Below are 57,161 nucleotides of genomic sequence, written 5' to 3'. Positions count from 1 at the left end.
CGTGCCGGACCAGGATGTGGCGCACCTTGGCCGAGTCCATCAGCGGGTCGTACGCGGGAAGGATGGCCCCGCCCGGGATGCCGAAGACGGTGTCCACTCCGACCGCTTCGAGCGAACGGATCAGTGCCTGGGCGCCGGTCATCCCGGGCTCCACGGGCCCGGTCCGTGCGTCGGGGGTGACCGGAGCGGGGGTCGGTTCGGTGGTCTCGGTGCTGTGGATGGTCACGGGGGATTCGGTCAGCTGGGTCATCTGGCGATCTCTCGGTTTCGTCGACGTGGTGGTCCCGCGGGGAGTGCGGGGTGGTGTCCGTGGCCGGGGCCGCTGCGGTGCGCGGCGCCGCTGGGCGGCCAGGGGCGTGTCGGGGAAACCGGGGCAGCAGGGTCTGTCTCCGCGCCGGTCGTCGGTCGTCGCGTGCTGAGGGGTGTTTCAGCGCTCGGTGCGACGCCGTACCGTCAGGAAGCGTCGGCCGGAGGGGAGTTGTCCGGCCCGCAGGAGGTGTCTCGCGCCTCAGCCCTTGTTCGTGGGCGAGTGGCGGGTGAAGAGCAGGAAGATCAGGGCGATGGCGGCGATGGTCGCGCCCAGGCCGTACACGGTCGCGGCGCCGGCGCCGAGGGTGGAGCCGCCGATGATGGTGCCGAGGCCGATGCCGAGGTAGATGGAGGAGGAGTTGAGGGAGACCACCAGCGGGGCCTCCTGGGGGGCGACCTCGATCAGGCGGTGCTGCTGCGGGGGTGTCTGGCACCAGCTGCTGGCGCCCCAGAGGAGGACCAGCAGGCCGACGACGGGCTTGAGGTCGGAGTCGGAGGCGGCGAGCCAGGCGAGGGACCCGAGGGCGACGACCATGGCGGTGTAGCCGACGATCAGGACCTTGGTGGAGCCCCAGCGGTCGGTGGTGTAGCCCGCGGCGAGGTTGCCGATGACGGCGCCGAGGCCGTACAGGAAGAGCATCCACAGGATGGAGCTCTCGGGCACCTTGACGGCTTCCAGCATGGGCACGCTGTACGCGTACGCGGTGTAGCTGGCGCCCATGCCGAGGATGGTGAGCGGCAGGACGGCGAGGACGGCGGGCCGGCGCAGGACGGCGAGGCGGGTGCGCAGCGGCACCCGGACGTTGCCGGGGAGCCGCGGCATGATCAGGCGCAGTATGACGGCGACGAGCAGGCAGAGTCCGGCGACGAGGCCGAGGGCGGTGCGCCAGCCCAGCCAGTGGCTGGCGGCGTTGCCGAGCGGCACGCCGAGTGCGGTGGCGATGGTGAGGCCGCCGATGACCACGGCGAGGGCTCGGGCCCGCAGTTCGGGGCGGACGAGGGAGGCGCTGACGGCTCCGGCGTTGGGGGTGTAGGCGGCGGCGCCGGCGGCGGCGATGATGCGGCTGATGATCAGCACGGCCATGTTGGGGGCCAGTGCCGAGCCGAGGTTGGCGATGCCGAGCGTGAACAGTGCGGTGATCAGCAGGGTTCGGCGGGGAAGCCGGGCGAGGAGGGTGGCCAGGACGGGGGAGAGGACGGCGTAGGCGGCGGCGAAGACGGTGATCGACTGGCCGGCCGTGGCCGGGGAGACGTGCAGGTCCTGGGCCATGGAGGGGAGGAAGCCGGCCACGACGAAGGCGTCCGTGCCGACGGCGAACGTCCCTAAGGCGAGGACGAGGGTGGAGGACAGGCCGCCCTGGGGTGGTGAGCCGGGTTCGGCCGGAGCTTTCCGGTCGGCCGGAATCGAGACACTGGACATCCGGATTCTCCTTGCGGGTCGGTGCGTGTGCTGTGATGGCGCCGCGCGGTGAGGCGGCCGGACCGTCGGGCGTGCGGTCAGCCGGTCATGCGGGCGTAGTGGCGTCGGGTGCGGTCGGCGGCCCCGCCCGGCGCGGCGGCCATGAGGTCGGCCACCGTCTGCCCGGCGAGTTCGCGGCGCCAGGCCAGTTCGGCCTTGCGCATCGCGGTGGCGATCCCGCACGGCTGTCGGAACTCCCGTGCGATGGCGCCACCGCCGTCCGCACGCTGGCGGATCTCGGTGCAGCGGAACACGTCGTCGGGGCCCTCGATGGCGGCGACCACGTCCATCAGGGTGATCTTCTCCGGCCGTCGGCCCAGCCGGAAGCCGCCCTTGGAGCCCGGTGTCGAGCTCAGGATGCCGGCCCGGACCAGCGCCTGTAGGCGCTTGGTCAGGTAGGCCGGCGGCAGGTCGAACCAGGCCGCCAGCCGTGCCGTCGGAACCGGTTGGTCACTGTCGAGCCATGCCAGGGTGAGGCAGCAGTGCAGGCCCCACTCGACTCCTTCACCCATTCGCATAACCAGGACAATACACGTCCAGGTTCTGCGACGCAGGCCGGACGCGCCGGAGGCCCGGAATATGTCAAGTCGCGGCCCTGCGAGGCCGTTGCGGCCCCGCCGGACCTCCGGTACAACGGTTGGCAGCCGTCCGGTCAGGCCCGCGCGTCGGGCCTGAGGACCACCCGTCTGCCGTGCAGCTCGCCGCGTTCCATTCGGCCGTGGACCTCGGCGGCGGCGCTCAGCGGAAGGGTCTCGACCGCCAGGGGGCGCAGCCGTCCGGCCGCGAGCAGGCGGTTGATGCCGACGGCGGCCTCGGCCAGTTCGGTGCTGGTCGCGTGCGAGATCACGAAGCCGGCGATCGAGCAGTCCTTCATGTAGAGCGGCCCGACCGGGAGGACCGGCCGCGAGCGGGCGCCGGCCAGCAGGACGATCCGTCCGCGCGGGGCGAGCAGGTCGACGGCGGTGGCCAGGTCGTTCTCCCCGGACGTGTCGAGGTGGAGGTCGACGCCGCCGGGGCAGGCTCGTGCGAGCCGTTCGGCGAGGTCCGGATCGCGGTAGTCCAGGGCCTCGGCCGCACCCAGGGCGAGGCACTGCTCCAGATCGTGGGCGGAGGCCGTGGCGACGACCCGGGCCCCGGCGTCGACGGCGAGGGTGACCAGCGCGGAGCCGACGTTCCCGGCCGCGCCGGCCACCAGGACGGTCTCGCCGGCCCGCAGGCGGCCGTGCGTGAACAGGCCGAGGTAGGCGGTCGCGGCCGGGTGGACGACGGCGACGGCCTCCTCGGGGAGGACGCCCTCAGGGAGGTGGTAGAGGCGGTCGGCGGGGACGACGACCTGCTCGGAGGCGGCGCCCTGGCGCCCGCCGTGGCCGAGGCTGTTGGTCCACACCCGGTCGCCGACGGCGAAGCCGGGGGTGACCGGCCCGGCCGCGGCGACGGTGCCGACCAGGTCGCGGCCGATCACGAACGGGAACGCGACCGGGGTGCGGAAGAGGCCGGAGCGGACGAAGGTGTCCACCGGGTTGACGGTGGTGGCCGTGACGTCGACCAGGACGTCGGTCGGCCCGGGACGGAGGGAGGGAAGTTCGCCGTAGCGGATGTTCTCGGGCGGCCCGAGGGCCTCGATGAAGGCTGCTCGCATGCTCGGAGAGTCTTCCACCGGTCAACGCCGGGGTGCCGCACGGAAGCCGTTTGTTCGTCAACTCGCGCGCGGCCGGCCCGCCCCTGATGGCCCCGGCACACCCCGCCGGGCGGCTCCGGGGGCGGTCGCGCCTGCCCGCGCGCGCTGTCCGGTGGTCCGGCCATAGGCCGCGCGTGCAGCCGTGTGTCCGGTGCACCTGGGCCGGGCCCGTGCCCTCTGCATACCGTCGACCCATCTGAAGATGCGTCTGCCATGTAGAGGTTGGGGATCTCGATGAGCGACTTCGCCCTGCACATCAGGGATACGCGAACGCCCGGGCGCACGCCGGGCGTTGGCAGTTCCCACGACATCGTCCTCTCGGAGCTGTGCCCGGCGCTGTTCGCGTCGCTGCCCCGGGCGGACCAGCGCCGCAAGGGTGTGGAGTACCTGCGCGGACTGCTGGGCGCGGAGGGCCGCAAGTCGGTGCGCAACATCGCGCGGCTGATCGGCGGGCAGGCCACGGAGCAGAACCTGCACCACTTCATCAGCAGCTCCACCTGGGAGTGGGACCCGGTGCGCGCCGCGCTGGCGCACTACGTGACGTCCGTCGCGCCGCCGCAGGCCTGGGTGGTGCAGCAGACGGTCATCCCGAAGGCCGGGGAGCACTCGGTGGGCGTGGACCGCCGGTTCATCTCCTCGCTCGGCCAGGTGCTCAACGCGCAGCAGGCGGTGGGCGTCTGGGCGGCGTCCGAGGAGGTGAGCATGCCGGTGAACTGGCGGCTGCACCTGTCCCGGGCGTGGCTGGACGACGTGCCGCGGCGCAGCCAGGCGTCCATCCCGGCGAGTGTGGACACCCGGACGCTGGGCGACTGCTCGGTCGAGGCGGTGCTGGAGCTGACCTCGGACTGGCGGCTGCCCACGCTGCCGGTGGTGATGGACGTCCGGGAGCTGGACGGGATGAAGGCGCTGCGGCGGCTGCGCGAGGCGGGGGTGCCGTTCCTCGTGCGGATCAACAGCACGCTGCCGCTCCGCCCGGCCGAGGGGGCCGGGCACGGAGTGGAGGCGATGCCGGCCCACCGGATCATCGGGGCGTGCCGGGACCGCCGGCGGATGGTGACCTGGACCGACCACGACCAGGACGCCGGGCCGCGCACCGCGCTGGTCGGTGCCGTCCGGGTGCGGACGGTGACCGGGGCGGCTTACTCCCCGGGAGTGAACCGCAGGCCGGAGGGCCCGGACCGCGACCTGCTGTTGCTCGGCGCGGGCAGCACCGGCCGGCGCTGGCCGCAGGAGCTGTGGCTGGCCGACGTCCCGGACGCCACGCCGGCCCAGCTGTTCCGGCTGAGCCTGCGGATCGGCCGGGTCGAGCGGGACTTCGACGAGATAGCGGACCGCACCGGCATCCGCGACTACACCGGCCGTTCCTTCAACGGCTGGCACCGCCACGTCACCCTCGCCTCGGCCGCACACGCGGTCGTGGCCCTCTCCCACACCGGCGGCCGCTCGCTCCGCCGGGCGAGCCAGGCCCTGTCCGCCTAGGTCCCCTGGTCGCCCCCGGTCGACGGGCCGTCCTTGACGAGGAGGTCGCGGACGCGCGAGAGCCGGAGGGCGAGCTGGACTTCGAGTGCCTGGCCGGGGTCCTGCCAGTCGGGGCCGAGCAGTTCCGCGATGCGTTCAAGGCGGCGGGCGACGGTGTTCGGGTGGACGTGCAGCTTCTGGGCGGCCCGGGTGGGGCTGGCTCCGGTCTCGAAGTAGGCGTCCAGGGTGCGGCCGAGGTCGGTGAACCGCTGCCGGTCGTACTCGAGCACCGGACCGATGACCGAGTCGACGAAGGAGCGGACGTCCCGGTTGTCGGCGAGCAGGACACCGAGGAAGCCCAGCTCCCGGGGGGAGGCCGAGCGGCCGGTGGCGTCGAGGGCGATCATCGCCTCCAGGCAGCGCAGCGCCTCCTGGTGGCAGTGGTAGACGGAGGCGGCGTCCGCGACCGGCCCGGCCGCCGCCACCGTGATCGGTTCGCTGAGCAGCGGGGCGAGTTCGTTCAGGACGGCCCGGGCCGTCGCGCCGGCGTCGGTGCCGGGCAGCAGCAGCACGGCGTTGCCGCCGTGCCCGACCCGCAGCCCGTTCAGTCGCTGGGCGAGGCCCGTGGCCAGGGCACAGGCCCGGCCGACCGCTCGGGCCTCGGGGCGGACGACCACCACCACGTGCGGCGTGGCCAGGTTGATGCCGAGGCGGCGGGCGCGCTCCTCCAGCTGCTGCGGCGGGCGCTGGGCGCTGGTGAGCAGGTCCTCCATCAGCTCGCCGTGGGCGCGGCCCTGCACGACGGTGGTGTCGCCGGTGCGCAGCAGTTGCACCGCCACCGCCTGGGCGGCCAGTTGCAGCAGTTCGTCGATGCCGGCCGCGGGGAGGTCCTCGGGGTGGAACACCAGGGTGCCGAGTATCTCGCCTCCGGCGGTGACCGGGGCCGCCCAGAGGCCGTCCGCGGTGTGGACCGGGCGTTTGGCGGCGTGCACCTCCGCGGCGGCCGGTCCGGTCTCGGGCATCCGGCCGGTGGTGGTCAGGACGGTGCCGTCCGCCGCGTGGATCCGCAGCGCGCCACCCAGGTTCCGGCTCACGGCTTCGGCGAGGCCGTGCAGGTCGCCGTCGGTCAGAGCCCGTTCGATCAGCTCGTGATGGATGCGCCGGTGCTCGCTGAGCTCCCGCAGCGACTCGGTGGTGCGTCCGTGCTCCTCGCGCAGGGTCTGCACGGTGGCCTTGGCGTCGTCGAGGACGAGGGTGCGCTGGACGGCCAGGCCGGCGAGCTCGCCGAGCAGGTTCGCGGTGGAGATCTCCTCCGGCGTGTAGTGCCGCACGTTGCGGTCGGCGACGTAGAGCGCGCCGAAGGGGTGCGGGCCGTAGCTCAGCGGGACGGCCATGATCGCGCGCAGCGCCTCGGCCCGGACCACCTCGTCGATGTCGGTGCTGTGCCGGATCCGGTCGTCGTCGAGGTAGTCCGGGGTCCAGACCGGCGCGAGGTTGGCGACGGCGGCGTGGCCGAGGCCGGAGCCGCCGGTCAGCCGGAGGCCGACGTTGAGCATGGAGGTGTGGCCGTCCGACGCCCGGATGTAGGACAGGCCGTCCTCCGGTCCGGGGAAGCTGACGTACGCCATGTCCGCGCCGAGGAGCAGGCGCGAGCGCCGGGTGGCGACCTTGAGCACCCCGTCGAGGGTGTCGGGGACGAGGAGGTCCCGGGCGGTGTCGAGCAGCGCGGACAGGCCCGCTTCGCGGTGCTGGCGCCCGCGGCGCTGGGCGCAGATGTCCAGTCCGAGCCGGACGGCCCGTTCCAGTGCGGCCGTCTCGGCCTCGCGGGCGCCGTCGCGGGCGGCCTCGGCGAGCAGTGACTCGATGCGGGCCGGTGGTGCTTCCGCCACCAGCAAGGTCAGTACCGTCAGCGCGTCAGGCCTTTTCCTGACCTCCTGTTGGGCCACGCTTTACCCCCACCTGTGCACATCGGCCGTTTTGCCTGGCACATGCCAGGTGATGCAAAGTGTTTATCATGTCACTTTGGGTGGGGCTCGGGTGATTCCAGGGTGTGGACGGTGGAGGGGGCACCGCCGAGTGGCCCCCGATGTGTTGCCGGGTCACCTTCCCGCCGCCCGCGCCGGTTGAGGAGGATGACGTGGAGGCCGCCGGGGAGGTGGTCCGGGCGGCAAAGCCCAGCTGGCGCGGTGGGGGGCACGGGCGGACGGCATGAAGGCGCTACAGGACTACCACCGTTCGCTGGAGCGGAGCAGGGCCGCGCTGGAGCACCCGCACCGGCCCGCCACCTTCCGGCTCTGCGGCCGCGAATGGGACCTGCTGCCAGGGATTTTCGCCCCGGTCTACTCGCCCACCAGCGAGATCTCCATGCGCCTGCTCGGCCTGGACGACCCGCGGGCCGCCGGGCGCTCCGGCTCGCTGCTGGAGATCGGCTGCGGCACCGGTGTCATCGCGGTGGCCGCGGCACTGGCCGGGCACACCCGGGTGGTGGCCGGCGACATCAACGAGGCCGCCGTCCGCAACACCGGGATGAACGCCCGCCGGCACGGCGTCGCCGACCGCGTCCACGGCGTGCACAGCGACCTGTTCGCCGCGCTCGCGCCCGAGGAGCGCTTCGACACCGTCTTCTGGCACTCCAACTACGTGCTCGCGCCGGAGGACTACCGCTACCGGACGATGCACGAGCGCGGCTACGTCGACCCGGGCTACGCCGCCCACCGCCGCTTCCTCGTCGAGGCTCCGGGCCGGCTGGCTCCGGGCGGCTCGGTGCTGCTGCACTTCAGCGAGCGCGGCGACCTCACGGAGCTCCTCCGGATCGCCGAGGAGTGCGGGCGCACCCTGCGGGTGGTGCGCGGCGGCGTCTTCCCGGAGGGCGAGGAGGAGGTCGAGCACATGTTGGTCGAGGTGACGGTGGCGCGCGGCCGGTCCGGCGGCGAGGCGGCAGCTGGTACCGGCCTCTGACGTCCGGGTCCGGAGGCCCGATCGGCCGCGCCGACTTCGGCATATGCCACGAGGTGGCGGCGCACGGTGGTCCGCCCACCTCCGGGGTAGCCGTGGGCCACCAGGGCCCGGCCGTGCCCGACGGCGTCCGGGAGGCGCGCGCGTCCGAGCCGTTCCATGGCCGGATCTCGCCGGTCCGCCACCTCGGGACGGACGTGTCCGAGGGCTGCCGTCACCGTTTCCCGTCGTGCCCGGGCGACATCTGACGGAGTGTGCCGCCACCTGATGGAGTATCCGCCACCTGACGAAGTGCGGGGGCGGGCGTTGGCGGCGCCTGGTGGCGCGCCACAGGATCTGGAAGAGCCTCGACCGTTCGGCGGCCGGCGGACCGCTGCCGGACCGTGACCCGGCCCGCGGGCCCGCCGGTCCTGCCCCACCCGTGCCATCCACGGCCTCGCCACGACGCCCTTCCGTGCGCGCCCGGAACGGCGCCACACACCACCGCACCGCGAGAGCAACCGAGAGCGCAACCGAGAGAGCAACCGAGAGAGCGACGGGCCGGCCACGCGTCGGCCCCGAGGGAGGTCCGGCAGTGACGAACACGATCGCCCTGGTCACCGGGGCAGCAGGCGGCATCGGCGCGGCCGTGGTCCGGGCCCTGGCCGAACAGGGCACCGCGGTGGCCGCGGTGGACCGCGACGAGGAGGGCCTGCGCAAGACCGTGGCCGCCCTCGCCGCGGAGGGCCTGCGGGCCGAGGCCCACCCGGTGGACGTCAGCGACCACCGCGCCGTCGACCTGCTCGTCGACCGGGTGGAGCGCGAACTCGGGCCCGTGGACCAACTGGTCAACGCCGCCGGGGTGTTGCGCCTGGGCGAGGTCCGGAACTTCTCCGTCGAGGACTGGGCGGCCACCTTCGCGGTCAACGTCAACGGCGTCTTCCACGTGTCCCGCGCGGTGGTCGACCGGATGATCCCGCGCGGGCGCGGCGCCATCGTCACCGTCGCCTCCAACGCCGCCCGCACCCCGCGCACCGAGATGGCCGCCTACGCCGCTTCCAAGGCCGCCGCGACGATGTTCACCAAGAGCCTCGGCCTGGAGGTCGCCAGGTACGGCATCCGCTGCAACCTCGTCGCCCCCGGATCCACCGACACCCCGATGCTGACCTCGATGTGGCACGACGAATCCGGCCCGCAGGGCACCCTGCACGGCCGCGCGGACGCCTTCCGGGTCGGCATCCCGCTCAACAAGCTGGCCAGCCCCGCCGACATCGCCGCCGCCGTGCTCTTCCTGCTCTCCGACGCGGCCGGCCACATCACCCTGCACGACCTCACCGTCGACGGCGGCGCCGGCCTCGGCGCCTGACCGGCTCGACCAACTCACCATTCCCCCAGGAGAGTCCACCGCATGGCAGGCATTCCGACCATCGAGCCCTATCCGATGCCGACCGCGGGCGAGCTGCCCGACAACACCGTGTCGTGGACCGTCCGCCCGGACCGCGCGGTGCTGCTCGTGCACGACATGCAGCGCTACTTCCTGCGCCCCTTTCCGGCGGACGGGGCACCCGGCCGGGAGCTGCTGAACAACGCCGGCCTGTTGCGCCGCCGGGCCGCCGAGCTCGGCGTGCCGGTCGCCTACACCGCCCAGCCGGGCGGCATGACCACCGAACAGCGCGGGCTGTTGCTGGACTTCTGGGGCCCCGGGATGCGGGTGGACCCGGTCGACCGCGAGGTCGTCGAGTCGCTCGCCCCGGCCCCCGGCGACTGGCTGCTCACCAAGTGGCGCTACAGCGCCTTCTTCCGCTCCGACCTGCTCCAGCGGATGCGCGAGGAGGGCCGCGACCAGCTGATCCTGTGCGGCGTGTACGCCCACGTGGGCGTCCTGATGACGGCCGTCGACGCCTTCACCAACGACATCCGGCCGTTCCTGGTCGCCGACGCCGTCGCGGACTTCTCCGCCGCCCACCACCGGCTCGCCCTGGAGTACGCCGCCGCGCGCTGCGCGATGCTGACCACGGCCAAGGAGACCTTCGGATGACCGACCGGACGACGGACCGGACGAGCGGGCGGACGGCGGACCGGACGACCGGGGAACTGCTGCGCCGGGTGCTCGCGGAGCGGCCGCCCGCCTTCGCCCTCCTGCACCGGCCCGAGACCACCGGCCCGGGCACGCTGGACGTCCTGTTCGGCGAGGTCGCCACCGCGCACACGCTGGACGCCGTCCCGCTGGGCCCCGAGCCCGGCCGCCCGGGCCCGGAGGTCCTGGTCCTGGTCCCGTACCGGCAGATCGCCGAGCGCGGCTTCGAGGCCCGGGACGACGGCGCCCCGCTGCTCGCCATGACGGTGACCGAGCACGCCACCGTCGACCTCGGCGAAGCGCTGGCGCTGATCCCGGACCGGCCCACCGAGCTGACCGGCGCCCGCTTCGACCTCGGCGACGAGGAGTACGCCGACATCGTCCGCCGGGTGGTCGCCGAGGAGATCGGGCAGGGCGTCGGCGCCAACTTCGTCGTCCGCCGCACCTTCCTGGCCGAGATCGGCGACTACACCCTGCACGCCGCGCTGGCCTTCTTCCGCCGGCTGACCGAGCGCGAGGCGGGCGCCTACTGGACCTTCGTCGTGCACACCGGGGAGCGGACCTTCGTCGGCGCCAGCCCCGAGCGGCACATCAGCCTGGCCGACGGCGTCGCCGTGATGAACCCGATCAGCGGCACCTACCGCTACCCGGCCTCCGGCCCCACCCTGGCCGGCGTGATGGACTTCCTCGCCGACCGCAAGGAGGCCGACGAGCTCTACATGGTGGTCGACGAGGAGCTCAAGATGATGGCCCGGATCTGCGAGGGCGGCGGCCGGGTGGTCGGCCCGTACCTCAAGGAGATGGCCCGGCTCGCGCACACCGAGTACCTCATCGAGGGCCGAACCGACCGCGACCCGCGCGAGATCCTCCGCGAGACGATGTTCGCCCCGACCGTCACCGGCAGCCCGCTGGAGAGCGCCGCCCGGGTCATCCGCCGTTACGAGCCCGCCGGGCGCGGCTACTACAGCGGCGTGGCCGCGCTGATCGGCCGGGACGAGCACGGCGGGCGCACGATGGACTCCGCGATCCTGATCCGCACCGCCGACATCGACGCCGTCGGCCGGATCCGGATCGGGGTCGGCGCCACCCTGGTGCGCCACTCCGACCCGGCCTCCGAGGTCGCCGAGACCAGGGCCAAGGCGGCCGGGCTGCTGGCCGCGCTGGAGGCCGCAGGCCCGCGCACCTTCGCCGGCCACCCCCGGGTCCGGGCCGCGCTGGAGCGGCGCAACACCGTCATCTCGGACTTCTGGCTGGCCGAGGACGCGGACCGCGCCCGGCGGCTCGCCGAGTTCGCCGGGCGTCGGGTGCTCGTGATCGACGCCGAGGACACCTTCACCGCCATGATCGGCCACCAACTCCAGTCACTGGGACTTGAGGTGACGATCCGTCGGTTCGACGAGCGCTACGCCTTCGACGGCTTCGACCTGGTCGTGATGGGCCCGGGGCCGGGCGACCCTCGGCAGGCCGACCACCCCAAGATCGCCAGTCTGCGCGCCGCGGTGGCCGAGTTGCTCGCCCGGCGGCGCCCGTTCGTCGCGGTCTGCCTCAGCCACCAGGTGCTGTCCACCCTGCTCGGCCTGCCGCTGCGCCGCCGGGACGTCCCCAACCAGGGCGTCCAGCGCGAGATCGACCTGTTCGGCGCTCGCGAGCGGGTGGGCTTCTACAACACCTTCGCCGCCGTCAGCCCGCACGACACGGTCGACGTGGACGGCGTCGGCACCGTCGAGGCCGGCCGCGACCGGGAGACCGGCGAGGTGCACGCCCTGCGCGGCCCGCACTTCGCGTCCATGCAGTTCCACGCCGAGTCGGTGCTCACCCAGGACGGCCCCCGGATCGTCGGCGGCCTGATCGCCGAGGTCCTCCGGGCCGGGGCGATCCTTGCCGGGTAGTCTCCGGGGGACCGCACGGGAGAGAGGCCGACAGGATGGGTGATGACCGCGCCACCGGCGAATGGGGAGCGGAACTGCTCGACGTCGGGGCCTACCTGGCCCGCACCGGCGTTTCCGGTCCGCGGCCTCCCGAACCCGGGACGCTGCGCCGGCTGCACCGCGCCCACCTGCTGGCCCTTCCGTTCGAGAACCTCGACATCCCGCTCGGCCGCGGCATCCCGCTCGACCTGGACCGCGTCCAGGCCAAGCTGGTCGCCGGCGGCCGCGGCGGCTACTGCTTCGAACAGAACCTGCTCTTCGCCGCGGTGCTGGAACGCCTGGGCTTCCAGGTCACCAGGCTCGCCGCCCGAGCCCTGCTGAACGCCGGCCGACCGCTGCCGCGCACCCACCTGGTGCTGCTGGTGACGGCCGGCCGGGCGCGTTTCCTCGCCGACGTCGGCTTCGGTGACAAGGGGCCGCTGGAACCGCTGCCGCTGACCGACGGCGCCCTGGCCGAGCCCGACGGCTGGACTCACCGGCTCCGCCGGGTCGGCTCGGCGCCGGACAGCTGGGTGCTCGAACTCCTCCGCCCCGACGGGTGGTTGCCGCTCTACCGGTTCGAGACGGGCCTGCCGCTGCACCAGGTCGACTGCGTGGTGATGAACCACTACACCTCCACCCACGAGCGCTCCCCGTTCACCGGCCGGGCCTACCTGTCCAGGATCACGCCGCAGCGGCGGCTCTCCCTCGACGGCCGGCGGCTGGTCGTCGCCCGCGCCGACGGCACGACGGAGGCCGCGGAGCTCACCGACGAGCGGTACGCCGCCGTCCTCGCGGAGGACTTCGGCGTCCGGCTCGGGCCCGGGGACCTGCGGTCCGTCCTGCGGAGCCTGCCGGCCGTCGGCCCCGCCTGACACGCGTCGGCCCCGGCGGGTCTCACGACACCGCCGGGGCCGACGCCTTCCCCGGCTCAGGCCTCCTCGGCCGTGGCCAGCTCCCTGGCCAGCTCCAGCCGCTTCACCTTGGTCGTGGCGGTGTGCGGCAGCTCGTCCAACCGGCGCTGCACGGGCGGGGCCAGGGTGGGCAGGCCGGCCACCGCGCGCTTCCAGCGGGCGAGGTCGAGCGGCCGGTCGTCCCGGGTGCAGACCACGGGCACCGGGGCGCTGTCCCCGCCGGGCACGATGATCACCTCCAGCAGCTCGGGCAGCCGGGTGAACAGCTTGTCCTCCAGGTCCAGGGTGCTGTTGATCCCCGGGATCTCGTCGACCTCGCGGTCCAGCAGATGCAGGCAGCCCCACCGGCCGCGGTAGCCGAGGTCGCCCATCCGCCACCAGCCGTCCGGCGAGAACTGGCCCTTGAAGCGCTCCCGCTCGCCGAAGTAGGTGACGATCTGCCCGCCGCTGCGCACCTCGATGTGGCCGGGGGAGTCCTTGGTCACCGGCCGGCCGTCCCGGCTGACCACCCGGACCTCGGTCATCCCGGGGAAGGTCCGCCCGACGCAGCGGCCGTCGGCGCCGCTGCGGCGGTGCCGGGTGTAGGTGCGGGCGGCGATGGCGCCGGTCTCGCTCTGCCCGTACGTCTGGGCGAAGAACGGCAGGCTGCGCTCGGACGCGCCCAGCAGGGTGTCGACCGTGCGCGGGTGGATGGCGTCGAAGGTGTTGCTGAAGCAGCGGACCTTGGCCAGCGGTTTCGCCGGGTGGTCCGCCAGGACCTCCCAGCTCAGCAGGGTGTTGGGGTGGGACTCGATCACCCCCGGGGGGATCCGGGCGAACAGCTTCGCGACGTGCTCCGGCTCGTCGTCCCGCAGGATGATCATGGGATGGCCGCGCAGCGCGAACAGCGCGGCCCCGCTGATCATCCGCGAGTGGACGAAGGAGACGTGTACGGCGATCGGCTCGTGCCGCCCGACCGGGGCGAGCAGCACCGACTGCGGGCGGCAGCGGGCCTGGATCGTGATGCCGGTCTGGACGGCGAGCTTGGGCAGGCCGGTGGTGCCCGAGGTGTGGGTGATCAGGGCCGGCCGGTCCTGCGGCATGGTCACCGGCGCCACCCGCTCGACCCCGGCCAGCCCGGCCAGCGCGGTCGCGCCCGGGAACTCCCCGGTGGCCACCAGCACCCGCTCGGTCAGGTCGAACACCTCGGACGGGAGCGCCTCCTCCAGCTTCGCCGCGTCGGTGAGCAGCGTCGGCCGGGACAGTCGCCCCAGCAGGCGGGCGACGGTGGCGCCGTCCAGCTTCGGGGACAGCAGTACCGGCACCCCGCCGACCCGGGCGACGCTGTAGGCGAGCAGGGAGATGTCGAAGCTGTCCGACTTGTGGATCACCACGTGCGAGCCGGGGCGGACCTGGGAAGCCCACAGCCGGGCGGCGAAGTCGTCGATCAGGTCGGCGAGTTCGGTCAGGGTGACCCGCCGGCCCAGCTCCGGGGCGATGTCGAGGTCGTGGTCGAGGTAGACCGGGCTCGCCGGGTGACGGGCGGCCGCGCGATCGAAGACCGTGCCCAGTCGGATGCCTCGGTTGCCGACGCGTTGCAGGAACATGCTCCTCTTCCCCTTCGGTTGGTCGCGGATCGCTCGGGCGGCCGGCGCCGGGGCGCCGACGCCGGCCGCCCTCACGGCTCGCGCAGGGCCCGGTCGACGAGGGGCCCGGCCGCCCCGGTGTACGCGGTCGGATCGCACAGCCGAGAGAGCTCGGCCTTGCCGAACACGCCGTCGAGAGCGGGCAGTTCGGCGAGCACCTGCTCCAGTGGCCGCCCGTCGCGATCGGCCTCGCCGGAGGCCTCGGTGAGCAGCTGCCTGGCCGCCGCCTTGCCGAGCCGGGGCGCCAGGACGGCGACGATCCGCTCCGAGACGATCTGACTTCCCGTCAGTTCCAGGTTGGTGCGCATCCGTTCGGGCCGGACCTCCAGTCCCTCGGCGAGCTCCACCGCGGTGTGCGCGGCGCCCCCGGTCAGCCGCAACGCCTCGCGCAGCAGTTGCCACTCGGCGTGCCAGGCGCCCCCCGAGCGCTCGTCCTCGGCCAGCAGGCACTGGGTGAGCCCGGCGGCGATCACCGGCACCTGCAGTGCGGCGCTACGGATCAGGGTGGCCAGCACCGGGTTGCGCTTGTGCGGCATCGCGGAGGAGCTGCCGCGCCCGGCCGCGGTGGGCTCGGCCACCTCGCCGACCTCCGTCCTGGTCAGCGACTGCACGTCGATCGCGATCTTGCCGAGGGCGCCGGCGGTGAACGCCAGTGCGCCGGCGAGGTCGGCGATCGGGGTGCGCAGCGCGTGCCAGGGCAGCACCGGGCGGGCCAGCCCGGTCTCGGCGGCGAAGGCGGTGAGCAGCCGGTCCAGGTAGTCGCCCGGGTCCGGCGCCGCCCCGTCCGCCCCGCCCGCGGCCGCGCCGTCGATCCGGGCGTACTCCAGGTACCCGGCGAGGGTGCCGGCGGCGCCGCCGAGCGAGACCGGCAGGCCGTGCTCGGCGACCCGCCCGAGCCGCTGCTCGGAGTCCAGGACGAGCCGGCGCCAGCCGGCCGCCTTGAGCCCGAAGGTGGTCGGTACGGCTTGCAGGGCGAGCGTGCGGCCGGGGAGGACGGTGTCCCGGTGCCGCTCGGCGAGGACGGCCAGGGCCCGCGCGGTGCGGGCGAGGTCGGCGCGGATGATCCGCAGGGCCTGGGCGGCCACCAGCATCGCGCCGGTGTCCAGGACGTCCTGGCTGGTGGAGCCGCGGTGGACGTACTCGGCGGCGGCCCGGTCCTCGGCCGCCACCACCGCGGTCAGCGCCCGGACCAGCCCGACCACCGGGTTGGCGGTCTCCCGGGACTCGACCGCGAGGGCCCGCAGGTCCAGCAGCTCGGCGCGGGCCAGGCGGGTGATCGTGTCGGCGGCGGTCTTCGGCAGGGTGCCCAGCCCGGCCTGGGCCCGGGCCAGCGCCGCCTCGGCGTCCAGCATGGCCTGCAGCCAGGCCCGGTCGCAGACGGCGGCCTCGACCGGGGTTCCGGCGCGGACCGGCGAGAGCAGCCCGGCGTCGGTCAGGATGCCGACCGCGTCGAGCGGGCCGTGCGCGTCGTGCGGGCCGCCGGGGCCGTGCGGGGCGGCCGGCTCGTCGGGGTCGGTCATATCAGCACTCCGGTCAGGTCGGTGACGGCCGCGTCCGGCCGGACGCCGAAGGGCAGCTGGGTGGTGGGCGGCAGGGCGAGCAGCGAGCGGGCGATCGCGTCCGAGTCGCCGAGGGTCACCGAGTCCACGCCGGGCCGGATTCCGGCCGCCGTCACCCAGTGCACCGACTCGGTCGGCACCCCGTAGGCGTAGCGCCGCGGGTGCGCGCGGCCCCGGGTGTCCAGCAGTCGGTACGGCCGTTTGGTGACGGCCAGGCCACCGGTCTCGTAGTCGGTGCCGCCCGTGCCCGGGATCCGGTACGCGGTGGCCTGCTCGGTGCTCAGCAGGTGCTGCAGCAGCGGGTCGGTGGTGCGGCGCAGGTCGGGTTCGGGCAGCCGGGCCTCGATCAGGACGGTGGCCCGCACCGGCGGCTGGGGCACCGCCCGGGAGGTCAGCACGTAGGCGGCCGCCTCGGTGTCGATCCGGATCTCGGTGCCCGGGCCGGTGAGTTCGACCACCCCGGCCTCGATCAGGGCGATCAGCTCCTCGATCCGGGAGACCGGCGGGCCGATCGACAGGAAGGCGTTGAGCGGGGTGTACCAGCCCTCCAGGTCGTCCCGGTGCGAGCTCCCCTCCAGCCCGCCGTGGTCCACCGCGAGGCGGATCTCGTTGCGCAGGTCGCGCAGGATGTCCAGGGCGGCCTTGAGCGGGCCGCTGAGGTTGCCGGCCCGGGCCGCCTCGACGTCCTCGGCCAGGTATCCGAGCAGCCAGTCGCGGAAGTCCTCCGGCCCGGTGAACTCCCGTTCCCCGTAAGGGCGGAAGAGCCGCTCCCAGTCCCAGCGCTCCGACTCGGGGATGCCGTACTCGTCGAGCAGGGCCGCGAAGCCGCCGCCGTGGTCGACCGTCAGGTACCGATCGACGAAGGGCTCCCGCTCGGCGCCGCGGCCCTTCGCGTCGAGCAGCGTGCCGTAGTAGACGCTCTCCACCTCGCGCGAGATCAGCGGCCACAGGTCGGTGCGGAACTGCACCGGCTCGCCGGCCGCGGACTGCTCGCGCAGCCCGGCGATGTACTCGGCGGTCAGCAACCGGGGGAAGTAACGGCCGTACGCGCCCTTCTCGTTCTCGCCGCGGGCGTGGTACGGGATGCCGCGGCGCGAGGTGGCGAACAGCTTCGGCTCCCGGCCCGACGGCCGGTACACCAGCCGTCCGTCCGCGCGGACGAAGGCGCCGCCCCGGCCGACCGTGAACAGGGCCATGTGGTCGAAGAAGTTCAGCCCGAGGCCGCGCACCAGTACGTGCTGGCCCGGCAGGATGCCGCTCAGGTCGAGGTCCGCCGGGTTGGCCGGGGTGATGTAGGTGAGGTGGTGGATCCGGGACAGGCTGGCCGTCCGCTCCTCGTGCGGGGTCGGCCGGGCCGCGACGTGGCCCTGGGCGAGCACGATGGCGTCCAGGTGGTTGAGCCGGCTGCCGTTCTCCAGGCGGATGCCCTGCGGGCCGCCGGGGACACCGTGGGTGTCCGCCATCGCCACCGCCCGCGAGCGGTGCACCCGGACGGTGACGTGCGCGGGCGCGCCGTCCACCACCCGGCGGAAGCTCGCGTTCAGGTAGCGCCCGTAGAACGCCCGGGTGGGGTAGCTGTCGGCTCGCAGGACGCGGGCCTCGGCCACGCACTCCTCGTCCTGCCCGGAGGCGGCGCCGGCCCCGGCGACCTCCACCGCCCACTCCCACAGGCTCGGACCGGGCTCGATCGGCCCGTCGATCCGGGAGCTGTCGTCGGTGTACACGGTGATCTGCGAGGCGACGGTGTTCATCAGCAGGTGCCGTGACTGGTCCTGGCGCCAGACGGCGCCGGCGCCGGGCGCGGCCGGGTCGACCATGTGCACCGTGATGGAGCCGTGCGAGGGCTCCGCGCGCTCGTTGGCGCAGAGCCGCTCCAGAACGGACAGGCCGCGCGGGCCGGCCCCGATGACGCAGACCTCCAGCGCCGCCCTCGTACCCACTCCGCTCATGCGCCCGCCCCGCTTCGCTCGGCACGGGCGTCCGCCCGCGCGCACCTCTCGATGACGAGCTCGCTTCGCTCACTCACGGCTTCACGTCCTCCACGTCTTCCACGTCCGTCCGGGTGCCCTGCGGGGCGTCGGCGAGCAGCAGGCGGGCGAGCTCCAGGCGCTTGATCTTGGTGGTGGCGGTCCTCGGCAGCTCGTCCAGCCGCCGGTGGACCGGCTCGGCCATCGGCGGCAGCGACGCCGCGGCGCGCCGCCAGGCCGCCAGGTCCAGCGGTTCGTCGTCCTTGGTGCACACCACCGGCACGGCCCTGCCGTCCGGGCCGGGGATGATGATGACCTCGGCGAGGCCGGGCAGCTGGCCGAACAGGGTGTCCTCGGCCGCGAGGGTGCTGCCGAAGCCCTCGATCAGGTCGACCTCGCGGTCCAGCAGGTGCACGCAGCCCCACTTGGTGCGGTAGCCGACGTCGCCCATCCGCCACCAGCCGTCCGCCGACACCTGGGCGTCGTAGCGGTCCTGCTCGCCGAGATAGGTGACGATGCGCCCGTCGCTGCGCACCTCGATGAAGCCCGGGTTCCGCTCGGACGGCGGGTTGCCGTTCCGGCTGACCACCCGGACGTCGGTCATCCCGGGGAACGGCATGCCGACGCAGCGGCCGTCGTCGTCCAGGGTGCGGCGCCGGGTGAAGCCGCGGACGATGGCCGGGCCGACCTCGCTCTGCCCGTACAACTGGCCGAAGAGCGGCGAGCGGCGCCGGGTGGCGCGCAGCAACCGGTGCACGGTCCGCGGGTGGATGGCGTCGAAGGTGCTGCTGAACAGCTTGACGTTGGACAGCGGGCCGCGCGGGTCCTGCGCCAACTCCTCCCACTCCATGAAGGAGTTGGGGTGTGCCTCCAGGATGCCCGGCTTCAGCCGCGCGAACAGGTCGCCGACGTGCTTCGGGTCCGACTCGCGCAGCACGACCAGCGGGAAGCCGCGGTAGAGGGAGATCGCCAGCGCGGTGATCAGCCGGGAGTGGACGAAGGAGACGTGGATGGCGATGGTCTCCCGGCCCGGGATCAGCGGGGCGATGACGGAGGCCTGCGGGCGGTAGCGGGACTGCAGGCTGAACCCGGTGTGCACGGCCAGCTTGGGCGTCCCGGTGGTGCCCGAGGTGTGGGTGATCAGCGTCGGGTGGTCGGCCGGCATGACGACGGGCTCGACCCTCTCCACCCCGGCCAGCGCCCGCAGTTCGACGGCGTCCCGGTACGAGCCGGAGGTCAGCACCACCCGGTCGGCGAGGTCGAAGACCGTCTCGGGCAGCACGTTCTCCAGCTTCTCCTGGTCGGTCACCAGGAACGGCCGGTCGGTGCGGCGGACCAGCTCGGCGACGGTCGCGCCGTCCAGTGCCGGCGACAGCAGCACCGGGACCGCCCCGATCCGCGCCGCCGCGCACGCGAGCAGCGTGATGTCGAAGCCGTCGGCCTTGTACACCACCACCCGCCGGCTCGGCCGCACGCCCGCCGCCCAGAGCCGGGACGCCAGGTCGTCCACCAGGTCCGACACCTCGGCGACAGTCGCCCTGCGGCCCAACTCCGGTGCCGCGTCGAGGTCGTGGTCGAGGATGAGGACGTTCGCGCCGTGTCTGGCCGCGGCGCGCTCGAAGAGCATCCCGAGCTGAATTCCCCGGTTTCCGATACGTTGAAGAAGCACCTGTCCGCCTCCCGGTCCGCGGCTGTGCGCCGTCGGCGCCTGACGTGAATGGAATGGACACCACCCGCGGTGAAAGGGACACCGTCCGAGGTGAATTGGCGTGCCCGGGCGTCCGAATGGCCGCGTGCCCGGGTACGGGCCCGGGAATTCCGGGCGAATCGCGGAAGGCCGGATACCGCCCGGCGTCACGCCTCTTCGATGACGGCCTTGATGCGCTGCAGGGTGGCGGCCAGATCGCCGGAGATCTTGTCGCCCCACTCCGCGAAGAAGCGCTGCTTCTCGGCCGCGTCCATCTCCGCGGTGATGCCCTTGATGCCCTGGGTGGCCGAGTCCATGCGGAAGTGGTGGATCAGCAGGCTGCCGCCCTCGGCGGCCTCGATGTCGAAGCCCCAGACGCTCTCCTGCTTCTGGCCGTCCGAGTTGTGTATCGCCCACCGGAAGGTCCGGCCCGGCTCCGCGGTGACCACCTCGGACTGGGTCGTCCACCGGCCGCGGACCACCGGCGCCCAGGCGACGATGTCGTCGCCGCGGAGGTTGTCGCCGCGGAACACGGACCCGACGGCGGCCGGCTCGCCGACCGTCCATTCACCGCCCAGGCATTCCGGGCTCCATTCGCCGCTGCGCGGCAGGTCGCTGATCACCGCGTAGACCTCGATCGGTGTCGCGGAAATGCGGATGTCGGCGTCGGCGGAGAATATCGGCTGCTTCTCGTTGATGGTTTCGCCCATGCCGGGAATCGTCCCAGCCGGGCCCCGGCGGGGGTCAAGGACAGGGCGGCGGGTCCGTCAACTCCGTGATTCCGTGTCAACTCCGGCGCGGCGCCGCGGCGAACGGCCGCGAACCGGCCGGCACCACCGGCCGCGAACCGGCCGTCCCCTCGAACCGGCCGTCCCCTCGAACCGTTACGAACCGGCCCGGATCTCGCGGGCGAAGTGCAGGGCGACGATCGACATCCGGGCCGTGTGGTAGAAGCGGTGCGCGCCGTGGTTGGTCACCCCCGAGTCGAGCTCGATCCGGGCGCACCCCGCCCGTCGGGCCCGCTCCTCCAGCTCCGCCATCAGTCGCCCGCCGACCCCCGCCGACCGCACCGCGCGGTCGGTCACCAGGTCGTCGACGAACAGCAGCCGGCCGCGGCTGGTCGCCAGCACCCGGTGGGTCGCCACCCCGACGCACCGCCCGCGACCGTCGTACGCGGCGGTGAAGACCAGCCCCTGTGCGTGCGCCTCGGCGGCGAAGGCGGCGAACCCCTCGGCGGTCAGGGCCGGCCTCAACTGCCGTATCAGCGGCCCGAGATCGGTCGCCATGGCGGCGTTCCCCGGCGTGACGTCAACCATCGTCAGTTCCATTCCCCGATCTTCGCAGGGAATCCCGACGGGGGCCGTGGTCAGCCCGTGGTCAGCCCGCGCAGGCCGGGCAGAGACCGCGGTAGGTGACGGCGGCGTCGGTGACGGTGAAGCCGAAGCGCTGGTCGGCGGGGAGGCCGGCGAGGGGGTCGTCGGTGGGGTGGACGTCGCGGATGGTGCCGCAGTGGGTGCAGACGAGGTGCTGGTGCGGGTGGTGGGCGTTGGGGTCGTAGCGCTTGGCCCGGCCGTCGGTGGAGACCTCGGTGACCTCGCCGAGGGTGACCAGTTCGCCGAGGGTGTTGTAGACGGTGGCCCGGGAGATCTCGGGCAGGCGTTCGGCGGCCCGGGCGTGGACCTCGTCGGCGGTGAGGTGCACGTGCTCGCCGTCCAGGACCTCCGCCACGACACGCCGCTGGGAGGTGAGGCGCCAGCCGCGTCCGCGCAGTCGCTCCAGCAGGTCACTCATATCGGTTCACCTATTCAGGTCAATGGGAGGTCAGGATTTTACCAAGTTATTTCGGCTTCTCTCCGGTTCCCGATCGGATATGTGTTTGGTGTCGTTCTTGACGTGGATCGTGTCCATCGTAGGATCGGCTCCGGCGATAGCCTGGGTAGCAGGAAGTAGCAGTGAAGACACCGTGATCCGCCTTGTAGGGAAGGATTTCCATGTCTGAGAACCACGATCCGATCGTTACCGAACCCGAGCCGCAGGCGGAGGGCACGGGCGGCTGCCCGGTGGCCCACGGGCGCGCGCCGCACCCCACCCAGGGCGGCGGAAACCGCCAGTGGTGGCCGGAGCGGCTCAATCTGAAGATCCTCGCGAAGAATCCGGCCGTGGCGAATCCGCTCGGCGCCGACTTCGACTACGCCGCGGCGTTCGGATCCCTCGACCTTCCGACCGTGAAGCGCGACATCGAGACGGCCCTCACCACCTCGCACGCGTGGTGGCCGGCCGACTACGGGCACTACGGCCCCTTCATCATCCGGATGGCGTGGCACAGCGCGGGCACCTACCGGATCAGCGACGGCCGCGGCGGCGCCGGCGCCGGGCAGCAGCGCTTCGCCCCGCTGAACAGCTGGCCCGACAACGCCAGCCTGGACAAGGCCCGCCGCCTGCTGTGGCCGGTGAAGAAGAAGTACGGCCGCGACCTCTCCTGGGCCGACCTGATGATCCTGGCCGGGAACGTCGCCCTGGAGTCGATGGGCTTCGAGACCTTCGGTTTCGGCGGCGGCCGCGTGGACGAGTGGGAGCCGGACGAGGACGTCTACTGGGGCCCGGAGACCACCTGGCTCGGCGACGAGCGCTACACCGGCGACCGCCAGCTGGAGCGGCCGCTCGCCGCCGTCCAGATGGGCCTGATCTACGTCAACCCCGAGGGCCCCAACGGCACCCCGGACCCGCTCGCCGCCGCCCGCGACATCCGCGAGACCTTCTACCGGATGGCGATGAACGACGAGGAGACCGTCGCGCTGATCGCCGGCGGCCACACCTTCGGCAAGACCCACGGCGCGGGCCCGGCGGACAACGTCGGCCCCGACCCCGAGGACGCCCCGATCGAGCAGCAGGGCCTCGGCTGGAAGAGCACCTTCCGCACCGGCAAGGGCGGGGACGCGATCACCAGCGGCCTGGAGGGCGCCTGGACGGCCACCCCGGTGACCTGGGACAACAGCTTCTTCGAGACGCTGTTCGGCTACGAGTGGGAGCTGACCAAGAGCCCGGCCGGCGCCTTCCAGTGGAAGCCGAAGGGCGGCGCCGGAGCGGGCACCGTCCCGGACGCCCACGACCCGTCCAAGCGGCACGCCCCGACGATGCTGACCACCGACCTGTCGCTGCGCCTGGACCCGGTCTACGAGCCGATCTCCCGGCGCTTCCTGGAGCACCCCGAGGAGCTCGCGGACGCCTTCGCCCGCGCCTGGTTCAAGCTGACCCACCGCGACATGGGCCCGCTCGCCCGCTACGTCGGCGCGGAGGTGCCGACCGAGCAACTGGTGTGGCAGGACCCGCTGCCCGCGGTCGGCTACCAGCAGATCGACGCCGCGGACGTCGCCGCCCTGCGGGAGCGGATCGCCGCCTCCGGGCTGTCGGTGTCCGAGCTGGTGTCCACCGCGTGGGCGGCGGCCTCCTCCTTCCGCGGCAGCGACAAGCGCGGCGGCGCCAACGGCGGCCGGATCCGGCTCCAGCCGCAGATCGGCTGGGAGGTCAACGAGCCGGACCGGCTGGCCTCGGTACTGCGCACCCTGGAGGGCGTGCAGCAGGAGTTCAACGCCCGGTCCGGCGCCAAGCAGGTCTCGCTGGCCGACGTGGTGGTGCTGGCCGGCGGCGTCGGCGTGGAGAAGGCCGCCCGGGCGGGCGGCCGCGACGTGGTGGTGCCGTTCACGCCGGGCCGGGTGGACGCGACGCAGGAACTCACCGACGTCGACTCCTTCGCGGCGATGGAGCCGACCTCGGACGGCTTCCGCAACTACGTGGGCAAGGGCAGCCGGCTGGGCGCCGAGTACCTGCTGCTCGACAAGGCGAACCTGCTGACCCTGAGCGCGCCCGAACTGACCGTCCTGGTCGGCGGCCTGCGGGTGCTGGGCGCCAACTACCAGCAGTCCCCGCACGGCGTCCTCACCGAGACCCCCGAGGCCCTGACGAACGACTTCTTCGTCAACCTGCTGGACCTGGACACGGAGTGGAAGGCCACCTCGGAGGACGGGCACACCTTCGAGGGCCGGGACGCGGCCACCGGCGCGCTCAAGTGGACCGGCACCCGGGCCGACCTGGTCTTCGGCTCCAACTCCGAACTGCGCGCCGTCGCCGAGGTCTACGCGAGCGACGACGCGAAGGAGAAGTTCGTGGCGGACTTCGTCGCGGCGTGGGTCAAGGTGATGAACCTGGACCGGTTCGACGTCGCCTGATCCCGGATTCCCGTGCGGCTGAAGGGAGTTGGCGTCAGCCGTCCGGAAAGCGGGACCGGCCCGCCATCGGCCCGGAGGTGTCCGCCTCCGGGCCGATGGCTGCCCGCCGTCCGGGCGGCCCGGGCGCGGACGGTCGAGGCGCTGCGGGCGCGGTGAGGGGCCGGGCGGCGGGTCAGGCGCCCTCGCCGGGCCGGTCACCATCCGCCTCGGGCTCCGCCGCGTTCTGCGCGGCCGTGTCCTGCTCCGCCGTGTCCTGCTCCGCCTTGTGCTCGGCGGCCCGGACCTGCTCGGCGAAGTCCTGCGCGTCGATCCGCTCGACCGTGGCCCCGTGCCGGGAGGCCAGGTCGTCGGCCCGGTCGGGGGAGGACTCCCGGAGCTCCAGGACGAGCAGCGCGCCACCGTCCGGGACGCGGGGCGAGAGCATGATCAGCCCGGCGCCGCCCTCCGTCGCCCGGCCCTCCTCGGCGGCGTTGCCGATCGCCGCACCGGCCGCGAAGCCGAGCAGGACGCCGATCGGCCCGCCGACCAGGCCCACCAGGCCGCCGAGGACGCCGGAGCCGACGGTGGTCACGCCCGCGCCCCGGGTGAAGGTGTCCTGGATCTCCAACAGGCCGTCGGCGCTGCGTTCCAGCGCCGCCAGCTGCCGCAGGCCGGGCAGGTGCTGCGCCTCGTCGAAGGCCGTCCGCCATGCGGCGGCGTCCGGGAAGGTCAGCAGGACGACGTTGTGCTGCTCGCTCATCGTGCTCCGATCGGGCCGGGGGCGGGGGTTGCCGGATTCCATCGTGACCTTCGGTGCTCGGCCTGGCCACAGGAGCGACGGGCGCGCGACTGCCCGGGGCCCGGCCGTTCAAACGTGAGGCCCGGTTCAGGCTCCCGTCACCGCCCGGATTCCGGACAGGTGCACCCCGACTCGCCCTTGCCGCCTCACCGCCCCCTTCCTTCGCGCGCTCCATCCCCCGACCCCCCGACCCCCTGACCCCCGACCTTCTGGCCCCGCGTCCCGCCCCCTGAGATGGTCGGCGAGGTCGGGCCGCGCGGGCTTGGCCGGGACGTTCCTGTGATTGTCGGACCGCGTGCCCGGAGTGCACCGCAATCGGCCCCTGAATCGAACATCGCGGACCCTCCCGGTGATCGATTGCCACCAACTCGCCGCCGCCGACACGGAATCGCCCGGATCGAGTGAGACCGGCCGGGACACGCCGGACGGCCCGGCGGACCGCTGCCAGGATCGGGGTCCGCACCGCAGCCAGCCCTTCGCAGAGTGCCCTCCGGCACCGCTGCCGACCCCACACGCCCACGCGGCGGTGAGGGCTGCCCGCGCGCGGATCCGCTGCGGCCACCGGCCGCCGTACCAGGGAACAAGGGAGCACTGTGTCCGAACAGATCGTGAAGCCCGGGAAGCCCCACACCCCGCCCGACCGCACCTCGCCCGTCCAGGACCGGCCCGTCCAGGACCAGCACGAAGAGGAACTGCGCCTGCGCTTCCCCGGCGACCGCCGCGCCGAGGCCGGGGCGTCGATGTCGGCGAGCGCGATGCTGCGCCGCCTCCCGCACCTGGTGCGCCGCGCGCTGGCGCTGGCGTGGGCGGCGGACCGGACGTCCACCGTGCTGCTGCTGGTGTGCCAGGCGCTGGCGGGCGTGTTCGGGGCGTTGGCGCTGTACGCGACGACCGGCACCCTGGGCGCGCTGCTGGTGGCGGGCCCGGTGGGGGAGCACCTGCGGACCGCCGCGCCGTCGCTGCTCCTGCTGACCGTCTCGGCCGCGCTGCGCGCGGTGCTGGGGATCGCGGTGGTGGGGCTGTCCGGCCGGGTGTCGCCGAGGGTCACCCGGGAGGCGGAGCTGGCGCTGATCGCCGCCGGGTGCGCGGCCGAGCTGCGGGCGTACGACGAGCCCGCGTACAACGAGCAGTGGGAGGCGGCCGACCGGGGTGCCTCGACCACGCCGGACCTGCTCTCCAACGCCCAGGACGTGATCGCCTCGACGGTCTCGCTGGCCGCCGCGGCGGGCGTCCTGGCGACGCTCCACCCGTGGCTGGTACCGCTGCTGCTGCTGGGTTCGGTACCGACCGGGGTGGCGGCCGTCCGGACGGCCCGGATCCACTACCTGGCGGCCGTGGCCACCAACGAGGACCGTGGCGCGCTGCGCGTCTACCGCTGGTTCCTGATCGACAAGACCCGCGCGGACCAGGTCCGTTCGGACCAGGTCACGCCGTTCCTGATGGCCAAGTACCGCCGCGCCGAGGAGAAGATCGTCGAGGCGACGGACCGGGCGACCAGGGAGGCGGCGAAGGTCTCCCTGCTGGCCTCGCTGGGCACGGGGGCGGGCAGCGCGCTGGTCTGGGGCACGCTGCTGTACCTGGTGGCGAGCGGCCGGATCGACCTGGCGGCGGCGGGTACGGCGACGTTCGCGCTGCGGACGGCCTCGTCCGGGTTGCAGGGCCTGGTCGGCAACGGCGCCCGGCTGTACCGGATGGGCCTGTACCTGGACGACTACTTCACCTTCCTGGACGAGGCCGGCGGTCACCGGATCCGGCGCGGCGGGATCGTGCCGGACGCGCCGCAACTGGTGGAGGTCGCGGACCTCGGGCACGCCTACCCCGGCGAGCAGCAGGAGCCGGCGCTGTGCGGGGTCAGCATGACGCTGCGGGCCGGGGAGGTGGTGGCGGTGATCGGGCAGAACGGCAGTGGCAAGTCCACGCTGCTGAAGCTGCTGTCCGGCCTCTACCTGCCGCAGTCCGGCCGGATCTGCTGGGACGGCGTGCCGGTGGAGGAGTTGGACGCGGACGGCATGTGGTCGCGGGTGGCCCGGGTGCCGCAGGAGTTCGCGCGCTGGCCGCTGGGGGCGGCCGAGAACGTTCACCTGGGGCACCTCACCGAGCAGGTGATGGCGGACGTGGAGCGGGCGGCCGCGCGGACGGGTTTCGACGAGGTCGTGGCCCGGCTGCGGTCGGGCTGGCGCACGCTGCTGGCCCAGGGATGGTGGGGCGGCGCCGAGTTGTCGGGCGGCGGCTGGCAGCGGGCGGCGGTGGCCCGGGCGCTGTACCGGACGGTGCGCAGCCCGGGGCTGTTGATCCTGGACGAGCCGACCTCGGACCTGGACCCGCGCGCCGAGCACCGCATCCTGCACGCGCTGCGCGCCCTCGCCCCGGGGCGGATCACGCTGCTGGTGACGCACAACATCGCCAACGCGGCGGTGGCGGACCGGGTGATCGTGATGGACCGGGGCCGGATCGTGCAGACCGGCACCTGGGCGGAGCTGGCGGCGCGTCCGGACGGGCTGTTCCGTGAGCTGCTGGACCTCCAGCGGGACCGGACGGTCCCGGCGCAGCGGGTGTAGGGCGTGTCCGACCGTCCTCCGTACCGTCGTCGTCACGACGGTACGGAGGACGGGCGGCGCCCGCCGGACGCGCTGGGTCTCGTTGACGGCCCTGCGCCGGTGGGCCGGTGCGTCAGTGCGTCGTGCGTGCCGCGTCGCGCAGCCTGCGCCAGGTGCGGCTGACGGACGCCAGCCCGGTCCGCCCGGCGCCGGTCCCGCCGCCTTCCCAGGTCCGGGCCGCCTCGGCGAACGACTCCGCGCGCTCCGCGTTCTGCGCCGCAGCCTCCGCCCGGGCCGCCCGCGCCTGTGCGGCCCGGGCGGCGAGCCGCAGGTCCTCCGGTTCGATCTGGTCGAGCCTCGCCCGGACGTGGTCGAGCAGCGCGGCGCAGGAGTCGCCGATCGCGGCCTCGCCGAGCGGGCGCGCCGGGAGGTCCAGCCCGTCCGTCAACCGCCGCTCCAGGGCGGTCCGCAGGTCCGGTACGGAGATGTCGCGGATCGTCAGTGAGAGGTGGGCGGAGAGTCCGGCGGCGCCGACCGCGCGGTGCGCGAAGCCGCGCGGGACGTAGAGCACGCTGCCGGGTTCGAGGACGCTGTGCAGGAGCCGCGGGGAGTGCTCGTCGTCGGGGAGTTCTCCCGGCGTCCAGTGCGCCACGGTCGGCGCGGCGTGGACGTACCAGGTCTTGCGTCCGGCCGCCTGGAGGACGAACACGTCGGCGTCGTCGCGGTGCACCGCGAGGCCCTGGCCGCCGGCGGGTGTGACGAAGAAGAACGCCTCGACGCGCCGGTCGAGTTCTTCGGACAGCCGCGCCACCAGCTCGCCCGTCGGGCGGTGCCACTGGTCGACGCAGCGCAGCAGCAGCGTCGCCCCGGTGCCCAGGAGTGCGAGGACCTTCGCGCGGTCGGCGAAGCCGTGGTACGTCACGCCGTTGACCACGCGTGACGTGGTGTAGGCCTCGGGCGGGACGGTCACCTTGGTGGAGCGGACCATCTCCAGGTAGGGGGTGCGCAGCAGCCCGGTGTCGAAGGCGGCGTCCAGCGCGTCCAGGTCGAACGGCGGGGCGAGTTTCTCCGGTGTGAAGACCGCGGGCTCGCGCTGCCACTGGTGGCCGGTGAAGCTCCGGACGTCGCCGACCCAGTCGGCCAGCGTGGGCGATTCCATGGTGTGTCCCGTGGTGTCAGGGTGTTCGGGGTCCGTGGGTCAGGCCCTGGTCCCGGCGTCGAACCGCACGGAGAGCAGGGAACGCAGGGGGACGTGCGCCTCCTGCCGCGGGCCGCGAATGGCGAGCCCGTGGTCGAGGGCGACGTTCAGCAGGCGTTCGGCCAGGGGGACGACCAGGTGCTTGGCCCAGCAGCGGGCTCCGTCGAAGCCGAACGGCATGAACCCGGGCGTCTTCTCCGGGTCCGCCACCCCGGCCCACCGTTCGGGCCGGAACTCCAGCGGGTCGGACCAGTGCTCCGGGTGGCGGTGCATCAGGAGCGGGAAGAGCGCGACGCGGTCCTCGGGGTGGATCTCGGGGTGCAGCCCGGTGTAGGCGCGGCCGTCGTTGCGGAACAGCATCCATGCGGGCGGGAGCAGCCGCAGGGTCTCCCACAGGACCTCGGTGAGGTCGGCGCGGGCGTCCTCCCGCTCCCGGTCCGGCCCCATGAGCCACAGGGCGTTGCCGGCCAGCGCGGCCACCCCGTCGCAGAGGGTGGCCGTCGACCGCCGGTACAGCGCGATGGCCTGCCTCCGCTCCCGGGTGCCGTCGGCGTCGCGGATCTGCCCGGCCAGCGCGGTGCTCCTGCCCTCGGCGGCGGATCCCGGCCAGACGGTGACGGCGCGGTCGACGATCCGGGAGAGCCGGTCGGAGCGGGTGACGCCGCGTTTCGACAGGAGGGAGACCGGCAGGGGGTCGGACGCGAAGAGCCATCGGCGCAGGTAGGAGGTGGCCGCGTAGGGCCAGGCGCCGGACAGTCCGCGTGCCGGGGGCGGCGGGGCCTTGATGCCCGCCATGACGTCCTGCCCCAGCGCGCGGATCGTCCGGGTCGCGCTGTCGTGGTGGATGTCCGCTCCCGCGGCGGGCTTGTAGACCGAGCGCTCCGCCGACCGCACGGGGCGCGCCGCGACGATTTCGGCCATCAGCCCGCTGTCGGAGACGCCGACCGTGCGGGCGTCGATCCGGAACACCTTTTCTTCCCTGGTCAGCAGGTCCTGGATCTTCGGGGCGTAGGCGATGGAATGGCTGCGGCCGATTGCCGGCGCCATTTCTTCCATGAGAATCGCGCCTCCAACGGAATGGCGATGAAATGGCGATGAAATGGATTCCCCCGGCGGGCGGAGAACCCCGGGCGGACGGGAGGGCTCCGGTCCGGTGGACGGGTGGGGCGTTCGGCAGCGCCGGCGGGGGGCCGTGGCCGGCCGTAGCCCGGCCACGGCCCCCGATAGTGACGATGCGTCAGATGACGTGCGCGATCCACGAGTGGTCGGCGAGGTCCTCGTCACGCTTGAACTTCTTCACGATCGCCTTGATCATCTTCATGGGTACTCTCCATTCCCGGGATGGCAGGCACGGTGGAGCAAGGATGCCCGAGGCTTGGCGGAAATTCGGTATTCCGATCGGAACCCCGAACCGACTTTCATCTAACTCCGGACCTTAACCGAAAGCCAGGGTTCCTGACACCCTTTTGACAAAGGATGACCTCCTCGCCGGTCCGTATTGTGCGGCGCATTGGATGGCCGATCGTTATAACTTCCCGAGGCGTGCGGTGGGGGACCATATCGGTATGGAGCTGAGGATTGAGGCCACCGACCTGCCGGGGCGTGAGTGTGCCGCCGCGCCGGGCTTCCCGGGCTACCGGGACCTGCACGTCGCCGTCCAACGCCGGGGTCGCCCGGCCGAGTTGCTCGACCCGGTCCCGGGGGACGCGCCGCGCGCCCGCTGGTCCCTGGAGTGCGAGGCGCAGCCGGCACCTGGAGGTGCGGACCTCACCGGCGGCGTGGACATCACCGGCCGGTACGTGCAGGGCGGCCCCGGTGCCCGGTTCGTCTACCTGAACTGGGTGACCGGGAGCGGCGACGGCTGGGCGCTGTTCCGCCGGGCCAAGCTGCTGCTGGCGGCGGTCGACCGGGAGGTCGCCGGGGCGGCGGTGGAGCGCGGCGTCCTGGTGGCCCGGCTGCGTCTGACGGACGCCAAGGGCCGTCCGTTGTGCGCCGCCGTCCGTCCTCCCGTGGTGACCTGGTCGGCGGAGGGCTGAGCGCGAGGGGCCCGAACGCGCGAGGAGGGCCCCGCCGCACGCGGGGCCCTCCTCGATGTCCGGGACGCGGACGTCAGTTGTACGTGGTGGTGACGGTCACGCCGCCGAAGCCCTGCTGGGCGTAGAGGCTGAAGTACACCCAGCCGGACGGCGGGTTGGCGATGGTGAGGGTCTCGCCGTTGCCGGGGTTGGTGGACTTGGCCAGGTTCGACCCGGTGGTGGCCCACGCACCCCCGTTGTAGTAGAGGTCGGCGTTGCCGGTGCCGCCGCTGGTGGTGATGGTCAGCTGCTTCACGCCGGCGGGCAGGTTGAGGAAGCTGTAGCTGTAGTTGCCGGTGGTGGCGGCGACGCCGTCGCGGCGGCAGTTCTTGTCGTACTGCCGGGTGTCGCCGGCGGTGCAGAGCGGGGCCTGGTTGGTGGGCAGCGAGCCGCAGTTGTCGGCGCCGCAGGCCTTGAGCCAGGTGGCGAAGTCGGCGTCGTACTTGGTGCCGATGGTGGTCTTGAGCAGGGCGCGGGCGCCGTTCCAGTCGCCGACGCGGTACTTGGCGAGGAGCGCGTCGACGTCCTGCGGGTGCGACTGGAGCATGTAGCGCACGGCCAGGTAGCCCCAGTTGTAGACCTTGGTGGAGTCGGAGTTGTCGTAGGTGTTGTCGAAGAGGGTGCTCAGCGCGTAGGTGCCCTTGGCGGCCTGCGCGACGGCGTCGTCGTAGTGGACGCCCCGGTAGCTGTACGAGATGTACTCGGCGAGGCCCTCGACCCACCAGACGGTCGGGGTGGTCATGCCGGCGTCGAAGTCGCCGTAGAAGTCGTAGCGTCCGTCGAGGTAGTGGGTGTACTCGTGGTTGAGGTTCCAGATCTGGAAGCTGGGGCGCAGCCAGTCGGCCTGGTGGGCGATGAAGCGGGCCTGGTTGCCGACCTTGGCCGGGTCGCCCTCCTCGTACATGCCGCCGTTGTCGACGGCGATGTTGTACATCTCCCAGGCGTACAGGCTGTAGTTGTAGTAGTCGTCGAAGACGACGACCTCAAGGCTGGTGTTGTTGTCGTTGGCGACCGGGCCGTTGTCCTTGACCACCTTGTGGAAGAACGCGTCTTCGTTGATCAGGCTGGTGCAGGTGTCGGCGAACTGCTGCGCGGTCATGCTCTGCGCACGGATGCGCAGGTTGGCGTTGCAGGTGTGGTCGGTGGTGAGCACGAGCGGGACGAGCCGGGTGGGCAGGTCGCAGGTGCCGTAGTAGGAGCAGTTGCCGGTGTCCTTCTTCTCCGCGAACCAGACCAGGTTCATGGTGAGCGGACCGGTGTTGCCGACCAGCGGGTAGCGGTTGATCAGGTCCTTGACGATCGGCCGGCCCTGGGCCTTGGTGGCGTCGTTGGCGACCAGGTTGCCGATCTGGATGCCGATCGAGGTGACCAGGTCGGAGCCGTTCAGCTGGGCGCCGTTGCGGGTGACGAAGGACGCCATGGTGGTGGCGAAGGACGGGTCGGCCTGGAGGGCGGCGGTGAAGGCGGGGAGGTCGAAGCCGCGCTCGATGACGGTCTTGGTGTTGGCGACGGCGGTGGCCATCGAGCCGGTCCACGAGCCGGTGTAGTCGTTCAGCAGTCGCTTGACGACGCCGGTGTAGCGGGCGTTCTCCTGGGCGCTGTCGATCAGGGTGACGGCCTCGGCGAGGGTCGCGCCGTTCGCCTCGGTGACGTCCTTGCTGCGCGGGGCGGCGAAGAAGCCGTCCAGCGCGCCGCGGATGGCGGTCTGCAGGGTGGCGCCGTACGGGCCGACCACGTCCGGGTTGTACCACTGCACGTAGTAGCCGGCGCGGAGGTAGACGACCAGCTGGCCGGCCGAGGTGGAGTCGTCGCCGGGGTAGGCGGCGGAGACGTCGCGCAGGGCGTTGGCGACGGTGGCCATCTGCGCCTCGTTGAACGCGCCCTTGGCGTCGTTGCCGGTCAGGTTGTACAGGGTGTTGATGCAGCCGAGGTCGGCGGCCTTGACCTTCTGGACGAGCGCGGCACCGGTGTTGCCGGTGAAGGCGGAGACGTCGCAGGCGGCGGCCGCCGAGAGCTGCCTGGCGGCCTTGGCGGCGGCGTGCGCACCGGTGGCGCTGCCCGCCGCCGGGGCGCTGGACTTGGCCTGCTGGTCCGAAGCCAGCGGACGGTCGTCCTTCGGCGTGTCGGGGGACTTGGGCACCGGGACGGAGCGCGGCGCCGCCGCCTTGCCGGCCTGGGCCTGGGCCTGGGCCTGGGCCTTGAGTGTGGTGGCGGAGTCGGCCGTCGCGGCGTGTGCCTGCGGGGCGAACAGGCCGAGCGCGAGGAAGAATGCGGCGCCGAGCGCGGGCAGTTTCCGCGCCTGGGCCGTGGTTATCCGGAAGGGACGCATCTGTGGGGGCCTCCGGGGCCGTCGAGGGTTGCCGTGTGGTTGGGGACACACGGGTTCCTGATGTGTGACATGTAAAATGGCACAGCGATTGCGGCCGGGGGAAGGCTTGCGAACGGATTCGCGTCGGGCGAGATCGAACCGTTGCCGGATCAACGCGCCGTCAGACCGGCGACGGGGGTGCGATCCGGAGTAAAAGCGGTGAAACCCTCAGGCGGCCGCTGCCCGCACCAACGGCGTCAACGCCGCGAACTCCAGCGGCGCCGAAGGATCCACCGACAGCTCCGCCGGAGCCGGCTCGGCGCCGGAGCGGACCAGCAGGTCGCCGATCGCCGCCACCATCGCCCCGTTGTCCGTACAGAGCCTCAACGGCGGCACCCGCAGCGTGATCCCGGCCGCCGCGCAGCGCTCCTCGGCCAGCGACCGCACCCGGGAGTTGGCCGCGACCCCGCCGACCACCACCAGGGTGCCGATCCCGTGATCGGTGCAGGCCCGCACCGCCTTGCGGGTCAGCACGTCGGCGATCGCCTCCTGCAACCCGGCCGCCGCGTCCGGCACGTACGGGTCCGAGCCGCCCGAGTGCTGCGCCTCCACCCAGCGGGCGGCGGCCGTCTTGAGCCCGGAGAACGAGAACGCGTACGGGTCGTCCCGCGGTCCGGTCAGCGGGCGCGGCAGGCGGACGGCCGTCGGGTCGCCCTCCCTGGCCGCCCGGTCGATCGCCGGTCCGCCGGGGTAGGGGAGGCCGAGGATCCGGGCGACCTTGTCGAAGCACTCGCCGGCCGCGTCGTCCAGGGTGTCGCCGAGGTGGACGATCGGATCGCGGGCGAGGTCGCGCACCAGCAGCAGCGAGGTGTGCCCGCCCGAGACGATCAGCACCACGCAGGGGTTCGGCAGCGGCCCGCCGTCCAGCGTGGCGGCGGCGACGTGCCCGGCCAGGTGGTGCACCCCGTACAGCGGGACGCCGAGCGAGAACGCGTAGCCCTTGGCCGCGGCCACCCCGACCTGGAGCGCCCCGGCCAGCCCCGGGCCGGTCGTCACCGCGACGGCGCCGACGTCGTCGAGCGTCAGCCCGGCTCGCGCCAGCGCCTCGCCGACCACCGGCGCCATCGCGTGGACGTGCGCCCGGGCGGCGATCTCCGGCACCACCCCGCCGAAGCGGGCGTGCTCGTCCATCGACGACGCCACCGCCTGTCCGAGCAGCACGCCGTCCCGGACCAGACCCGCGCCGGTCTCGTCGCAGGAGGACTCGATCCCCAGCACCACCGGCGATCCGGTCATGGTCACTCACCCTTGTCACTCATTACATGTACTTGTGACCATTGTGCCCGACGAGACGTGCGGAATAAGCAGGAGCCCATGCTTCGTTCCTGCAACCCATACGCAATAGTGTTGTCCCGGCACGATCACCACCGTTCAACCCGCCGAAAGGGGCCGTGTCCTGATGGGCACCTACTCGCTTCCCGACCTGCCGTACGACTACTCCGCGCTCGAGCGGGCGATGTCCCCCGAGATCCTCGAACTGCACCACTCCAAGCACCACGCCGCCTACGTCAAGGGTGCGAACGACACCCTGGACCAGCTGGCCGAGGCGCGCGACAAGGAGCAGTTCGGCGGCCTGGTCGGCCTGCAGAAGACCTTCGCCTTCCACCTGTCCGGCCACGTGCTGCACTCGCTGTTCTGGCAGAACCTCTCCCCGGAGGGCGGCGACCGCCCCGAGGGCGAGCTGGCCGACGCCATCACCGAGCACTTCGGCAGCTTCGAGGCCTTCCGCAAGCAGCTCACCACCGCCACCACCGGCGTGCAGGGCTCCGGCTGGGGCATCCTCTCCTGGGAGCCGCTGGCCAAGCGCCTGATCGTCGAGCAGGTCTACGACCACCACGGCAACGTCGGCCAGGGCACCACCCCGCTGCTCGCCTTCGACGCCTGGGAGCACGCCTACTACCTGCAGTACCGCAACGTCCGCCCCGACTACGTCGAGAAGCTCTGGGACGTCGTCAACTGGCAGGACGTCTCGTCCCGCTTCGCGGCCGCCAAGGCCGTCTGACGCGGACCAGCTGATCGGCCCCGGCCGGAATGACGGTTTCCAGGGGCCGCGGCGACACGCGGTCGGTTCGATCAGGCCGCGAGCAGTCCATGCAGGCGCCCGGCCGGGGCTTCCCGGTCGGGCGTTCTGCGTGCTCGTCCGCAACGCGCGCCGCGTCCGGAGGCGCCATGGGCTCGCTCCTGGCCGATCCGCCGACCGGCTGCCCGCCCCCGATGGCCAGCTGAAAGGCCTCGGGTAGCGCCCGGTCGTGAGGCACCGCCCTCCGTGTCCGCCCGGTGAACTCGTGAACTCGACCCCTTCTGCGGAGAGTTGTGGGAGAGCTGCCCGTTGGCCGTGTTGCTCGGCGGCCGCATTCGGCCATTCATCATCCTTGAGGCATCACGCAGACCGGCGGGGGATAGAGAATCTGAGCACTGTGGGTGTCCGTGTGACAACGGTTGAGTGACTCAGGGGGTACCAGCACATGGCAAGCACCCGTGTCATCCATGCTCGGGCGGAGAAGTTCGCCGAGGACGGATTCGTCGTACTGCCCGGCTTTCTCCCAGCCGACCTCGTCGACCGTCTCCGGCCGGAGGTGGACAAGTGGGTGGACGCGGGTTGGCGTCAGAGTTCGATCGACGCGTCATTGCGGTCGGACGCGGGGCCGCCGCAGATGGTCGAGCTGGACCTGGAGGCACACGGTGAGCTTGCCGTGTATCCGCCGCTCATGGACCTCCTGAGCAGCCCCGGTCTGCTGGGAGGGGCGTTCGTCTTCCACCATCTGCACAGTGACCGCAGACCGGCTGGGGGAGGCGGCAAGAGCTGGCACCACGACTTCGAACAACGGCCCCAGCGCGACAGGCGCTTGCACATGATCCACGCGTTGCACTACATCGACGGGCTCCGGCCTGACCTGGGTGCCCTGGCCGTGCTGCCGGGATCGCACCTGGAGGTCGCGGAGAAGGACGCCCGCAGTCATCTGGGAACGGACGTGCTGCCCGGCGAGGTGGTCATCGACGACCTGCCGCCCGGGTCGACCGTCGTCCTCCACTCGGCGCTCTTCCACACCCGCCGGGCCCCTTCCGGGTCGGATCCGAGCGCCGCACCGCGCTACATGATCGACGGTTCCTACTGCCGCACGGGCACGCTCTGGCCGCCGGTCAAGCCGTACTGGCGGCACGTGCTGGCGGTGGCACGCTCGCGCGGCCTGGGCGAGGGGTGGCCGGAGCTCTTCGCCGAGCGGCACTTCAGCGAGTACGAAGAGGCGGGGAGACGCCGCGCATGAGCGTGTCAGGAGCGGTCCCGTTCGAAGCGCTTCCGCGGCATGTCGCCGAGGCCGAGCCGCACCGCATGCAGGCCTGGGCAGAGGCCGGGCAAGGGGTGTCCGGCGGCTGGTTCGAGGCGTTCGCGGCCGGCCTATCCCCGGCCCACGTAGGGCATGGCACTGGGCATGACCAGCACGGACTGGATGTTCACCCCCGGTGGCAGAGCGGCCATGGTCCGCACCATGTCGACGACGTGCCGCACGTCCATGGTGGGTTCGGCCTGCCGTGACCCGTCGGCCTGGAGGACCGCGGGCTGCGGGCGGTCCTGCGGGGTGACGTTGCCGATGTCGATCTGGCCGCACGAGATGTCGTGGCGGCGGCCGTCCAGGGACAGCGAGCGCGTCAGCCCGGACACCGCGTGCTTGGCCGCGGTGAACGCGATGGAGTCCGGCCGGGGCACCTGAGCGGACGGTGCTCCGTTGTTGATGATCCGCCCTCCGCGCGGCGTCTGCCCCTTCATCACCCGGAACGCCTCACGGGAACAGAGAAAGGTCCCGGTGGCGATGGAGTCCATCACGCGGTGCCAGTCGTCGATGCCCACGTCCTCGGTCGGGGTGTACGGCATGACGTCGGCGGCGTTGTTGAACAACACGTCCAGCCGTCCGAACCGGTCCACGACGAACCCGAACAGCTCGCCCACGGCGGCGGGATCGGTGATGTCGGCGGCGAACGGGACGGCACGGTCGCGGTCGGCGACAGGGGCCGACGCCGCCGTCTCCTCCAGCGCCTCCTTGCCCCGGCCCACCAGGACCACCGTCCAGCCGTCCGCCAGCAGGCCCAGTGCGCACGCCTGCCCGATGCCCCTTCCCGCCCCGGTGACGACCACCGTCTTCTCCGCCACGTCCCTGCCCGTCCTCTCCTCGGAAAACCCATGTGCCCGAAGGGCCTTCCGAGTGTGCCCGAGCAACCCTCACCCAAACAGGAGCCGCACATGAATGGCCGTATCCAGGCGCCGGGCGAACCAGACACCAGCCGTGCCTGGTTCGCCCGGGCCCAGGCATCGCTGGCCGGCGGTATCAGTTCCTCCTCCCGGCTGACCTCGGCCGGACCACGTTCCTATCCGCTCTACATGGCCAGCGGATCCGGCGCGCGCATCCGGGACGTGGACGGCAACGAGTACGTCGACTACCTCATCTCCTACGGCAGCGCGATCCTGGGCCATGCCCATCCGCAGCTCACCGAGGCGCTCACCGCCGTCCTGCGCACCGGCACGATGTTCGGCACCTGCAACACCGTCGAAGTGGAACTCGCCGAGCTGATCCGCGAGATGGTGCCGTGTGCGGACCTCATCCGGTTCGCGAACTCCGGAAGCGAGGCGGTGCAGGGGGCCGTGCGCGCCGCCCGCGGATTCACCGGGCATTCGAAGATCCTCAAGTTCGAAGGCCACTACCACGGATGGTCCGACACGCTGGCGGTCTCCAACCGCCCCGACGCATCCCAGGCCGGCCCCTACGCCGCCCCTCGGTCCGTACCTCATTCGCCCGGCATCCCGGACGGTGTCGTGGGCGACGTGGTCGTCTGCCCCTGGAACGACCCGGCGGCGCTACGCGAGATCCTCGACGCCCACCGAGGGGAACTCGCCGCGGTCATCTGCGAACCGATCGTCGCCAACAACGCCTGCACGATGCCCGAGCCGGGCTACCTCGACCTGCTGCGGGAGGAATGCTCGGCGCGCGGGATCATGCTCATCTTCGACGAGGTCTGCACCGGATTCCGCACCGGGCCCGGAGGAGCGCAGACGCTCTTCGGGGTCGTGCCGGACCTCGCCGTGTTCTCCAAGGCGCTGGGCGGTGGTCTGCCGATCGCCGCCTTCGCAGGACAACGACACGTGATGGAACCCCTGGCGCAAGGACACGTCAAGCACGGCGGCACCTACAACGCCTCTCCGCTGTGCGCGACTTCCGCCCTGGTCACGCTGCGCTCGCTGAACCAGCCGGACGTCACCAAGCGCATCGACGAGAGCGGCCGGCGGCTCATGGAGACGATTCGGCGCGCCGCCCACGACCGGCGCATCCCCTGCGCCGTGCAGGGCGTCGGCGCGATGTTCCAGGCCGTGTTCACCGCCGACGGCACGCCGACCCGTCAGTACCGCGACCTGCTGGGCGTCGACCGGGCCCGCTCCGACGCGTTCCGCCACGAGCTCCTCAAACGCGGAGTCCACGTCAACGCCTACGGCATGGCCTGCTGGTTCGTCGCCGCCGCGGTCACGGACGACGACCTGGACGCCACGTGTGAAGCCTTGGGAGAAGCCTTCAGCGTCCTGTGAGTGAGGACGCCGACGCTGCCGCCGCCAAGGAGATCGTCTGAGGGCGGCCGGTGGGTCCTGGGTGGTTCCCGTAGTCCTTGAAGCCGGGTTGTCCGGTTCCCGTGCTCCACGGCGGACCGTCGGCGCGGCGTGCCGGTGGAGGCGTCGGCGCGAGCACCCGAAGACCACAGAAGCGCCGTGCCCCACCCACGCGTGGGTGGGGCACGGCGCACGACCTCCGCTCGCTCTGCGAGGTGGCGTAGTGGCGCCCGTTGCGCGCCTGGTGCGGTGGGTGCTCTTCTCTTCTGCCGGGGTGGCCGCATTCACAGGGCACCGGGACCGCCGTCATCGGCGTGCCCCCTGCGGCCACAGCACCTCAACCGGTACGCCTCGCCCTTGCGCATACGAGACCACGTCCGCTGTCCCGCCGTAGCCGCGAGCCGGCAGGCCGTCCCAGACGGCGAGGAGCTTGTCGGCCTGGGCTACCAGGACCTCGCTCCCCGCCATGTGCGCGGCTTCGTCGGACTCCACCCGGCCGGTTCGGTGAACGGCGTTGGCACTGCTCAACAGCCGGTCGTAGACGGGGTGGTGCCAGTTCGGCAGCCCGTCCCGGTACTGATCCGCCGGAATGACGGCCTCCAGCCGAGCCCCCCGTTCGAGCGCGATCTCCGCCAGCCACGCGTCCGGCCCGTCCGCGATGCAGGACACGACTGTGAGGTCGTTGGGATCCTCGCTCGCGAGGGCGTCTTCGAGTAGCCGCCGGACCTGGCTCTCGACCTCGGGCGTCAGCCCTCGGTGCCCCGTGATCCCGATGCGCATCACATTCCTTCCCTAGAGATAGACGTCGTGCAGGCGCTCGTCGAACGCCCGGACGATCTTGGGTGGCGAGGAGGTACTGACCGACCGCCGAAGTACGCGGCCTTTCTCGATGATTCGTCCTGAACGGTACTGGAGGCCGATCCCCAGAGCTTGCGAGGCGAGTGCGAATGCCGTGTCGATCCGTCCTGCGGCGAGATGGCCTGCCGCGAGGTCCAGCAGCAATAGTGCGCGCTGCTTTGCGTGGCTGGTAGTGAGAAGAGTCCCTGCAGGGTCCGAGACCCACCTGGAGAGTCCGAGCTTGGCGCCGCAGGTCACCCTGAAGGCGGCAACCTTGGACTCGTCGAAGGCGAACACCCAGGGCCAGGGCGGCGGTTCGTCTCCGGTGTTGGCTTCGACCGTTGTTCGGCTGCGTGTCAATGCGCGGTCGGCACTTCGCTGGTCGCCTGCGGCGGCGTGTCCGAGTGCCTCCACTGATGCGAGCCATGCGTCGGCGATCACGGGTGCCCCAGGCTTCAGGAAGCTGCGGGCCTTCTGTGCGAGGTTGAGCGCCTGGACCGCGTTGCCGGTGTGCGCCTCGAACTGAGCGAGACTTCCGGCTTGGTACGCGGCAAGGAGAGGACTTGCTCCCGATCGGGCGGCTTTGATCGCAGCTCCGTAGAACGACCGTGCGGACCCGTGGTCCCCCATGTCCCAAGCCAGCCATGCGGCCAGGCTCGCCGCCTCGCTCGCGACGCCGGCGAGCCCGATTCGATGGGCCTCCGTCCGCGCCGAGCCGACCAGCCCCTGGATCAGCCGTAGGTGGGAGTGGACGACATCGGCCAGCTCCCGTGAGGGGGTCGATCCGTCCAGCCGACGGTAGGAGGCTGTGGCAAGACGGAGTGCGACGGCCTGTTGCTCGCCCTCGTCCGAGAGGCCTGAGACGGCCGCGAGCACGGGAGATGCGGCGATCGCCGCGGATGCTCCCAAGAATTGACGTCTTTCCACGTTCTCAGTTTCGATTCGTGTCTGAATCGTAGATTCGGCAAGGCCGAGCAGAGTCGGCGGGATGCCCAGATGGTGCGACACCCGCAGCAGCACATCCATGGCATACGGGCTGATGCCTCGCTTCTCCAGTCGCGAGATGGCTGATTGTGACAGTCCGCAAGCCTCTCCCAGTTGCGACTGCGTCATGCGCCGGTGGGTTCGAGTCAGCTCAATGATCTTGCCGTAGTTCTTCGTCCGGGACACATCCCGGATCACTGCCGAATTCCAGTTCAACAGCCCACCCAACGCTACGAGCCATGCCAAGCCAAATGATGCAGTCCGATGCGCTCCGCGCATATCCGTATGCGGGCACCGCATCATCGATGGTCTCACGATCGTGACGGACTGTTGACTGACGGTAAGAAATTGGCTGTGCGCTGGTGTCCTGGCAGCCGCCAGGACACCAGCGTCGGCCCGGCACTGGCAGTTGGCTTGCCCGGCTGGCTTGGAGGGTGTCCGTGGTAGTCAGTCCACTGAGTAATGCCCGGTTTCCGGTGCCTCTTGAGTGGGGCGTGCCGCCGGGGGCCGACGCCGTGCCGGCGGCGCGGCGGTTGGTGGGGGCGATCGTGCGGGAGTGGGGTGTGCCGCTTTCGGTTGATGCGCTCGGGGAGGTGGAGCTGTGCGCCAGCGAGGTGATCGCCAATGCGCTCGTGCACACCAAGGAGCGCTGTGTCGTTACCGTCCGGTGGTGTGCCGGGCGGGTGCGGGTGGAGGTCGCCGATCGGTGCCCGGAACTCCCGAGGCGCGAGCTCGACGTCGGCTCGACCAGAGGGCGTGGCCTCCTGCTCGTGGAGGCGCTGGCGCACGCCTCGGGGTGGCACCCGGCGGGGGTGGGCAAGGTGGTCTGGTTCGAGTACCTGGAAGCCGCCGAAGTGCCGTGCCCCACGCATGGGTGGGGCACGGCGCTGGACCTTCACGCGCTGCGAGAGGTGGCGTAGTGGCGCCCGCCCGGTCATTCCGGCGGGCCCCACCCCGGGGACCGCGCCGTCAGGCACCGACGTGCATACTTGCCGGACGATCAGTAGGACGTAGAGGTGATGACGCGGTGAAACTGGCTGAAGCGCTCGCGCTGCGCGCGGCTGCGGTGCGGCGGGTGGAGCAGTTGCGGGCGCGCGTCGTCGGCAGTGCCCGGTACCAGGAGGGCGAGGAACCGGCCGAGAGCGCGGCGGAGGTCCTGGCCCAGGCCGGGGAGGTGCTGGACGAGTTGGAGCGGCTGATCCGCCAGATCAACCGGACCAACTCCACGGCGCTCATCGAGGGCGGCGGAACGCTGACCGACGCGCTCGCCCGCCGGGACGTCCTGCGGCTGCGCCACTCGGTGATCACCGCGGCCGCCGACGCCGCCTCCGGGCGCGACCAGCACGGAGCCGTACGGCAGTTGCGGTCCGAACTCAGGATCCTCTCGGCGCTGCCGGTCGCCGAGCTCCGCGCCCAGGCGGACGCCCTGGCGAAGGAGATCCGCGAGGTGGACACCCTGATCCAGCGCACCAACTGGGAGATCGACCTGATCGAGGACTGACCCCGCAAGCCGGGTGTGGGAAGCAGGTAGTCGTCACGGAGGCGTGCACACACCGCGGGCCGGCGGTTCATCCGGCCCTTGGCGCGTGAAGAGCAACGCAGGGGTTCGATTCCTCACCGAACAACGCAGCTCAGCATCGCGTACAGGTGACAGAGCACACCGCACAGCTCACCACCACGTGCAGATCCGGACGACGAGGGCGGGAACGGGGCGCCCCACACCCGGTGCGAGGGCCGTGCACACCAGCACGGCCCTCGCACCTACTTCACCCCGGAGCCACTCGGGAAGCGCCGTCAGGGGGCGCCTCCGGTCAGGGGGTCCCGAAGAAGGCGTCCAGGATCTGCTGCGCGGCCAGCCCCGCCGGGAGGGTGCCGGCGCGGACCTGGGCCTCCAACTCGACCGACAGCCGCCGCACTTCGGGGTGTTCGTGCAGCCGCGCGTAGAGCTGGTCGTGGACCATGGCCCACGTCCACTCGACCTGCTGGTCGCGCCGCTTCGCGGCCAGCGCGCCGGTGGCGTCCAGTACCTTGCGGTGCTGCTGCAGCCGCTCCCACAGCACGTCGAGTCCGGCGCCGTCCCGGCCGCTGCAGGTCAGCACCGGCGGCGTCCACGCCGCGTCGGGGGCCTGCAACAGCCTTAGGGCGCCCGCGAGTTCGCGGGCGGCGGCACGGGCGTCGGGTTCGTGCGGGCCGTCGGCCTTGTTGACGGCGATGACGTCGGCCAGCTCCAGGACGCCCTTCTTGATGCCCTGCAACTGGTCGCCGGTGCGGGCCAGGCTGAGCAGCAGGAAGGTGTCGACCATCCCGGCGACGGCGGTCTCGGACTGGCCGACTCCCACCGTCTCGATCAGGACCACGTCGTAGCCGGCGGCCTCCATCACCACCATGGACTCCCGGGTGGCCTTGGCGACGCCGCCAAGCGTCCCGGAGGTGGGCGAGGGGCGGACGAAGGCGTGCGGGTCGACGGCGAGGCGTTCCATCCGGGTCTTGTCGCCGAGGATGGAGCCGCCGGTGCGGCTGGACGTGGGGTCGACGGCGAGCACCGCGACCCGGTGGCCGAGCCCCGTGAGCATGGTGCCGAAGGAGTCGATGAAGGTCGACTTGCCGACACCGGGTACGCCGGTGATGCCCACCCGGACCGCGCCGCCCGCGTGCGGCAGCAGCCGTTGGAGCAGTTGCTGCGCGAGCGCGCGGTGGTCGGGCCGGGTGGACTCGACGAGGGTGACGGCGCGCGCGATCCAGGCGCGCGAGCCGTCGAGGACACCCGTCACATAGCTGTCGAGGTCGATCGTCCGCGGAGGCATGCGATCAAAATCTCACAGCTCGTGGCCGAGATCGGCCGCCAGTGAGGTGAGCAGGTCGTAGGCGGCGTCCGGGATGACGGTGCCCGGCGGGAAGACCGCCGCCGCCCCCGCCTCGTACAGCGCGTCGAAGTCCTGCGGGGGGATCACCCCGCCGACGACGATGGTGATGTCCTCCCGGCCGGCCTCGGCGAGTGCGGTGCGCAGCGCGGGGACCAGGGTGAGGTGCCCGGCGGCGAGCGAGGAGACGCCGACGATGTGCACGTCCGCCTCGACGGCCTGGCGGGCGACCTCGTCGGGGGTCTGGAAGAGCGGGCCGACGTCCACGGTGAAGCCGAGGTCGGCGAAGGCGGTGGCGATCACCTTCTGGCCGCGGTCGTGGCCGTCCTGGCCCATCTTGGCGACCAGGATGCGCGGGCGCCGGCCTTCGGCCCGCTCGAACCGCTCGACCAGGTCGCGGGTGCGCTGGAGGGAGGCCGAGGGGCCCGCTTCGTCTCGGTACACACCGGAGATGGTACGGATCTGGCCGCTGTGCCGGCCGTACACCTTCTCCAGGGCGTCCGAGATCTCGCCGACGGTGGCCTTCGCCCGGGCCGCGTTGACGGCCAGGTGCAGCAGGTTGCCGTCGAGCGAGCCGCCGCGCTGCGGGCCGGCCTCGGCGGCCCGGGTGAGCGCGTTCAGCGCGTCCTGGCAGGCCGTCTCGTCGCGTTCCTCCCGGAGCCGGCGCAGCTTTTCGAGCTGGCGGGCGCGCACCGAGGAGTTGTCGACCTTGAGCACGTCGATCTGCTCGTCGCTGTCCACCCGGTACTTGTTGACGCCGATGACCGGCTGGCGGCCGGAGTCGATCCGGGCCTGGGTGCGGGCGGCGGCCTCCTCGACGCGCATCTTCGGGATGCCCGCGTCGATGGCCTTGGCCATGCCGCCGGCGGCCTCGACCTCCTGGATGTGCTGCCAGGCGCGGCGCGCCAGGTCGTGGGTGAGCTTCTCGACGTAGGCGGAGCCGCCCCACGGGTCGATGACCCGGCAGGTGCCGGACTCCTGCTGGAGCAGCAGCTGGGTGTTGCGGGCGATCCGGGCGGAGAAGTCGGTGGGCAGGGCCAGCGCCTCGTCGAGCGCGTTGGTGTGCAGCGACTGGGTGTGGCCCTGGGTGGCGGCCATCGCCTCCACGCAGGTGCGGGTCACGTTGTTGAACACGTCCTGGGCGGTGAGCGACCAGCCGGAGGTCTGCGAATGGGTGCGCAGCGACAGCGACTTGGCGTTCTTCGGGTCGAACTGCTTGACCAGCTTGGCCCACAGCAGCCGGGCCGCGCGCAGCTTGGCGACCTCCATGAAGAAGTTCATGCCGATCGCCCAGAAGAACGACAGCCGCGGCGCGAAGGCGTCGACGTCCAGGCCCACGTCCAGGCCCGCGCGCAGGTACTCCACCCCGTCGGCCAGGGTGTAGGCCAGCTCCAGGTCGGCGGTGGCCCCGGCCTCCTGGATGTGGTAGCCGGAGATGGAGATGGAGTTGTACCGGGGCATCTTCTGCGAGGTGTACGCGAAGATGTCCGAGATGATCCGCATCGACGGCTGCGGCGGGTAGATGTAGGTGTTGCGGACCATGAACTCCTTGAGGATGTCGTTCTGGATGGTCCCCGCCAGCTTCTCGGGTGCCACCCCCTGCTCCTCGGCGGCCACGATGTACAGGGCCAGGACGGGCAGGACGGCGCCGTTCATGGTCATCGACACCGACATCCTGTCCAGCGGGATGCCGTCGAAGAGTTGGCGCATGTCGTAGATCGAGTCGATCGCCACGCCCGCCATGCCGACGTCGCCGGTGACGCGCGGGTGGTCGCTGTCGTAGCCGCGGTGGGTCGGCAGGTCGAAGGCGACCGAGAGGCCCTTCTGGCCGGCCGCCAGGTTGCGGCGGTAGAAGGCGTTGGACTCCTCGGCGGTGGAGAAGCCCGCGTACTGGCGGACGGTCCACGGCTGGTTGACGTACATGGTCGGGTACGGCCCGCGCAGGTACGGGGCGATGCCCGGGTAGGTCTCCAGGAAGTCCAGGCCGGCCAGGTCCGCGGTGGTGTACAGCGGCTTGACGCCGATGCCCTCGGGGGTGTCCCAGACCAGCTCGTCGACGTCCTTGCCGGTGGACTGCCGCCAGGCGGCCCGCCACTGGCCGTCGGTGACGTCCCCGGAGGGATCCCCGTTCAGCCCGATTCCGGTGAAGTCGGGGATCATCGTGCCACTCCGATCTGGTCGAGCAGGGAGGTGAGGACGGCGATGGCGTCCCCGCCCGCGTGGATGAACTCGTCTACTCCTGCCGGGGTTTCGCCGAGTCGACCGGCCAGCAGCACCCGTCGGGCTCCGGCCGCCTTCAGCGCGCCGGCGACGGCCTCGGCGTGCTCGCCGTACTGCGCGTCGCTGGAGCACAGGCAGGCGGCGGTGGCGCCGGAGGCGGTGAAGGCCTCGGCGAAGGCAGCCGGGTCGACGGACTCCAGCGAGGTCGTCGCGATGCCGCCGGCCTGGAACAGGTTGGCGGCGAAGGTGGTGCGCGCGGTGTGCGCGGAGGCGGTGCCGATCGAGGCCAGGAACAGCTTCGGCCGCTCGCCGGTGGCCGCGAGCTGCGCGTCCGAGCGGTCGCGCAGCGCCTCGTACGCCTCGGCGCGGCGCACCTGCGGCAGCCCGCCGCCCGGTGCGGCCGGGGCCGGTTCGCGGACCAGCGGCTTTTCGTCCAGGTGCGGGAACTCGCTGACGCCGGTGACGGGTTCGCGCCGCTTGGCGAGCTTGACGGAGCGCTCCGCCCAGGTCGCGGCGATCCGCTCGCGGACCGTCCCGTCGGTGAGCGCCGCCTGCTGGCCGCCGGCCCGCTCGATCTCCTGGAACCAGGCCCAGGCGGCCGCCGCCAGCTCCTCGCTCAGCTGCTCGACGTACCAGGAGCCGCCGGCCGGGTCGATCACCCGGGCGAGGTGGGACTCCTCCAGCAGGATCGACTGGGTGTTGCGGGCGATCCGGCGGGCGAAGGCGTCCGGCAGGCCGAGGGCGCTGTCGAAGGGCAGCACGGTGACGGCGTCGGCGCCGCCCACGCCGGCGGCGAGGCAGGCGACGGTGGTGCGCAGCATGTTCACCCACGGGTCGCGGGCGGTCATCATCACCCGGGAGGTGACGGCGTGCTGGCGCTGCGCCGAGGCCGTCGCGGAGGCTCCCGACACCTCGGCGACGCGGGACCACAGGCGGCGCGCGGCACGGAACTTGGCGATGGTGAGGAACTGGTCGGCGTCGGCCGCGTAGCGGAACTCCAGCTGGCCGAGCGCGGCGTCCACCGGCAGCCCGGCGGCGGTGAGCGCCCGCAGGTAGGCGACGCCGGTGGCGAGCGAGCAGCCCAGCTCCTGGGCGGGCGAGGCGCCGGCCTCGTGGTAGGGCAGGGCGTCCACGGTCAGCGCCCGGACATGGGGGTACTCGGCGGCGCAGCGGGCGGCCAGCGCGGTGGCCTCGGCGAGCAGCGCGGTGGTGCGCCCGGTCTCGCCGGTGCGGGCCTGGAGGCCCAGCGGGTCGGCGCCGAGGTTGCCGGCGGCGGCGCCGGGGGAGACCTCGCGCTCCTCGTACAGGGCGAACAACTGCTCGGCGGCGGCGGTGAATTCGGGCCCGGCGTCGAGTGCCACGGCGGCCAGGTCGAGGTACACGCCGGTCAGCGTCTCGGGCAGGGCCGTGACGGGCAGGCCCGCGCCGCCGAGCTCCAGCCAGAGCGAGCCGACGCCGTTCTCCAGGTCGGCCAGGACCGCCTCGTTGGTGCGCCGGCGGTCCGGGTCGGCGTGCCGCTGGCGGACGTCCCAGCCGGCGACGACGGCGCCCTGCGGCCGGCCGCCGCGGACGAACGGGGGGAACCCGGGGTAGCCGGCTTCGGCCGGGGCGTCCTCGGCGGTGTACAGCGGGCGGGCGCGCAGCCCGTCCGGGAGTTCGGTGGTGAGCGCCCGCTCGGCTGCGGCGCCGTCCGCGGGGTGCGCGCCGGACTTGCGCAGCACGCCCTCGACGAGCTGCTGCCACTGCTCGCGGTGTGCGGCCGGGAATTCGGCGGCGAGGGGGAGCCCTTCGGGCAGGACGTTCATGACCGCAGGTTAGCGCTCGTTCGCAGGCCCGCAGGAGGGGCGGTCCGTGTGACCTTTCCCTCGATTCGGCACGTTCTCAGCACTCCGGGCGGCGAGGAGTGCCGCGGACGGTGGCACCCGAGGTCAACGCCGGTGCCGGGGGCCACGATCGATCGCCCGGAACAGTCCGGAACAGGGGGATTGCGGAACCCCTCCACTCATCTATTAAGTTACTTCGAAGAAGGTGGGTGGGGACCGAACCCCCGTAGGTCCTCGCCCGCCTTCGCCGTCCCCTGCCGTCCCCCGAAGGAGAGCCCCCCGCCATGGGAAAGCGTCGCAAGCCCAGCCCCCCGAGCCGGGCCCGCATGGCGGTCCTCACCACGGCCATGGCCGGCGGCGCCGTCCTCGCCTCCGGCACCGCCCACGCCGAGCCCACCCCCAACCTGGCCTCCGTCAAGGAGCAGGTGGACAAGCTCAACGAGGAGGCGGAGCAGGCCGTCGAGCAGTTCAACGGCTTCCAGGAGAAGCAGCAGAAGCTCCAGGGCGACGCCGGCAGGATCCAGGAGAAGGTCGCCCGCGGGCAGGAGGCGATGAACGAGCTGCGCTCCCAGCTCGGCGCCGTGGCCGCCGACCAGTACCGCACCAACGGCATCGACCCGTCCTTCCAGCTGATGCTCGACTCCGACCCGGCCGCCTACCTGGAGCGCGCCTCGGTGCAGAACCACCTCGCCGACTCCCAGATATCCCTGCTCAAGCAGGCCCAGAACGAGCAGCGCAAGCTCGACCAGGACCGCGCCGAGGCCACCGCCACCCTGGCCCAGCTCGACTCCGTCGGCACCGAGCTGGGGGAGAAGAAGAAGCAGATCCAGGCCAAGCTCGCCCAGGCGCAGGGCATGCTCAACAAGCTGAGCGCCGAGGACCGCGCCAAGATCAACGCCCAGCAGAACGCCGAGAAGGCCAAGGCCGAGGCCCAGGCGGCGGCCGCCGCCGACCGGGCCTCCCGCTCCTCGGAGCGCCAGAACATGAACACCCCGGCGCCGCCCGCCAGCGGTCGCGCCGCCGCCATCCTCCAGTTCGCCTACGCCCAGCTCGGCAAGCCCTACGGCTGGGGCGCGACCGGCCCCAACAGCTTCGACTGCTCCGGCCTCACCGGCGGCGCCTACCGCTCGGCCAACGTCAAGCTGCCCCGGATGTCCCAGGACCAGTGGAACAGCGGCGCCCGCGTGCAGCGCGCCGACCTCCAGCCCGGCGACCTGGTCTTCTTCTACCCCGACATCCACCACGTGGGCATCTACATCGGCGACGGCAAGATGATCCACGCCCCGCGCACCGGCAAGAACGTCGAGGTCCTCCCGATCAGCGCCATGCCGTACGTGGGCGCCGTCCGGCCGTAGGAAGTCCGGCACGGGCACCGGCAGTCCGACAGCCCGGCAGTCCGACAGCCCGCTCCCGCCTCGGCGGGGGCGGGCCTTCGCGTTCTCCGGCTCCGCCCGGTCCTCCTCGTGTGGCGGAACGCGGAAACAGGACCATCGGGGAAGTACTTGCCCCTACAGTCTCCCCACACCCCCAGGGTCGTCACGGAGAGGGAGCACCATGGCCGACACGCCCGCGCCCCGGAGCATCGAGAGCTACGGCTACCAACAGGAACTCCGCCGGTCCCTGACCTTCACCGACCTGCTCGTCTACGGGCTGGTCTTCATGGTGCCGATCGCACCGTTCGGCATCTTCGGCGGTGTGTTCCAGGGCTCCGGCGGCATGGTCGCGCTGGCCTACGTCCTGGGCATGGTCGCGATGATGTTCACCGCCCTGTCCTACGCCCAGATGTCGCGGGCCTTCCCGATGGCCGGCTCGGTGTACACGTACGCCGGGCGGGGCATCGCGGCGCCGGTCGGCTTCCTGTCCGGCTGGATGATCCTGCTCGACTACGTGCTGGTGCCGGGGCTGCTGTACCTGGTCGCCGGTGTCGCCATGAACTCGCTGGTCCCGTCCGTCCCGGTGTGGCTCTGGCTGGTCGGCTTCGTGCTGCTCAACACCGTGGTCAACTACCTGGGCATCGAGACCACCTCCAGGGTCAACAAGGCGATGCTGGTCGGCGAACTCGTCGTGCTGGCGCTGTTCGTGGTGGCCGGGGTGATCGCGCTCGCCTCCGGCAGGGGCCGGGGCTTCGACCTCACCCCGCTCTACAACGCGCACACCTTCTCGTGGAGCCTGGTCTTCGGCGCGGTCTCGATCGCGGTGCTCAGCTTCCTCGGCTTCGACGGGATCTCCACCCTCTCGGAGGAGAACCGGGACTCCACCAAGGCCATCGGCCGGTCGATGGTCGCCGCGCTGCTGCTCGCGGGCACGCTGTTCATCGTGCAGACGTGGGTGGCCGCGCTGCTGGTGCCGGACCCGGGCGCCCTGATCCGGGACGGCGATCCGAACGGCACCGCCTTCTACGACGCGGCCCGCACCGCCGCCGGCGGCTGGCTCGCCACGCTGACCGCCGCCTCCACCGCCGTCGCCTGGGGCTTCGCCAACTCCCTGGTCGCCCAGGCCGCCACCTCGCGGCTGCTGTACGCGATGGCCCGGGACCGCCAGCTGCCCGCCTTCCTGGCCCGGATCCACCCCGCACGCCGGGTGCCGGTCAACGCCACCCTGCTGACCGCCGCGATCTCGCTGCTGCTCGGCCTCTACATGGCCTCGCGCGACGACGGCATCACTCTGCTGAGCACCCTGGTCAACTTCGGCGCGCTGACCACCTTCCTGGTCCTGCACGTCGCCGTCGTCGTCCACTATCTGATCCGCCGACGCAGCAAGGACTACTGGCGCCACCTGATCGCGCCGGTCCTGGGCTTCGCGATCCTCGCCTACGTGGTCGTGAACGCCGACATAGCGGCCCAGCGGCTCGGCTTCGTCTGGCTGGCCGTCGGCGCGGTCGTGCTGGCCGGGCTGGTGGCCACCGGCCGCACGCCCCGCCTGGCCGTCACCGACGCTGAATCCGTCACCGACGCTGAATCCGCCGCCGAGCCCGACCCCGCCACCGAGCCCGACCCCGCCGCCGGGCCCGATCCCGCCACCGGGCCCGATCCCGCCACCGACGCGCCCACCACCCGCGAGGAGAACCCGTGAGCCTGCCCGAGACCGTCCAGCTGGCCCCCGCCCCGGCCGACTACGCCTACACCTTCGGCGGACGCGAACCGCTCGTCACCGTGCAGCCCGGCACCATCGTCGAACTGACCACCGAGGACTGCTTCGGCGGCAAGGTGCGCGGCACCGGCGACCTGCCCAGCCAGGTGTGCGTCTTCCCCTACCTCAACCCGGTCACCGGGCCGATCGCGGTGGCGGGCGCGGAGCCCGGCGACGTCCTCGCGGTGCACTTCGTGGAGATCACCCCGGCCCGGGAGTACGGCGTCTCCAGCACCTTCCCGCACTTCGGCGCGCTGACCGCGACCCACAGCACGGCGATGCTGCACCCGCCGCTGGAGGAGCGGGTCTGGGTCTACGAGCTGGACCTCAAGGCGGGCGTCTGCCGATTCCGGGCCCGGAACAGCGATTTCACGGTGGACCTCCCGCTCGACCCGATGCACGGCACCGTCGGGGTCGCCCCGGCGGCCGGCGAGGTGCTGGCCTCGATCACGCCGGGCGCGCACGGCGGCAACCTGGACACCCCCGAGATGCGGGCCGGCACCACCGCCTACTTCGGGGTCAACGTCCCGGGCGGGCTGCTCGCCATCGGCGACGGCCACGCCCGCCAGGGGGAGGGGGAGGTGTGCGGGACGGCGGTGGAGGCGGCCATGCGCACCACCGTGATCGTCGACCTGGTCAAGGGCGGCGGACCGGCCTGGCCGCGGCTGGAGGACGACCGCTTCCTGATCAGCACCGGCTCGGCCCGCCCGCTGGAGGACGCGTTCCGGATCAGTCAGCACGACCTGGTCGGCTGGACCGGGCACCTGCTCGGCCTGGACCAGCTCGACGCCTACCAACTGGTCAGCCAGGCCGGGCTGGCACCGGCCGCCAACGTCTGCGACACCAACTACACGATGGTCGCCAAGCTGCCGAAGAGCCTGCTCGGGCGGGTCCGCGCCTACGACGGCCTGCACGACCGCCTGCGCGAGACCGCTGAGGCGTACCTGCGGCACCGGTAGGGCTGGTCCGGCATCGTGACCGGGGGGTGACGGACGCCCTACGGGTGCGGCGCGCAGGCCAGCAGGTACGGCAGCAGCGGAAGCGCCGGCACCACCGTCCAGGAGGCCAGTTGGCGCCTTCGCCGGCCGTGCCCCGGGCGGGCCAGTCGGCGGACCCGGGCCAGCACCCCGGTGGCGGCCACCGCCAGCGCCCCACCCGACGCGGCGTACGGCATCGCGCCGGACGTCGCCAGGGCGCAGAGCGCGGAGGCCAGTTCGCTGCGCGACACCCGCGCCAGCGCGGCGTCGTCGGCCGCCATCTCCAGCAGCAGCCCCACCTCCGCCCGCCCGCGGCGGGCCAGCGGCAGCGGGCCGAACAGCAGGGCGAAGGTGTCCGCCGGCAGCCGGAACAGGTGGTGGCGGCCGCGGATGTGTCCGTGCTCGTGCGCCACCGCCGCGGCCAACTGCCGTTCGTCCAGCAGCCGCAGCGCCCCGCGCGACAGGACCACCCGGGAGCTTCGGCCGGGCAGGCAGTAGACGGTCGGGTGGGCGTGTTCCAGGATCAGGGCGCCCCAGCGCCCGTCCCGGACGGCGACCAGGTCCAGCATCGCCCGGTGCCGCCGGCGCGCCCGCCCGGCCCGGAGGCCGACGGCCGCCACCACGGTGGCGATCGCGGCCCCGGCGGCGGCCAGCAGCCACCAGTCGTGGGTGTGCGGGGCCACGGGACCGGGCGGCTCCTGGTGCGGGAACAGCCCGACCAGCCCGGCCGGCTCGTGGGCGAACGGCTCCACCGCGTGGTGCGCCGCCAGCAGCAGCGCGACCAGGAAGGAGGCCATCAGGGCCAGCCAGAGCGCGGCGCCCGCCGCCGGGCGCGCCTGCAACCGGGCCGAGCCGGCCAGCCGGCGCGGCAGCAGGACCCCGGTCACGGCCAGGTGGAGGCCGAGCAGCGCGAGGGTCACTCGGCGTCCCGGGCCTTCACCTGCTCCAGCGCCGCCAGCAGCGCGGACGCCTCGTCGCTGCTCATCCCGTCGACGAAGTGCAGCAGCGCACCCGCCCGGTCCGGCGTGGTCTCCAGCGCCTGGCGCATCAGCCGCGCGGTGTACGCCTCCCGGGTGCAGGTCGGCTCGTACGCCCAGGCCCGGCCCACCTTGTCCCGGCGCAGCCAGCCCTTGGTGTGCAGGATGTCGGCCACCGTGGTGACGGTGGTGTACGCGACCGGCCGCCGCCGCTGGAGGTCGTCCACCACCTCGCGTACGGTGGCGGGCCGGCCCCAGGACCACAGCCGGTCCATGATCTCGGCCTCCAGGTCGCCGAACCCGCGCAGCACCGCCGTTCTCTCCCTCGCCGACCGCCGGCGCCCTTCGCCCGCTGGAACCCGCCCATGGTACGGCGCTCTCGCGCGGGGGTCGCCCGTGCACGCCGAAGCCCGCCCCCCGTTTCGGAGGGCGGGCACCGGTGTGCGCCAGGGGTCAGGACAGCCGCCGCCCCATCGGGATGCGGGAGCGGGTCAGCAGGGCGGCGAGCAGCCCGGCCAGCACCGGGAGCACCAGGACGACCAGCAGCAGCTGGCCCCAGGGGGCGGTGATCAGGGCCGGGTGGCCGCCGAACCCGCTCGCCCGGGACTTCAGCAGGCCCACCGCGGGGACGAAGCCGTTGACCGCCCCGAGCAGCGCCCCGAGCAGGGCGATCATCGCGCACTGCAGTCCCGCCATGGTGCGGCGGATCCGCGGCGGTGCGCCGACGGCGGCCAGGGTGGCCTGGTCCTGGCGGGAGTCGGCGGCGGCCAGGCCGGTGGCGATGCCGGCGGCGCCGAGGACGACCAGTGCGGCGAAGCCGCTGAGGGCCAGGGTGAGGGCGTCGCCGCGGGGCTGGAAGCCGCGCTCGACCTCCAGCTGGGCGGCCCGGTCGAGCCGGACGACGGCGGCCTCGGCGCGCTGCTGGGCCTTGCGGTCGGGCGGGGTGGCGGGCACCCAGATCGAGCCGGTGGGCTTGGCGGTGAGCCCGGGCAGGAGCTTGGGCAGCGCCGAGGGCAGGATCAGGCCCTGGGCGAAGCGGGCGGCGGTCGGGTTCTCGACCAGGACGGCGTCGGCCGGGATCTCCTGGAGGTCGGGCTTGGGGATCTCGCCGGGCTGGAGCGGCGCGCCGGAGCTGCCGCGCAGCTGGAGCACCGCCCGGCCGTCGCCGGCGAGGAAGGCGCGGTCGAAGACCAGGACCTTCCCGGCGGCCAGGGCCTGTTCGGCGGCCGGGTCGTGGATGCCGAACTGGGTGCGGAGCATGGCGGCGTCCCCGGAGGCCAGGCGTGGCGGGCCGGACGCGGTGCGCCAGTTCACGGTGCCCTTGAGCTGGACGGTGCTGGAGCAGTTCGTGCAGAACTGGTACACCGCTTCGCCGAGGTCGGCGCGCGGCCCCAGGTCGGTCAGCTGCTTGCCCACCTCGGCGCGCAGGCCGTCGAGTTGCGGCCCGTCGACGGTGGAGAGGAGCTGCACGGCGCCGTACGGGGCCTGCGGCCGGTAGTCGCGGCGGTTCTCGGCGTCGGTGCTGGTGCTGTAGACGCCGATGGCGACGGCCCCGGCCACGGCGGCCATCACGGCGGCGACGGCCGGCGCGGTGCGCGAGCGGTGCCGGGCGGAGTCGCGCAGGGCGAGTCGGGGGCCGAGCGGCAGCCGCTTGGCGAGCCGGCCGAGCAGGGCGACGAGTGCGGGGGTGCAGGCGAGCAGGCCGAGTTCGGCGATGACGGAGCCGCCGAGCACGGTCAGCGTGCGGGTGTCGTAGGTGCCGACGACGGGCATACCGCCGTGTTGCAGCGCGCTCGCGCCGTACAGGGCCAGGGCGGCGCCGGCGGCGAGCAGCAGCACACCGAGCACGGTGACCCAGCGGTTCGGGGCCTGGACGGTGTCCCGGTCGGTGAGTCCGGCGGTGACGCTGCGGCGGGCGGCCTGCCGGGCGGGCAGCGCGGCCGCGAGGAGCGCCGTCAGCAGGCCGATCCCGCCGATCGCGAGCAGGTCCAGTGAAGGCAGGGCGAAGTGCCCGAAGCGGGCGCCGCCGGCCCGTTCGATCCACGGGCGCAGCCCGGCGACGAGACCGCCGCCGAGGACCACGCCGACCACGGCCCCGGCCGCGCCGAGGACGACGGCGCCGCCGAGCACCACCGCGCCGACGTGGGTCCGCCGGCCGCCGGCGGCGCCGAGCAGCGCGAGCTGGCGGCGGGAGCGGCGGGCGCCGACCGCGAAGGCGGGCCCGGCGAGCAGGGCGACCTCCAGCAGGCCCATGCCGGTGACGGTGGCCACCACGACCTTGGTGTTGTCGTCGGCGGAGGGGCCGAAGGAGTGGTAGGCGTCCCGGTAGTAGGGGACGGCGGCGCGCGGCGGCGGGGCGAGCGCGACCGAGCGGGCGGTGAGGGTGTAGCCGTGGGCGTTGAACTCCTGGACCTTGGCCCAGTCGAGGGTGGCCCCGGCGGGGAGCCGGACCAGCCAGGCGCCGCGTTCGGGCTCCGGCGCTGCCGCGGCCGGGCCGCCGGGAGGCGTGGCGGCGGCGAGCTGGCTCAGCAACGCGCCCGGCTGGGCGACGAGTTCGACCCGGTGGAGATCGTCCGGGTGCTCGACGACGCCGGTGATGGTGAAGGTGGTCCGCTCCAGGCCCGGGAAGGTGGTGGTGCCGCCGACGGCAAGCCCGGCGTTGTCGAGGAAGGCCCGGGTGGCGGCCAGTTCGCGCGGGCCGCCCGGGGCGTGGCCGTCGACCAGGTTGAGGCGGCCGTGCCAGAGCGGGTCGGTGAGGTCGGCCTCGGTGGTGAGGGCGCGGACGAGGCCTTCGGGGGAGGTCGCGCCGGTCTCCGGGCCCTGCCGGGCGGAGGTGAGCACGCTGCCCGGCGGCAGCAGTCCGGTGACCAGGGTGACCGGGTCGGTGCCGGCGCCCTTCTGCTGCTCGGCCGTGGGCGGCTGCCCGGGGCGGGGCTGGGCCGCGAAGACACCGTCCTCGGCGACCGGGGCCTGCTCGACGGTCCGGCCGGGGGCGAGTGAGGTGACCAGGGCGTCCGCCCCGCCCAGCACCCGTTCGACCCGTTCGGCCGGGGTGAGCTGCCCGCTGCGGTGGACGACGTCGGCGCCGGTGACGCCGAGGACGGGCAGCGCGATCATGGCGACGATCAGGGCGCTGCGGCCCTTGGCGCGCAGCGCGTCGCGGCGGGCGATGCGCAGGGCGACCTTCCAGGCGCCGAGTCTCATCGGGCCACCTCGCCGAAGCCGTCGGCCGGGTGGCCGAAGTCGCCGACCGCGTGGCCGGCGCCGGTGGCCGCGTGCCCGGCCCCGTCGGCCGCGTGGCCGTAGCCGTCGGCCGGGGCGCTGAGCGGCTCGGCGGTCAGCCGGCGCTTGCCGGTGCGCCGCCCGTGGCTCTCGGAGGCGACCGCGCCGTCCTTCAGGTGGACCACCCGGTCCGCCCAACTGGCGTGCGAGGCCTCGTGGGTGACCATCATCGCGGCGGCCCCGGCGTCGCATCGGGCGCGCAGCACGGCGAGCACGGCCTCGCCGGTGGCGGAGTCGAGGGCGCCGGTCGGTTCGTCGGCGAGGACGAGGCGGCGCTCGCCGATCAGCGCGCGGGCGATGGCGACGCGCTGCTGCTGGCCGCCGGACATGTCGTCGGGGAAGCGGTCGGCGAGTTCCCCGATGCCGAGTTCCTCCAGGGCGGCGAGCGCCTCGCGGCGGGCGGTGCGTCCGGAGACTCCGTCGAGTTCGCGGGGCAGCGAGATGTTCTCGGCGGCGGTGAGGGCGGGGATCAGGTTGTAGTCCTGGAAGACGTACCCGATGGAGCGCCGCCGAAGGTCGGCGAGCCGGCCGCGGCTGAGGCCGCCGAGGGCCACGCCCTCGACCAGGATTTCGCCGTCGCTGGGCGCGTCGAGCCCGCCGGCCAGGGTCAGCAGGGTGGACTTCCCGGAGCCGGACGGGCCCATGACGGCGACGAACTCGCCGGGGTGGACGGCCAGTTCGACGCCGCGCAGGGCGTGTACCTCGGCGGCTCCCCGCCCGTGCACCCGGGTGACGTTGGCCAGGTGCAGGACGGGTGCGGATCGGGTCGGATCGCTGTGGGACACACTTCCCCCTCGTGAGCTGTTGAGCTGTATATGTCGGTGAACTATATATGCCGGATGGGGGTGCACGTCGAGGGGTGGGTTTGGTCAAGCTTCTACAAAGCTGTCGAAGTTCGGTCGAAACGCCGCTATCCGGGTGAAGGGGAGGGTCTATGCTTGACGAGGTTTGAAAGGCACCTCGTTCGGTGAGGCGTCTTCACGGACACAGGCCACTGACCCGACGACGTCGAGAGACGCCCAGGTTCAGGACAGGTCTTCCCGAGTTAAGGGTTGACCCCAAGTGGCTTCCGGCCCGACCGGGTTGGACACGCCGTGGAGTGCCAAAGCTCTGACGAGTTGGGGTGTGCCGGTCCCGTGGGCCGGTCCGCTCCTTGCCGTGTCGCGATGCGGTGCACAGACGTGCGCCCCCGACCGGGAGGAGGCGAGAGACATGGACTGCGATAGTCCGGGCCATAGTCGCCCCTACCCCCGCATGCTCTCGATCACCTCCGGCACGCGGTAACAACCTTCCCTGCGCGCGTTCACCTGACGCTGCGTCATGCGCTCGACCGCGCCCCGACGCACGACGTCTGACGCCTCGTCATGTCCTCACGGCCGCCGCCGCTCAGCGTCGCCGTGCGGTCCGGCGGCATGTGCTCGCAGGGAGGATCGCTGCTGCGTGCCCCCTGTCGCCCCCTCAAGGAAGGGGGCAGGGAGGCCCTGCCATGACCAACGTGATGCTGGACCCGAAGGTCCCCACCACCACCCGCACCGCCGTGCTCGACGACGCCCACGTCGGCGACATCAAGGGTGCGCTCGGCACCATCCGGCTCGACGACACCACCCCGCGCCACGGCCTGTCCGCGCGGCTCAAGACCCTGCTCGCGATCGTGGGCCCCGGCCTGATCGTGATGGTCGGCGACAACGACGCGGGCGCCTTCTCGACGTACGGACAGGCGGGGCA

At 72.7% G+C, this 57,161-nt stretch carries 44 protein-coding genes, 1 pseudogene and 1 riboswitch; of the genes and pseudogenes, 18 read left to right on the top strand and 27 right to left on the bottom strand.

The window, feature by feature from the left end; genetic code table 11:
- The 4 genes from ACIQVZ_RS36570 to ACIQVZ_RS36555 all read right to left on the bottom strand — a co-directional run.
- Positions 1-241: thiamine pyrophosphate-binding protein (locus tag ACIQVZ_RS36570; RefSeq protein ID WP_402456191.1), on the bottom strand; the 241-nt coding region annotated here is incomplete at its 3' end.
- 267 nt (positions 242-508) lie between these two features.
- Positions 509-1,729: an MFS transporter gene (locus tag ACIQVZ_RS36565; protein WP_350886770.1), complete on the bottom strand. Its 1,221-nt coding sequence runs from the start codon at positions 1,727-1,729 to the stop codon at positions 509-511.
- A gap of 77 nt (positions 1,730-1,806) precedes the next feature.
- On the bottom strand, positions 1,807-2,286 hold the full coding sequence (locus tag ACIQVZ_RS36560; RefSeq protein ID WP_350886768.1) for an Rrf2 family transcriptional regulator: 480 nt from the start codon (positions 2,284-2,286) through the stop codon (positions 1,807-1,809).
- 134 nt (positions 2,287-2,420) lie between these two features.
- Complete coding sequence (locus tag ACIQVZ_RS36555; protein ID WP_350886766.1) at positions 2,421-3,407, bottom strand: NADPH:quinone reductase; 987 nt, start codon at positions 3,405-3,407, stop codon at positions 2,421-2,423.
- 273 nt (positions 3,408-3,680) lie between these two features.
- On the opposite strand from ACIQVZ_RS36555, the gene ACIQVZ_RS36550 reads away from it, so the two are divergent.
- Complete coding sequence (locus tag ACIQVZ_RS36550; RefSeq protein ID WP_402456184.1) at positions 3,681-4,925, top strand: IS701 family transposase; 1,245 nt, start codon at positions 3,681-3,683, stop codon at positions 4,923-4,925.
- Here the strand turns inward: ACIQVZ_RS36550 and ACIQVZ_RS36545 are convergent.
- Positions 4,922-6,793, bottom strand: coding sequence for a helix-turn-helix domain-containing protein (locus tag ACIQVZ_RS36545; protein ID WP_402456189.1), 1,872 nt, complete (start codon positions 6,791-6,793; stop codon positions 4,922-4,924). The two genes, ACIQVZ_RS36550 and ACIQVZ_RS36545, sit on opposite strands and share 4 nt — an antisense overlap.
- 319 nt (positions 6,794-7,112) lie before the next feature.
- Between ACIQVZ_RS36545 and ACIQVZ_RS36540 the strand changes: the two genes are divergently transcribed.
- The 5 genes from ACIQVZ_RS36540 (at position 7,113) to ACIQVZ_RS36520 (ending at position 12,697) form a co-directional block, all read left to right on the top strand.
- Complete coding sequence (locus ACIQVZ_RS36540; protein WP_350886761.1) at positions 7,113-7,862, top strand: class I SAM-dependent methyltransferase; 750 nt, start codon at positions 7,113-7,115, stop codon at positions 7,860-7,862.
- 571 nt (positions 7,863-8,433) lie between these two features.
- A complete protein-coding gene (locus ACIQVZ_RS36535; protein ID WP_402456182.1) occupies positions 8,434-9,204 on the top strand; it encodes a 2,3-dihydro-2,3-dihydroxybenzoate dehydrogenase in 771 nt (256 codons plus the stop codon).
- Positions 9,205-9,246: 42 nt separating this feature from the next.
- Positions 9,247-9,876 carry an isochorismatase family protein gene (locus tag ACIQVZ_RS36530; RefSeq protein WP_402456180.1) on the top strand — a complete coding sequence of 210 codons (630 nt, stop codon included), beginning with the start codon at positions 9,247-9,249 and terminating at the stop codon, positions 9,874-9,876.
- Positions 9,873-11,804, top strand: a complete 1,932-nt coding sequence (locus tag ACIQVZ_RS36525; RefSeq protein ID WP_350886753.1) for an anthranilate synthase family protein — start codon at positions 9,873-9,875, stop codon at positions 11,802-11,804. The genes ACIQVZ_RS36530 and ACIQVZ_RS36525 overlap by 4 nt, the downstream gene beginning before the upstream one ends.
- Before the next feature lie 35 nt (positions 11,805-11,839).
- Positions 11,840-12,697 (top strand): arylamine N-acetyltransferase, encoded by an 858-nt coding sequence (locus tag ACIQVZ_RS36520; protein ID WP_350886751.1) that lies wholly within the window; start codon positions 11,840-11,842, stop codon positions 12,695-12,697.
- Positions 12,698-12,753: 56 nt separating this feature from the next.
- Here ACIQVZ_RS36520 and ACIQVZ_RS36515 read toward each other — a convergent pair whose 3' ends face one another.
- From ACIQVZ_RS36515 to ACIQVZ_RS36485, 7 genes are all read right to left on the bottom strand, one after another.
- Positions 12,754-14,322, bottom strand: a complete 1,569-nt coding sequence (locus tag ACIQVZ_RS36515; RefSeq protein ID WP_402456178.1) for a class I adenylate-forming enzyme family protein — start codon at positions 14,320-14,322, stop codon at positions 12,754-12,756.
- 71 nt (positions 14,323-14,393) lie between these two features.
- Positions 14,394-15,881: an adenylosuccinate lyase family protein gene (locus ACIQVZ_RS36510; protein ID WP_402456177.1), complete on the bottom strand. Its 1,488-nt coding sequence runs from the start codon at positions 15,879-15,881 to the stop codon at positions 14,394-14,396.
- Entirely contained in the window at positions 15,878-17,869 is a 1,992-nt protein-coding gene (locus ACIQVZ_RS36505) for an FAD/NAD(P)-binding protein (RefSeq protein WP_402456175.1), read from the bottom strand. The genes ACIQVZ_RS36510 and ACIQVZ_RS36505 overlap by 4 nt, the downstream gene beginning before the upstream one ends.
- A gap of 73 nt (positions 17,870-17,942) precedes the next feature.
- Positions 17,943-19,514, bottom strand: coding sequence for a class I adenylate-forming enzyme family protein (locus tag ACIQVZ_RS36500; RefSeq protein WP_350886740.1), 1,572 nt, complete (start codon positions 19,512-19,514; stop codon positions 17,943-17,945).
- 227 nt (positions 19,515-19,741) lie between these two features.
- Positions 19,742-20,284: an SRPBCC family protein gene (locus tag ACIQVZ_RS36495; RefSeq protein WP_402456173.1), complete on the bottom strand. Its 543-nt coding sequence runs from the start codon at positions 20,282-20,284 to the stop codon at positions 19,742-19,744.
- Positions 20,285-20,458: 174 nt separating this feature from the next.
- Positions 20,459-20,890, bottom strand: coding sequence for a GNAT family N-acetyltransferase (locus tag ACIQVZ_RS36490; protein ID WP_402456171.1), 432 nt, complete (start codon positions 20,888-20,890; stop codon positions 20,459-20,461).
- Between the two features lie 61 nt (positions 20,891-20,951).
- The gene (locus tag ACIQVZ_RS36485) at positions 20,952-21,365 is read right to left on the bottom strand and encodes a Fur family transcriptional regulator (RefSeq protein WP_402456169.1); all 414 of its coding nucleotides are present in this window, start codon (positions 21,363-21,365) and stop codon (positions 20,952-20,954) included.
- Between the two features lie 200 nt (positions 21,366-21,565).
- On the opposite strand from ACIQVZ_RS36485, the gene katG reads away from it, so the two are divergent.
- A complete protein-coding gene (gene katG, locus ACIQVZ_RS36480; RefSeq protein WP_350886729.1) occupies positions 21,566-23,800 on the top strand; it encodes a catalase/peroxidase HPI in 2,235 nt (744 codons plus the stop codon).
- 172 nt (positions 23,801-23,972) lie between these two features.
- On the opposite strand, the gene ACIQVZ_RS36475 is transcribed toward katG, so the two are convergent.
- Positions 23,973-24,539, bottom strand: a complete 567-nt coding sequence (locus tag ACIQVZ_RS36475; RefSeq protein ID WP_402456167.1) for a hypothetical protein — start codon at positions 24,537-24,539, stop codon at positions 23,973-23,975.
- A gap of 632 nt (positions 24,540-25,171) precedes the next feature.
- Between ACIQVZ_RS36475 and ACIQVZ_RS36470 the strand changes: the two genes are divergently transcribed.
- Positions 25,172-27,136, top strand: a complete 1,965-nt coding sequence (locus ACIQVZ_RS36470; protein WP_402456165.1) for an ATP-binding cassette domain-containing protein — start codon at positions 25,172-25,174, stop codon at positions 27,134-27,136.
- 112 nt (positions 27,137-27,248) lie between these two features.
- Here ACIQVZ_RS36470 and ACIQVZ_RS36465 read toward each other — a convergent pair whose 3' ends face one another.
- Together ACIQVZ_RS36465 and ACIQVZ_RS36460 are read right to left on the bottom strand one after the other, a co-directional pair.
- Positions 27,249-28,274, bottom strand: coding sequence for a JmjC domain-containing protein (locus ACIQVZ_RS36465; RefSeq protein ID WP_402456163.1), 1,026 nt, complete (start codon positions 28,272-28,274; stop codon positions 27,249-27,251).
- Positions 28,275-28,313: 39 nt separating this feature from the next.
- Positions 28,314-29,360 (bottom strand): cytochrome P450, encoded by a 1,047-nt coding sequence (locus tag ACIQVZ_RS36460; RefSeq protein ID WP_402456161.1) that lies wholly within the window; start codon positions 29,358-29,360, stop codon positions 28,314-28,316.
- 518 nt (positions 29,361-29,878) lie between these two features.
- Here ACIQVZ_RS36460 and ACIQVZ_RS36455 point away from each other — a divergent pair.
- A complete protein-coding gene (locus ACIQVZ_RS36455) occupies positions 29,879-30,349 on the top strand; it encodes a DUF5990 family protein (RefSeq protein ID WP_350886717.1) in 471 nt (156 codons plus the stop codon).
- Between the two features lie 73 nt (positions 30,350-30,422).
- Here the strand turns inward: ACIQVZ_RS36455 and ACIQVZ_RS36450 are convergent, their stop codons facing one another.
- A complete protein-coding gene (locus ACIQVZ_RS36450; RefSeq protein ID WP_402456159.1) occupies positions 30,423-32,717 on the bottom strand; it encodes a M9 family metallopeptidase in 2,295 nt (764 codons plus the stop codon).
- 207 nt (positions 32,718-32,924) lie between these two features.
- The gene (tsaD, locus tag ACIQVZ_RS36445) at positions 32,925-33,992 is read right to left on the bottom strand and encodes a tRNA (adenosine(37)-N6)-threonylcarbamoyltransferase complex transferase subunit TsaD (protein WP_402456157.1); all 1,068 of its coding nucleotides are present in this window, start codon (positions 33,990-33,992) and stop codon (positions 32,925-32,927) included.
- Between the two features lie 163 nt (positions 33,993-34,155).
- On the opposite strand from tsaD, the gene ACIQVZ_RS36440 reads away from it, so the two are divergent.
- Both ACIQVZ_RS36440 and ACIQVZ_RS36435 read left to right on the top strand, forming a co-directional pair.
- Complete coding sequence (locus tag ACIQVZ_RS36440) at positions 34,156-34,758, top strand: superoxide dismutase (protein ID WP_350886711.1); 603 nt, start codon at positions 34,156-34,158, stop codon at positions 34,756-34,758.
- A gap of 463 nt (positions 34,759-35,221) precedes the next feature.
- Positions 35,222-36,022, top strand: a complete 801-nt coding sequence (locus tag ACIQVZ_RS36435) for a phytanoyl-CoA dioxygenase family protein (protein WP_402456155.1) — start codon at positions 35,222-35,224, stop codon at positions 36,020-36,022.
- Between the two features lie 131 nt (positions 36,023-36,153).
- Here ACIQVZ_RS36435 and ACIQVZ_RS36430 read toward each other — a convergent pair whose 3' ends face one another.
- Entirely contained in the window at positions 36,154-36,903 is a 750-nt protein-coding gene (locus tag ACIQVZ_RS36430; RefSeq protein WP_402456153.1) for an SDR family oxidoreductase, read from the bottom strand.
- Positions 36,904-36,993: 90 nt separating this feature from the next.
- Here ACIQVZ_RS36430 and ACIQVZ_RS36425 point away from each other — a divergent pair, with 90 nt between their 5' ends.
- Positions 36,994-38,328 (top strand): aspartate aminotransferase family protein, encoded by a 1,335-nt coding sequence (locus ACIQVZ_RS36425; RefSeq protein ID WP_402456151.1) that lies wholly within the window; start codon positions 36,994-36,996, stop codon positions 38,326-38,328.
- A gap of 324 nt (positions 38,329-38,652) precedes the next feature.
- Here ACIQVZ_RS36425 and ACIQVZ_RS36420 read toward each other — a convergent pair whose 3' ends face one another.
- Together ACIQVZ_RS36420 and ACIQVZ_RS36415 are read right to left on the bottom strand one after the other, a co-directional pair.
- Entirely contained in the window at positions 38,653-39,126 is a 474-nt protein-coding gene (locus tag ACIQVZ_RS36420) for a hypothetical protein (RefSeq protein ID WP_402456149.1), read from the bottom strand.
- A gap of 12 nt (positions 39,127-39,138) precedes the next feature.
- Positions 39,139-40,383 carry a helix-turn-helix domain-containing protein gene (locus ACIQVZ_RS36415; RefSeq protein WP_402456147.1) on the bottom strand — a complete coding sequence of 415 codons (1,245 nt, stop codon included), beginning with the start codon at positions 40,381-40,383 and terminating at the stop codon, positions 39,139-39,141.
- A 218-nt stretch (positions 40,384-40,601) separates the two neighbouring features.
- Here ACIQVZ_RS36415 and ACIQVZ_RS36410 point away from each other — a divergent pair, with 218 nt between their 5' ends.
- Complete coding sequence (locus tag ACIQVZ_RS36410) at positions 40,602-41,087, top strand: ATP-binding protein (protein ID WP_402456145.1); 486 nt, start codon at positions 40,602-40,604, stop codon at positions 41,085-41,087.
- A 107-nt stretch (positions 41,088-41,194) separates the two neighbouring features.
- Positions 41,195-41,668: a DIP1984 family protein gene (locus ACIQVZ_RS36405; RefSeq protein WP_350887180.1), complete on the top strand. Its 474-nt coding sequence runs from the start codon at positions 41,195-41,197 to the stop codon at positions 41,666-41,668.
- A 310-nt stretch (positions 41,669-41,978) separates the two neighbouring features.
- On the opposite strand, the gene meaB is transcribed toward ACIQVZ_RS36405, so the two are convergent.
- Genes meaB through ACIQVZ_RS36390 form a run of 3 tightly spaced genes read right to left on the bottom strand, consistent with a single transcriptional unit; the run spans position 41,979 to position 47,053 of the window.
- The gene (meaB, locus tag ACIQVZ_RS36400) at positions 41,979-42,971 is read right to left on the bottom strand and encodes a methylmalonyl Co-A mutase-associated GTPase MeaB (RefSeq protein WP_402456143.1); all 993 of its coding nucleotides are present in this window, start codon (positions 42,969-42,971) and stop codon (positions 41,979-41,981) included.
- 12 nt (positions 42,972-42,983) lie between these two features.
- Positions 42,984-45,188 (bottom strand): methylmalonyl-CoA mutase, encoded by a 2,205-nt coding sequence (gene scpA, locus ACIQVZ_RS36395; protein ID WP_402456141.1) that lies wholly within the window; start codon positions 45,186-45,188, stop codon positions 42,984-42,986.
- Complete coding sequence (locus tag ACIQVZ_RS36390; protein ID WP_402456139.1) at positions 45,185-47,053, bottom strand: methylmalonyl-CoA mutase family protein; 1,869 nt, start codon at positions 47,051-47,053, stop codon at positions 45,185-45,187. Before ACIQVZ_RS36390 ends, scpA begins: the two co-directional genes overlap by 4 nt.
- Positions 47,054-47,355: 302 nt before the next feature.
- On the opposite strand from ACIQVZ_RS36390, the gene ACIQVZ_RS36385 reads away from it, so the two are divergent.
- The 3 genes from ACIQVZ_RS36385 to ACIQVZ_RS36375 all read left to right on the top strand — a co-directional run bounded on the left by ACIQVZ_RS36385 (position 47,356) and on the right by ACIQVZ_RS36375 (position 51,159).
- Positions 47,356-48,426, top strand: a complete 1,071-nt coding sequence (locus ACIQVZ_RS36385) for an NlpC/P60 family protein (RefSeq protein WP_402456137.1) — start codon at positions 47,356-47,358, stop codon at positions 48,424-48,426.
- A 199-nt stretch (positions 48,427-48,625) separates the two neighbouring features.
- Positions 48,626-50,143, top strand: coding sequence for an APC family permease (locus ACIQVZ_RS36380; protein WP_402456135.1), 1,518 nt, complete (start codon positions 48,626-48,628; stop codon positions 50,141-50,143).
- Complete coding sequence (locus ACIQVZ_RS36375) at positions 50,140-51,159, top strand: acetamidase/formamidase family protein (protein WP_402456133.1); 1,020 nt, start codon at positions 50,140-50,142, stop codon at positions 51,157-51,159. The genes ACIQVZ_RS36380 and ACIQVZ_RS36375 overlap by 4 nt, the downstream gene beginning before the upstream one ends.
- A gap of 38 nt (positions 51,160-51,197) precedes the next feature.
- Here the strand turns inward: ACIQVZ_RS36375 and ACIQVZ_RS36370 are convergent, their stop codons facing one another.
- The 4 genes from ACIQVZ_RS36370 to ACIQVZ_RS36355 all read right to left on the bottom strand — a co-directional run bounded on the left by ACIQVZ_RS36370 (position 51,198) and on the right by ACIQVZ_RS36355 (position 56,221).
- The gene (locus tag ACIQVZ_RS36370) at positions 51,198-52,097 is read right to left on the bottom strand and encodes a M56 family metallopeptidase (protein ID WP_402456131.1); all 900 of its coding nucleotides are present in this window, start codon (positions 52,095-52,097) and stop codon (positions 51,198-51,200) included.
- The gene (locus tag ACIQVZ_RS36365) at positions 52,094-52,462 is read right to left on the bottom strand and encodes a BlaI/MecI/CopY family transcriptional regulator (protein WP_402456187.1); all 369 of its coding nucleotides are present in this window, start codon (positions 52,460-52,462) and stop codon (positions 52,094-52,096) included. Before ACIQVZ_RS36365 ends, ACIQVZ_RS36370 begins: the two co-directional genes overlap by 4 nt.
- A gap of 145 nt (positions 52,463-52,607) precedes the next feature.
- Positions 52,608-55,358, bottom strand: coding sequence for an FtsX-like permease family protein (locus tag ACIQVZ_RS36360; protein WP_402456129.1), 2,751 nt, complete (start codon positions 55,356-55,358; stop codon positions 52,608-52,610).
- Positions 55,355-56,221 (bottom strand): ABC transporter ATP-binding protein, encoded by an 867-nt coding sequence (locus ACIQVZ_RS36355; protein ID WP_402456127.1) that lies wholly within the window; start codon positions 56,219-56,221, stop codon positions 55,355-55,357. Before ACIQVZ_RS36355 ends, ACIQVZ_RS36360 begins: the two co-directional genes overlap by 4 nt.
- Before the next feature lie 167 nt (positions 56,222-56,388).
- Positions 56,389-56,566, top strand: a riboswitch (M-box (ykoK) riboswitch).
- A 356-nt stretch (positions 56,567-56,922) separates the two neighbouring features.
- Here ACIQVZ_RS36355 and ACIQVZ_RS36350 point away from each other — a divergent pair.
- Positions 56,923-57,161: pseudogene (locus ACIQVZ_RS36350) on the top strand (manganese transporter); the annotation flags it as partial.

This window comes from Kitasatospora sp. NPDC098663 (assembly GCF_044760075.1).
Lineage (GTDB): Bacteria > Actinomycetota > Actinomycetes > Streptomycetales > Streptomycetaceae > Kitasatospora.
Note: the sequence above shows the minus strand (reverse complement) of the source record. Positions and strands in the feature narration are given on the sequence as shown.

Bases quoted from the DNA above. Each gene is read 5' to 3' on its own strand.
- ACIQVZ_RS36425 (WP_402456151.1), top strand. From the start codon at position 36,994: ATGAATGGCCGTATCCAGGCGCCGGGCGAACCAGACACCAGCCGTGCC.
- ACIQVZ_RS36465 (WP_402456163.1), bottom strand. From the start codon at position 28,274: ATGGAATCGCCCACGCTGGCCGACTGGGTCGGCGACGTCCGGAGCTTC.
- ACIQVZ_RS36515 (WP_402456178.1), bottom strand. From the start codon at position 14,322: ATGTTCCTGCAACGCGTCGGCAACCGAGGCATCCGACTGGGCACGGTC.
- ACIQVZ_RS36440 (WP_350886711.1), top strand. From the start codon at position 34,156: ATGGGCACCTACTCGCTTCCCGACCTGCCGTACGACTACTCCGCGCTC.
- scpA (WP_402456141.1), bottom strand. From the start codon at position 45,188: ATGATCCCCGACTTCACCGGAATCGGGCTGAACGGGGATCCCTCCGGG.
- ACIQVZ_RS36435 (WP_402456155.1), top strand. From the start codon at position 35,222: ATGGCAAGCACCCGTGTCATCCATGCTCGGGCGGAGAAGTTCGCCGAG.
- ACIQVZ_RS36520 (WP_350886751.1), top strand. From the start codon at position 11,840: ATGGGTGATGACCGCGCCACCGGCGAATGGGGAGCGGAACTGCTCGAC.
- ACIQVZ_RS36540 (WP_350886761.1), top strand. From the start codon at position 7,113: ATGAAGGCGCTACAGGACTACCACCGTTCGCTGGAGCGGAGCAGGGCC.
- ACIQVZ_RS36525 (WP_350886753.1), top strand. From the start codon at position 9,873: ATGACCGACCGGACGACGGACCGGACGAGCGGGCGGACGGCGGACCGG.
- tsaD (WP_402456157.1), bottom strand. From the start codon at position 33,992: ATGACCGGATCGCCGGTGGTGCTGGGGATCGAGTCCTCCTGCGACGAG.
- ACIQVZ_RS36495 (WP_402456173.1), bottom strand. From the start codon at position 20,284: ATGGGCGAAACCATCAACGAGAAGCAGCCGATATTCTCCGCCGACGCC.
- ACIQVZ_RS36555 (WP_350886766.1), bottom strand. From the start codon at position 3,407: ATGCGAGCAGCCTTCATCGAGGCCCTCGGGCCGCCCGAGAACATCCGC.
- ACIQVZ_RS36450 (WP_402456159.1), bottom strand. From the start codon at position 32,717: ATGCGTCCCTTCCGGATAACCACGGCCCAGGCGCGGAAACTGCCCGCG.
- ACIQVZ_RS36550 (WP_402456184.1), top strand. From the start codon at position 3,681: ATGAGCGACTTCGCCCTGCACATCAGGGATACGCGAACGCCCGGGCGC.
- ACIQVZ_RS36500 (WP_350886740.1), bottom strand. From the start codon at position 19,514: ATGCTCTTCGAGCGCGCCGCGGCCAGACACGGCGCGAACGTCCTCATC.
- ACIQVZ_RS36565 (WP_350886770.1), bottom strand. From the start codon at position 1,729: ATGTCCAGTGTCTCGATTCCGGCCGACCGGAAAGCTCCGGCCGAACCC.
- ACIQVZ_RS36560 (WP_350886768.1), bottom strand. From the start codon at position 2,286: ATGCGAATGGGTGAAGGAGTCGAGTGGGGCCTGCACTGCTGCCTCACC.
- ACIQVZ_RS36530 (WP_402456180.1), top strand. From the start codon at position 9,247: ATGGCAGGCATTCCGACCATCGAGCCCTATCCGATGCCGACCGCGGGC.
- ACIQVZ_RS36505 (WP_402456175.1), bottom strand. From the start codon at position 17,869: ATGAGCGGAGTGGGTACGAGGGCGGCGCTGGAGGTCTGCGTCATCGGG.
- ACIQVZ_RS36490 (WP_402456171.1), bottom strand. From the start codon at position 20,890: ATGGTTGACGTCACGCCGGGGAACGCCGCCATGGCGACCGATCTCGGG.
- ACIQVZ_RS36420 (WP_402456149.1), bottom strand. From the start codon at position 39,126: ATGCGCATCGGGATCACGGGGCACCGAGGGCTGACGCCCGAGGTCGAG.
- ACIQVZ_RS36460 (WP_402456161.1), bottom strand. From the start codon at position 29,360: ATGGCGCCGGCAATCGGCCGCAGCCATTCCATCGCCTACGCCCCGAAG.
- ACIQVZ_RS36390 (WP_402456139.1), bottom strand. From the start codon at position 47,053: ATGAACGTCCTGCCCGAAGGGCTCCCCCTCGCCGCCGAATTCCCGGCC.
- ACIQVZ_RS36385 (WP_402456137.1), top strand. From the start codon at position 47,356: ATGGGAAAGCGTCGCAAGCCCAGCCCCCCGAGCCGGGCCCGCATGGCG.
- meaB (WP_402456143.1), bottom strand. From the start codon at position 42,971: ATGCCTCCGCGGACGATCGACCTCGACAGCTATGTGACGGGTGTCCTC.
- ACIQVZ_RS36510 (WP_402456177.1), bottom strand. From the start codon at position 15,881: ATGACCGACCCCGACGAGCCGGCCGCCCCGCACGGCCCCGGCGGCCCG.
- katG (WP_350886729.1), top strand. From the start codon at position 21,566: ATGTCTGAGAACCACGATCCGATCGTTACCGAACCCGAGCCGCAGGCG.
- ACIQVZ_RS36360 (WP_402456129.1), bottom strand. From the start codon at position 55,358: ATGAGACTCGGCGCCTGGAAGGTCGCCCTGCGCATCGCCCGCCGCGAC.
- ACIQVZ_RS36380 (WP_402456135.1), top strand. From the start codon at position 48,626: ATGGCCGACACGCCCGCGCCCCGGAGCATCGAGAGCTACGGCTACCAA.
- ACIQVZ_RS36485 (WP_402456169.1), bottom strand. From the start codon at position 21,365: ATGAGTGACCTGCTGGAGCGACTGCGCGGACGCGGCTGGCGCCTCACC.
- ACIQVZ_RS36455 (WP_350886717.1), top strand. From the start codon at position 29,879: ATGGAGCTGAGGATTGAGGCCACCGACCTGCCGGGGCGTGAGTGTGCC.
- ACIQVZ_RS36475 (WP_402456167.1), bottom strand. From the start codon at position 24,539: ATGAGCGAGCAGCACAACGTCGTCCTGCTGACCTTCCCGGACGCCGCC.